The organism is Pedobacter suwonensis (assembly GCF_044762335.1).
Lineage (GTDB): Bacteria > Bacteroidota > Bacteroidia > Sphingobacteriales > Sphingobacteriaceae > Pedobacter.
Map to the genome: position 1 here is coordinate 276908 of NZ_JBIWEB010000004.1, position 57671 is coordinate 334578.

42 protein-coding genes (1 of these 42 cut by a window edge) are annotated in these 57671 nt (G+C 40.5%); 15 read left to right on the top strand and 27 right to left on the bottom strand.

From position 1 onward, the window contains the following. Positions 1-286 precede the first annotated feature (286 nt). The 4 genes from ACIQXP_RS08900 to ACIQXP_RS08915 form a co-directional block, all read right to left on the bottom strand. Complete coding sequence (locus tag ACIQXP_RS08900) at positions 287-763, bottom strand: acyl-CoA thioesterase (protein ID WP_293744195.1); 477 nt, start codon at positions 761-763, stop codon at positions 287-289. A gap of 302 nt (positions 764-1065) precedes the next feature. Next, positions 1066-3210, bottom strand: coding sequence for a glycoside hydrolase family 97 protein (locus ACIQXP_RS08905; protein WP_387505263.1), 2145 nt, complete (start codon positions 3208-3210; stop codon positions 1066-1068). A gap of 143 nt (positions 3211-3353) precedes the next feature. Continuing rightward, on the bottom strand, positions 3354-4604 hold the full coding sequence (locus ACIQXP_RS08910; protein ID WP_145860092.1) for a DUF2130 domain-containing protein: 1251 nt from the start codon (positions 4602-4604) through the stop codon (positions 3354-3356). Positions 4605-4696: 92 nt separating this feature from the next. After that, positions 4697-5077, bottom strand: coding sequence for an OsmC family protein (locus tag ACIQXP_RS08915; RefSeq protein ID WP_387505264.1), 381 nt, complete (start codon positions 5075-5077; stop codon positions 4697-4699). A 445-nt stretch (positions 5078-5522) separates the two neighbouring features. Here ACIQXP_RS08915 and ACIQXP_RS08920 point away from each other — a divergent pair, with 445 nt between their 5' ends. The 9 genes from ACIQXP_RS08920 to ACIQXP_RS08960 all read left to right on the top strand — a co-directional run bounded on the left by ACIQXP_RS08920 (position 5523) and on the right by ACIQXP_RS08960 (position 11506). After that, on the top strand, positions 5523-5888 hold the full coding sequence (locus ACIQXP_RS08920; RefSeq protein ID WP_145860090.1) for a YtxH domain-containing protein: 366 nt from the start codon (positions 5523-5525) through the stop codon (positions 5886-5888). A gap of 476 nt (positions 5889-6364) precedes the next feature. Then, positions 6365-6859 carry a hypothetical protein gene (locus tag ACIQXP_RS08925; protein ID WP_293744192.1) on the top strand — a complete coding sequence of 165 codons (495 nt, stop codon included), beginning with the start codon at positions 6365-6367 and terminating at the stop codon, positions 6857-6859. A gap of 11 nt (positions 6860-6870) precedes the next feature. After that, on the top strand, positions 6871-7536 hold the full coding sequence (locus tag ACIQXP_RS08930; RefSeq protein WP_293744190.1) for a hypothetical protein: 666 nt from the start codon (positions 6871-6873) through the stop codon (positions 7534-7536). Next, positions 7517-8329: a sensor histidine kinase gene (locus ACIQXP_RS08935; protein ID WP_387505265.1), complete on the top strand. Its 813-nt coding sequence runs from the start codon at positions 7517-7519 to the stop codon at positions 8327-8329. The genes ACIQXP_RS08930 and ACIQXP_RS08935 overlap by 20 nt, the downstream gene beginning before the upstream one ends. A 109-nt stretch (positions 8330-8438) precedes the next feature. Beyond that, positions 8439-9092 carry a response regulator transcription factor gene (locus ACIQXP_RS08940; protein WP_293744186.1) on the top strand — a complete coding sequence of 218 codons (654 nt, stop codon included), beginning with the start codon at positions 8439-8441 and terminating at the stop codon, positions 9090-9092. Between the two features lie 268 nt (positions 9093-9360). Beyond that, positions 9361-9666, top strand: a complete 306-nt coding sequence (locus ACIQXP_RS08945; protein ID WP_090984785.1) for a hypothetical protein — start codon at positions 9361-9363, stop codon at positions 9664-9666. A gap of 55 nt (positions 9667-9721) precedes the next feature. Then, positions 9722-10273, top strand: coding sequence for a hypothetical protein (locus ACIQXP_RS08950; RefSeq protein WP_387505266.1), 552 nt, complete (start codon positions 9722-9724; stop codon positions 10271-10273). 7 nt (positions 10274-10280) lie between these two features. Further along, positions 10281-11102, top strand: coding sequence for a hypothetical protein (locus ACIQXP_RS08955; protein ID WP_293744182.1), 822 nt, complete (start codon positions 10281-10283; stop codon positions 11100-11102). Then, entirely contained in the window at positions 11087-11506 is a 420-nt protein-coding gene (locus ACIQXP_RS08960; protein ID WP_387505267.1) for a thiol-disulfide oxidoreductase DCC family protein, read from the top strand. The genes ACIQXP_RS08955 and ACIQXP_RS08960 overlap by 16 nt, the downstream gene beginning before the upstream one ends. 73 nt (positions 11507-11579) lie before the next feature. Here the strand turns inward: ACIQXP_RS08960 and obgE are convergent, their stop codons facing one another. The 4 genes from obgE to treZ form a co-directional block, all read right to left on the bottom strand. Beyond that, the gene (obgE, locus tag ACIQXP_RS08965; RefSeq protein ID WP_387505268.1) at positions 11580-12575 is read right to left on the bottom strand and encodes a GTPase ObgE; all 996 of its coding nucleotides are present in this window, start codon (positions 12573-12575) and stop codon (positions 11580-11582) included. Between the two features lie 187 nt (positions 12576-12762). Continuing rightward, positions 12763-13338: an adenylate kinase gene (locus ACIQXP_RS08970; RefSeq protein WP_090984795.1), complete on the bottom strand. Its 576-nt coding sequence runs from the start codon at positions 13336-13338 to the stop codon at positions 12763-12765. Positions 13339-13731: 393 nt separating this feature from the next. Next, positions 13732-17784, bottom strand: coding sequence for a malto-oligosyltrehalose synthase (gene treY, locus ACIQXP_RS08975; RefSeq protein ID WP_387505269.1), 4053 nt, complete (start codon positions 17782-17784; stop codon positions 13732-13734). Beyond that, entirely contained in the window at positions 17777-19636 is a 1860-nt protein-coding gene (gene treZ / locus ACIQXP_RS08980; RefSeq protein ID WP_387505270.1) for a malto-oligosyltrehalose trehalohydrolase, read from the bottom strand. The genes treY and treZ overlap by 8 nt, the downstream gene beginning before the upstream one ends. 134 nt (positions 19637-19770) lie before the next feature. Between treZ and ACIQXP_RS08985 the strand changes: the two genes are divergently transcribed. Beyond that, on the top strand, positions 19771-20778 hold the full coding sequence (locus ACIQXP_RS08985) for an SDR family oxidoreductase (RefSeq protein WP_293744174.1): 1008 nt from the start codon (positions 19771-19773) through the stop codon (positions 20776-20778). A gap of 490 nt (positions 20779-21268) precedes the next feature. On the opposite strand, the gene ACIQXP_RS08990 is transcribed toward ACIQXP_RS08985, so the two are convergent. The 3 genes from ACIQXP_RS08990 to ACIQXP_RS09000 all read right to left on the bottom strand — a co-directional run bounded on the left by ACIQXP_RS08990 (position 21269) and on the right by ACIQXP_RS09000 (position 24425). After that, entirely contained in the window at positions 21269-21460 is a 192-nt protein-coding gene (locus ACIQXP_RS08990) for a hypothetical protein (protein ID WP_293744172.1), read from the bottom strand. A gap of 201 nt (positions 21461-21661) precedes the next feature. Continuing rightward, positions 21662-23854 (bottom strand): catalase, encoded by a 2193-nt coding sequence (locus tag ACIQXP_RS08995; RefSeq protein WP_387505271.1) that lies wholly within the window; start codon positions 23852-23854, stop codon positions 21662-21664. A 16-nt stretch (positions 23855-23870) separates the two neighbouring features. Continuing rightward, the gene (locus ACIQXP_RS09000) at positions 23871-24425 is read right to left on the bottom strand and encodes a YciE/YciF ferroxidase family protein (RefSeq protein ID WP_293744168.1); all 555 of its coding nucleotides are present in this window, start codon (positions 24423-24425) and stop codon (positions 23871-23873) included. Positions 24426-24847: 422 nt separating this feature from the next. Here ACIQXP_RS09000 and ACIQXP_RS09005 point away from each other — a divergent pair, with 422 nt between their 5' ends. Further along, positions 24848-25405, top strand: a complete 558-nt coding sequence (locus tag ACIQXP_RS09005; RefSeq protein ID WP_293744166.1) for a YciE/YciF ferroxidase family protein — start codon at positions 24848-24850, stop codon at positions 25403-25405. A 274-nt stretch (positions 25406-25679) separates the two neighbouring features. Further along, a complete protein-coding gene (locus ACIQXP_RS09010; protein WP_293744165.1) occupies positions 25680-26153 on the top strand; it encodes an ankyrin repeat domain-containing protein in 474 nt (157 codons plus the stop codon). Here ACIQXP_RS09010 and ACIQXP_RS09015 read toward each other — a convergent pair. The 4 genes from ACIQXP_RS09015 to ACIQXP_RS09030 all read right to left on the bottom strand — a co-directional run bounded on the left by ACIQXP_RS09015 (position 26150) and on the right by ACIQXP_RS09030 (position 32449). Further along, positions 26150-26758 carry a hypothetical protein gene (locus ACIQXP_RS09015; RefSeq protein ID WP_293744163.1) on the bottom strand — a complete coding sequence of 203 codons (609 nt, stop codon included), beginning with the start codon at positions 26756-26758 and terminating at the stop codon, positions 26150-26152. The genes ACIQXP_RS09010 and ACIQXP_RS09015 overlap by 4 nt on opposite strands. 455 nt (positions 26759-27213) lie before the next feature. Continuing rightward, entirely contained in the window at positions 27214-27576 is a 363-nt protein-coding gene (locus ACIQXP_RS09020; protein WP_293744161.1) for a response regulator, read from the bottom strand. Continuing rightward, positions 27569-29122, bottom strand: a complete 1554-nt coding sequence (locus tag ACIQXP_RS09025; RefSeq protein ID WP_293744159.1) for a PAS domain-containing protein — start codon at positions 29120-29122, stop codon at positions 27569-27571. The genes ACIQXP_RS09020 and ACIQXP_RS09025 overlap by 8 nt, the downstream gene beginning before the upstream one ends. Before the next feature lie 399 nt (positions 29123-29521). Then, a complete protein-coding gene (locus ACIQXP_RS09030) occupies positions 29522-32449 on the bottom strand; it encodes an ATP-binding protein (protein WP_293744157.1) in 2928 nt (975 codons plus the stop codon). Positions 32450-32673: 224 nt separating this feature from the next. Between ACIQXP_RS09030 and ACIQXP_RS09035 the strand changes: the two genes are divergently transcribed. The 3 genes from ACIQXP_RS09035 (at position 32674) to ACIQXP_RS09045 (ending at position 37557) form a co-directional block, all read left to right on the top strand. Continuing rightward, positions 32674-33996 carry a paraquat-inducible protein A gene (locus ACIQXP_RS09035; RefSeq protein ID WP_387505272.1) on the top strand — a complete coding sequence of 441 codons (1323 nt, stop codon included), beginning with the start codon at positions 32674-32676 and terminating at the stop codon, positions 33994-33996. Between the two features lie 11 nt (positions 33997-34007). Further along, positions 34008-35357, top strand: a complete 1350-nt coding sequence (locus ACIQXP_RS09040; protein ID WP_387505273.1) for a paraquat-inducible protein A — start codon at positions 34008-34010, stop codon at positions 35355-35357. 157 nt (positions 35358-35514) lie between these two features. Next, a complete protein-coding gene (locus tag ACIQXP_RS09045; protein ID WP_387505274.1) occupies positions 35515-37557 on the top strand; it encodes an ATP-binding protein in 2043 nt (680 codons plus the stop codon). A 133-nt stretch (positions 37558-37690) separates the two neighbouring features. On the opposite strand, the gene ACIQXP_RS09050 is transcribed toward ACIQXP_RS09045, so the two are convergent. The 12 genes from ACIQXP_RS09050 to ACIQXP_RS09105 form a co-directional block, all read right to left on the bottom strand. Then, positions 37691-39469, bottom strand: coding sequence for a glycoside hydrolase family 9 protein (locus tag ACIQXP_RS09050; RefSeq protein WP_293744150.1), 1779 nt, complete (start codon positions 39467-39469; stop codon positions 37691-37693). Continuing rightward, on the bottom strand, positions 39453-39998 hold the full coding sequence (locus ACIQXP_RS09055; protein WP_293744148.1) for a carbohydrate binding domain-containing protein: 546 nt from the start codon (positions 39996-39998) through the stop codon (positions 39453-39455). The genes ACIQXP_RS09050 and ACIQXP_RS09055 overlap by 17 nt, the downstream gene beginning before the upstream one ends. 267 nt (positions 39999-40265) lie before the next feature. Then, positions 40266-41378, bottom strand: coding sequence for an IPT/TIG domain-containing protein (locus tag ACIQXP_RS09060; RefSeq protein ID WP_387505275.1), 1113 nt, complete (start codon positions 41376-41378; stop codon positions 40266-40268). A 6-nt stretch (positions 41379-41384) separates the two neighbouring features. After that, positions 41385-42962: a RagB/SusD family nutrient uptake outer membrane protein gene (locus tag ACIQXP_RS09065; protein ID WP_293744144.1), complete on the bottom strand. Its 1578-nt coding sequence runs from the start codon at positions 42960-42962 to the stop codon at positions 41385-41387. A gap of 22 nt (positions 42963-42984) precedes the next feature. Beyond that, positions 42985-46458 carry a TonB-dependent receptor gene (locus tag ACIQXP_RS09070; RefSeq protein WP_387505276.1) on the bottom strand — a complete coding sequence of 1158 codons (3474 nt, stop codon included), beginning with the start codon at positions 46456-46458 and terminating at the stop codon, positions 42985-42987. 201 nt (positions 46459-46659) lie between these two features. Beyond that, positions 46660-47823, bottom strand: a complete 1164-nt coding sequence (locus tag ACIQXP_RS09075) for a FecR family protein (protein WP_387505277.1) — start codon at positions 47821-47823, stop codon at positions 46660-46662. A 546-nt stretch (positions 47824-48369) separates the two neighbouring features. Beyond that, complete coding sequence (locus ACIQXP_RS09080; RefSeq protein WP_293744139.1) at positions 48370-48954, bottom strand: RNA polymerase sigma-70 factor; 585 nt, start codon at positions 48952-48954, stop codon at positions 48370-48372. 239 nt (positions 48955-49193) lie between these two features. After that, positions 49194-50366: a CehA/McbA family metallohydrolase gene (locus ACIQXP_RS09085; RefSeq protein ID WP_387505278.1), complete on the bottom strand. Its 1173-nt coding sequence runs from the start codon at positions 50364-50366 to the stop codon at positions 49194-49196. A 346-nt stretch (positions 50367-50712) separates the two neighbouring features. Next, positions 50713-52116, bottom strand: coding sequence for an alkaline phosphatase (locus tag ACIQXP_RS09090; RefSeq protein ID WP_387505279.1), 1404 nt, complete (start codon positions 52114-52116; stop codon positions 50713-50715). A gap of 8 nt (positions 52117-52124) precedes the next feature. Then, positions 52125-53189, bottom strand: coding sequence for a phosphatidylinositol-specific phospholipase C1-like protein (locus ACIQXP_RS09095; protein WP_387505280.1), 1065 nt, complete (start codon positions 53187-53189; stop codon positions 52125-52127). A 9-nt stretch (positions 53190-53198) separates the two neighbouring features. Continuing rightward, a complete protein-coding gene (locus ACIQXP_RS09100) occupies positions 53199-54788 on the bottom strand; it encodes a RagB/SusD family nutrient uptake outer membrane protein (RefSeq protein ID WP_387505281.1) in 1590 nt (529 codons plus the stop codon). A gap of 11 nt (positions 54789-54799) precedes the next feature. Next, positions 54800-57671, bottom strand: partial view of a SusC/RagA family TonB-linked outer membrane protein gene (locus tag ACIQXP_RS09105; protein WP_387505282.1) — the 3' portion only. 116 nt of this gene lie beyond the right edge of the window; 2872 of the gene's 2988 nt are visible here — the last part of the coding sequence; the start codon falls outside the window, past its right edge — the gene reads right to left on this strand; the stop codon is at positions 54800-54802.

Consider the following 57671-nt stretch of genomic DNA (forward strand, 5'->3'; position numbering starts at 1 on the left):
GAGGACAATGAGTTTTTCACAGAGGTTCACAGAGAATCAGATGTTGACATGACCGCAAAACTAACTCCGTCTACTCGGTGCCTTTCCTCTGTTTTCTCTGTGGTCAAACCTAAAATAAAAATTCTAAAGGCGCAAAGTTAGTTACCACAGAGGACAATGAGTTTTTCACAGAGGTTCACAGAGAATCAGATTTTGACATGACCGCAAAACTAACTCCGTCTACTCGGTGCCTTTCCTCTGTTTTCTCTGTGGTTAATGATAAACGCCAACCGCTCAACACTCACCCCTACACAATATACGGTTCCATTTCCTTATCAATGCTTTTCCGTAATTCCATTAATTTTAGGGCATAACCATGCATGGCTATTTCTTTTTCGGTTTTAGGTTGAAAAGCCGGGATTGGCTTCGGCTGCCCATTGTCATCTACCGCAACAAAAACAATAATACAGTGTGTATTTTTAACAAAATCTGTTTGCGCTACCGGTTTTGAATAAGCATCAACAGCTATATGCATACTGGTTTTACCCGTATAAATAATGCGTGCTTCCATCTTCACTAAATGACCGATGTGAACAGGATGAAAAAACCGGATTCCACCCACGTAAACTGTTACACAATAGGTTTGGCTCCACTGCAGGGCACAGGCAAAAGCAGCCTGATCAATCCACTTCATCATCATCCCGCCATGCACCTTACCCCCATAGTTAACGTCAGACGGTTCGCTTAAAAATTGAAGTTCAATATGGTTTTTCATTTTAGCCATGATAATGTCCAGTTAATTGCTTGGTTTTAAGGTATAGCTAAGATATTATAAAATAACTATTTTTCTATTGTTTCGTATTCGAATGTTTAGCTGTCAGTTTGTAACAACTGACAGCACTAATATCTAACTACAGATAAAAAGGATCAACACAGATAAGTATTCACATCCGTGTTGATCTGTGTTTATCCGTGGCTAAAAACAGCAATAAAAAAGTCGTAGCGAGGCGCTACGACTAATAAAATAAAGTGTCAGTTGGTAACAACTGACACCACACTATAACTGAAAACGAAAAAATCGGCAGACTACTTTGCAATAATGCTAATTGCATATCCACCACCCGGAGCACAATACTGAGTCAATTTCGTTTTATTGGTAACTTCTATTTTGCGGATGGTATAAGCTTTGGGATTGGTTTCATAATGGGCATCCTTTGCGTCAGCATAAATGGTTGCAGTATATTTTTTACCTGGATCTAAAAAGCTGAAGTCGATTTTTGAAGTGCGGGCTTCCTCATCATTGGTACGCCCCACAAACCAATTATTTTTACCTTTTGCCTTACGTGCAAAAGTAATGTAATCGCCGGGTTCTGCTTCTAACACTCTGGTATCGTCCCAATCTACCGCTACATCTTTAATAAACTGGAAAGCATCCATGTACTTGTTATAAGTTTCTGGTAAATCGGCAGCCATTTGCAGAGGGCTATACATGGTTACATAAAGTGCCAGTTGGCGCGCCAATGTACTGTGTACAAAAGAGGTGTTTGCCGGATTGTATGCACTTACCCTGGTTTCAAAAATACCAGGGGTGTAATCCATCGGACCACCAATTAAACGGGTAAATGGTAAAATGGTGGTATGATCGGCATTATTGCCTCCAAATGCTTCGTATTCGGTTCCTCTTGCCGATTCATTTCCGATTAAATTTGGATAGGTACGTGCCAAACCCGTCGGACGAACTGCCTCATGCGCATTCACCATAATTTTATATTCGGCCGCTTTTTGAATGGCATAGAGGTAATGATTGTTTAACCACTGACCGTAGTGGTGCTCTCCCCTTGGGATGATGTTACCTACATAACCACTTTTAACGGCATCGTAACCATTGGCTTTCATAAATTTATAGGCCGTATCCAGATGACGCTCATAATTACGGACCGACGAAGAAGTTTCATGATGCATAATCATTTTTACACCTTTACTTGCCGCATAACGGTGCAGTTCTTTTACATCAAAATCAGGGTAAGGGGTAACAAAATCAAATACATAGTCTTTTGTTTTACCAAACCAATCTTCCCAACCCTCGTTCCATCCCTCAACTAAAATAGCGTCTAAACCATTTTTAGCAGCAAAATCGATATATTCTTTCACATGCGCAGTGTTTGCGGCATGTTTTCCATTGGGTTTTGTTTTCGAATAATCGGTTACGCCCAATTGCACACTGGTTAAATCGTTATATGCCCAGGTACTTTTCCCGGTAATCATTTCCCACCAAACACCAACGTATTTGATTGGTTTTATCCACGATACATCTTTGAATTTTGTGGGCTCGTTAAGGTTGTAGGTAAGCTTTGATGTTAAGATGTCGCCAGCTTTATCACTAACAATAATGGTACGCCATGGCGATAAACAGGGTGCCTGCATATAACCCTTGTCGCCAACTGCATCTGGTGTTAACCAGGATTCTAAAACCATGTTTTTGTCATCCAGATTTAACGACATTAAAGAATAGTTAACGAGTGCTGCTTCATGTATATTAATGTATAAGCCATCTTTGCTTTTCATCATCAAAGGCGTTTGTAAGCCCGTTGGAGAAAACGTAGTTTGAGAGGCATTTGGTGTTACAGCAGCTTTCATTTTTCCACGAACTTCAGACAAATTTGAAGTTACCGTGCTGTACTCCTGTGTATCATAATCTCCGGGAAGCCAAAAAGCCTTATGATCGCCAGCCAGGGCAAACTGCGTTTTCTCCTCTTTGATTACAAAATAATCGAGGTTTTTCTGTTCTGGGAATTCATATCTAAAACCCAAACCATCATTAAACAAACGAAGGCGGATGATAATGTAACGGTTTGTTTCTTTTTGGGTTAAGGTTACTGCAAGTTCATTGTAGTGATTTACAATTTCTTTTACTTCGCCCCAAACCGGCTTCCAGGTTTCGTTGAATGTGCTGGTCTTGGTATCGGTAATGGAGAAACCGTTCATTAAAGATTTACCCTCTTTGAGTTCCAAACCTAACTTACTCGTTTTAATTACATCTTTTCCTTTGTAGGTTAAGCTATAGGTAGGCACTCCTCCTTCAGTTAACGCAAAACCGGCTACGAGGTTCCCATCAGGCGATTGTAACTTCACTCCGGGAACGTTCCCGAAAGTATTCCCGAAAAATAGCAAAGCGCATATTAAAGTAAGGATTTTAGAGCCGGTAAAAGATTGGTTAGTTTTCTTCTTCATGTTGTCGTTTATTTATTATTATTGTATCACATTAGTAACCGCAGGTTTTGATTGCAGTTTGCAATTTACACCTGCCGAGGAGCAACCTGGTCTATTCAAATAGATCCTGAAATGAAACAAGTTCAGGATGACGATACCACGGATTATTCCAAAAGCAAGGTATCGTCATCATCAGTTAAGCTCAACTGCACACTATCGCTACCTGCAATTCCTTCTATCGAGCCGCGGATATGGGTCGCATTCAGCAATACTTTCTCCAATTGCTTTTCACGTGCTTTCCATAAACGTTCCATCGCATCGCGCTCGCGCTGAATGGATAGTTTCATACTCATAAAACCTTCTCTAATGGCCTTCCATTGTTCCGAAAACTCTGCACCCATTAAATAATCGTATAACATGTGCATTTTTTCACCACGGTTTTCCTGCGATTTTACTGCACCTGCCAAACGCAAAATACCCTCACGCAAGACATAGGCCACGGCATTTACTTCTTCGAAAGAACAGATCCAAACCCCATCACGCTGCCCGAAACAATTCATGCCTTTTGGGTAACACTGACTCACAATTACAGCTACATCAATGCCCATGCTGCGCATGTCTTTTTTTAATTTTTCAATCCAGTCGCCACCGAAATCTTTGGTGCGCTTGCTCTCGTAAATTATTTTGCCGCATTCCTGTCCGAATTGATTACGCACCACCTGTACACAATCTGCACCTCGCACTCCCTTGCCTACTTCTTCAATCAGATCGAAAGGATAATTGGTACGCAGCAGTTCTTCCAAGATCAACTCCTGCACCTCGCCCTGCAATTGCATGCTCCCCTGCTCGGCTTTGCGTTTCATCTCTTCGGCCAACTTTTTCTGATCGTCGAGCTGCTTTTCCAGTTCCTTTAAACGCAGTTGATGTTCGGTATCTTTAATGCTATTTTTTTCTGCCTCCTGTTTACGGATTTGTTCTACCAGCTCATTCCGCTGTTCCTGCATTTTACGTTGAAAAGCAAGTTCCATTTCTTCTTCTTTCACCTTCAGGCTTTCCTCCCGGCGTAAAAAGTCGAGTTCTTTTTCGCGTGCCAGCTTTAGTTTTTCGGCATTCTCTTTCGCATTACCTTCCAGGATCTGCAGTTTGTTTTCAAAATCGGCTGAAATACTTTTACGCAGGTTTTCCTCCAGGTTATCTTTGAGTCTGGTTTTCTCTTCCGCAAGTTTAGCTTCAAAAGCTTTTAACTGCTGCTGTTTTTCTGATTCAAAAACCTGCAGTTTACGCTGATATTCTTCATCTTTCTGTCTGGCATAAGCGGCCGCCTTCTCTCGTAACTCTTTCTTATAATCTTCAGCCATAGCTTCTTCCATCGGAAAAACATGGGCACAATTGGGGCATTTTATTTCAGTCGGCATAAAATTATTTTTAACGCAGCAAATACTGGGGATTACAAAGATAATTAAAGCTTTTTATGATTGCATGAAGGAGTTTTGCACCATCAGTATAACTAAAGTACGCTGGATCTGATTTCATGACCAACAGCCAGCATTTTACTCACCGGACATTTTGATGCAATTTCTTCCAGCCTCAATTTCTGCTCTTCGGTAAGCACACCCGTACAGGTAATTTCTTCCAGGAAGATCGTTTCGCCATTTTCGGTATCTACATTAACTTCCACTTCAATTTTGTCAATTGGCCATTTTTTTCTATCAGCATACATCCTTAAGGTAATGGCTACACAGGAGGCCAAAGAAGCCATTAATAATCCCTTGGGGGCAAAACCTTTGTGGGTACCACCCAATTCTATAGGTTCATCTACGATAATGTCATGCGAACCATTTGTAACCGAACAGGCGTAATGTTCTTTATTTATTGTTGCTTTTACCATTTCAATTCGTTTTAGTATGTCAAATATTGTGCTTTAACTTTAAACATATGTAAAAGTCTGGTATTTTTTTAAAAACAGATACTGCAATTCCTTAAATACTGTAACTCCGGCAATGTTATATTTCACAAATGCTATCCAGAATGTTTGCAAAGTAACTAACAGGTATCTTACATATTATGGAGACAGACGCCTAAAATATGCCTGCGGGGAAATCACTTCAGAAAATTTGAAATGAACTGTAAAAGGCCTATTTTCTTGCTTAAATAGTGATCTCAATGTTTTCTCCAGGTAAGCTTTACATTTGCAATGGCAACAGCTGATCTGAACATCTGCATCGATTCTTTCATCTCATCATAAGTAAAAAAGCTAAGTGGTAACCGCATTCCAAATCAAAAAAACTCAAACATTATAACATGCAAATTGTTCCTTAGAAAAACATTACCTTATGAAATACAGAAAGTTAATCGGAAAATATTTGAAGCACGAATCAGATAACAGTGCAAAAATAGCCCTGGCCTTGGTAGCTGGTTTGGCAGCTGGGGCAGTAATCAGTATTTTATTTGCCCCTGATAGCGGTGCGGGCACCCGGGGGAAAATTGCTGGTGGCGCTAAAAACCTTCGATATGGTTTCCAAGACAAATATAATTTACTAAAAGAGAAAGTTTTTGGCGTAGAAGCTATTGAAGAAGATATTGTGCAGCACGAAGTACCCCATTTTAAGCACACGGTTACTAAAAAACGTAAATCAGATGTGAAAGAGATTCTTGAAAATGCTCATGAAAATGGACAGGTTCAGGAAGGACAGGGTTAGACAAGCAAAACCAGGTTTTTGGCATGGATTAAGTATTACATGCCTAGATTTTTAAAGTTAAAGATTTTGAACTGCTCAAATTGTTGCTTTCATTACTCTGGCGCAGATACATTTTCTGAGCTTAACTTTTGCAATAGCATCAAAGAATTAATATCAGAAATACCAATTTGATAGTCGGGAATATAATAGAGCTAAAATTACTGTTGACTCGTTTGACTTCACCTATATCCGAAATTGACAATTCTAAATCCAATATAATAAAACAGCATCCATTGGTAATATTGCCAATGGATGCTGTTTTTATATTATATATCTTATTATCGCTTCTAACCAAAATTGTTACTCCCTCATAATTATAAAAATCGACACGCAAGCATATCTGATTAACCATACAAAAAAGTATTTTAATTTTACTTACATGCATTTTTTAATATACTAAATTTGTATATATTTATAGCATTAAATCTATAAACGAAATGCTCACAAAAGAAAAACAAACCCAAAAATTTTACTGGTTAAAGTACGAAACTAGCGCTATCCAAACAATGATCCAGCATTCGCCAGGTATTGATCAATTTGTATTCTGTTATCTCTTTCCAGAAACAGATCAGCCGGCTAAGCCGTTAAAGCTTATCGCTTATGGGTATATGGCCTCGAGTAACCAGTACAGCAGTTATTTTGATCACCTTGAAGTTTACAACAATAATGCTTTGAGTTTAAGCGGACCGATTATGATGAGCAATAATATTATATCGCTCACCAATATCCTATCTCTGATCAACACACCGGATGTGAACGGTGATAAGCCAGATTATCTTGTATTTATCCCAAACGTTAACCGTGGAAATGTTTTTTACAGCATTAAGTCCTTTAAACGGGTTGATATAGGAGATGTAGAGCTATTCCGGGAAATCAACGCCAACCCAATTTTTACCAACCCATCACCACCGGCTACTATAAGCGACTTTTAACTTATTATCAGATGCTTAAGTTATTCCAATACATTATAGATTGGTCTGAAGTGTGGGCACTGTTTATCCCTTTATTTATATTATTATATAAAAAACAACCAAGACATCTTAAACTGGTTGTTTTTTATATATGGATGGCATTGGCTATAAATCTTTCGATTGATTTTATCTGGAAATTCAGAAACATTCTACCCGTTGCCTTTAAGTCGAATAATTTTTTGTACAATATACATTCCATCGTTCGCTTTTATCTTTTTAGTGCTTTCTTTATCTGTTTAGATCAGCCTTTTATAGTTGCGCTTAAAAGAGCCATCCCTGTATGTTTTACCTTATTTTTAATCGTTAATTTCATCTTTTTCGAAAACTTTTTTGATTACTGGAAACTGAGCAGCCGTTTACTCTCTACTGAAGCCATTTTACTCTTGTTTTATGTGATCCAATACTATTTATTCGAAATAAAAAAGAATGTTACCATCAAGATTACCAATAGTAGTTTCTGGATCATTACAGGCCTGGGAATCTTTGTTGCACTAAATTTCTTCATTTTTCTCCTGTACAACGAACTCACTATACATTTTCAAAATTTTGCTATTAACCTGTGGAGCCTGCATAACATTTCATACATTATTTTCAATTTGTTTATAGCCAAAGGATTTTATGAATCAGGAAAACAATAAAATCATATTGATGTTAATGGCGGGTATTGCAGCAATGCTGATGTTATTTGTAAGCTTGTTACTTATTTTTATCTTTATGCAGCGCAAAAAGATCCAGTACGGGCTTAATTTACAAGCATTACAAAATGACCAGAAAAATAAGCTGATAGAAGCGGCTGTAAGAAGTGAAGAAATAGAGCGCCACCGCATAGCCGAAGAACTACACGATGAAGTTGGGGCTATCCTCGGATCATCAAGCCTTCATTTTTATGGGATTAATATTAATGATTGTGACGATATTAGCAAGGAAATGTACCATAAAGGTAAAAGTTTGCTGGATGAAGGCATCCATAAAATCAGGAGCATTTCTCACAATCTTCATTCCAGCATTTTGCAAGAACTCGGATTAAAAGAGGCTATTTCTCATTTTTGTGGAAACATCAGCCATAATAATATCATTAAAATCGATTTAAATTTAACCAACAAATATAGTACAAAGGCAAGCCATAAAAATATCAGTATTTACAGAATAATACAAGAATTGGTTCATAACATCATTAAACATGCCAGGGCTAAGCACATCCACATACAGTCATACCATATCGGCAATAACCTGGTATTTCATATATCACACAATGGCGATGGACTTACACATCAACAATATCAGGGATTACGTTTCATTAAAAATGGATTAGGGCTTAAAAATATCCAGAACAGAATAATCCTGCTCAAGGCAGAACTTCAATTTTCACATCATCTTGACGATTATCTGATCGAAATTAAAATACCTGTCGACCAAATAGATCAACCCTGATTAAAATCTGAATTTTAATTAATAATACAAATATGTAGTATTAAAATTCATTAAATGTCTTCATTTTTTATCTAGGATTGTTAATTTTATGTGTAATTTATAAATAGAGATGCTAAAAATCAGAATAGCAATAGCAGATGATTACAGTATTTTTAGAGACGGATTAAAGGTTGGCTTTAACCGCGATAAAAATCTGGAAGTACTATTTGAGGTTTCAGATGGACAGGAACTTATGCAAAAACTCGAGCAATTACAGCCTGATGTGATTGTAATGGATATCAAAATGCCTTTAATAGATGGTATAGAGGCCATGAAATTGATCCGTAAAAAATATGCTAATGATATTAAGATACTGGTTTTAACAATGTATGATGACGTCAAATTCATTATACACCTGATGGAGAACGGCGCCAATGGCTACCTACTGAAAAATGCAGACCCAAAAGAAATACGAAAAGCCATTTATTCAATATATGAAAGTGACTATTATTTTAATGATCTTGTAACGAAGGCACTTCTTAAAAAACTTACTTTTAAAGGTCCGATCAAACCTTCGCTGAACCAGACAATAGCATTCTCTGAACGTGAATTGGATGTATTAAAGATGATCTGCAACGAGAAAACAGCTGCCGAAATCGGTAATGAACTTTTTCTAAGTCCGCGGTCAGTTGAAGGTATTAGAATGCGTATAATCGAGAAAACCGGTGTTCGCAATACCGCAGGCCTGGTGATGTTTGCCATTAAAAATGGTGTAGTAGAATAACTCTTCTCTTTTGTTGTCAGCTCGATTAGCTATGCACTTCGGCTATCCAAATCCGACATAACGCACTGTTTTCAAATACTTTTTCAGAATTTTTGATGTTAAAATTATGCCTTTGACTTTCCAAAACTGCGTATAAATACGTTACTTTTCAAATAGGTATTTTCACACTACTGCGGAAACGTTGGTGTGCCGACATTTATATTGTGCAAACGAAGCTTCAAAACCAAGGCACACTAATCATTATTTATTTACCTCAAAAAGAAACAAAATGGCAAAGTCAAGCTTAACCAAGGCAGAATTAGCAGTTCTAGATGCCTTAATCGCCGACTTGAAAGGCGACAATGAAATTGTTGAATCAAATTCAGCAGCACCACTTTTTATTGCTGCAATTGCACGTACTGCTGTAAAGGCAGTTAAAGTAACTGTGAAAGCTACACCAGTAGTTACACAGGTTGCAGAAGCAATTGGCGCTGCAAGTTCTTTGAACGAAGAAGAAATCAGCAGTCTAGCTAAAGAAGCCGATAACGGTTTATCGTTAGAAAAACTGATCGAACTTCGCAAAAAATTCAATTAACAATTAGGGGAGGGCATGCATACGTGCTCTCCTTTTTTCTAACCTATTTGATGTTATGACACAGAAATTAGACCCTACAGTTATTTACGAAATGACAATAACTGCTTTCCTGGCCTGCTGGTTAATAGCAACCGTATTATGCCAATTCAAGGAAACGAAGATATCCTGGTTCATCAGGTACAAAATAGATCTTTTCAATCTCATCCCATTATGGACATTTTTTGCCCCACACCCGGGCAAGAGAGATTACCACCTCTTATTTAGAGACAAGGTGACAGAAGCTGATTACAGCGAATGGCAGGAATTGGAAATTACCGAAGAACGTACGTTTTGGTCATGGTTGTGGAACCCTGAAAAAAGGGACAAAAAAATCTTATCTGACGTTGTGCAGAGCCTTGTAGCCAGTATCCCTTCCTACCGCGAGCGAACAGGCAACCTTAATTTACTTATGTTTTCTACCCCTTATATCATCGTTTTACATGCGGTTAGTCAATATAAAAAGAAATCGCAAAACTGTTACCGTCAGTTTATGCTGGCCGAGTCATCAGGTTATCAAAAAGAAACGGAACCGGGATTAATTCTATTATCTGTTTTTCACCAAATATAAACTTATCATGATTTTATTTAACGATATATCGCAAACTGTACTCCTCATATTAAGTGTGGGCTTATTGATTTCTACACTCGAGTACCTCAAAAAAGTGCAGATCTTTTCTCCAAACGGACTGCTATCCTGGAATGTAATGCAGTTAAAATGGACCAAACACGATCAAAGATCGTTTTTAAAACCTTTTTTTAAATTGTTTAGTGCATCAGGCCTTACTGTTCTTTTCTCCATCAGGTGCCTACTAATCATTGGATTGTTTTTCTTTCCGCTACAAAGCTCAATCGGTTGGGTATTAATCAGTTTATTGGGTGCAAGTTTATTGATTTCATCGTTAGCCACCTATTATGGTAGCGATGGCTCCGACCAGATGAGCATGCTCATTATTATTACTTTGATCATGTGCAATTTGCCGGTTTTAGCCAGCAGTAAATTAAGAGAAATTGGATTGTGGTTTATTGCCCTACAAGCTTGTCTATCTTACGCGGTGGCTGGTATTGCCAAACTCGTATCTGCTGAGTGGCGCTCGGGAACGGCTATAAAGGATGTTTTCTCTACTAAAACCTATGGCTCAAAAAAAGCGACAGGCTTTCTAAAAAAATATCCCGCAGCAAATCGTTTTTTATGCTGGAACGTAATCATTATGGAAAGCATATTTCCACTCTGTTTATTTTTACCCTGGGAGTTTGCTCTTATATTTCTGATATGGGGATTTATATTTCATTTTTTTACTGCGGTAATTATGGGACTAAATTCATTTTTTTGGGCTTTTATGGCTACCTACCCGGCAATCTATTTTGTTAATCACCAAATATCATGGCATCTTTTTTAAATACGCAGAAAGACATTATCCTTTTTGACGGTGTTTGCAATTTCTGCAACAGTTATATCAATTACACCATCAGGCATGATCGGGTAAACAGGTTCCTTTTCGCTCCATTAGACGGTGAGACTGCATTGAAACTTAGCCAGCAACACCGGGTTAATTTTAACAAATTTGATAGCATTATCGTCATCAGCGGCAACCGGTTTTTTAGCAAATCTGAGGCCGTTTTACACATCTTGAAAAACCTGTGCACCTGGTGGTCGCCAATCATAAATGTGGCTTATCTGGTACCAGGTTGTATACGAAACCAGTTGTATCAAAAATTCGCTCGTAACCGTTATGCTTTATTCGGTCAAGCCGATCATTGTATGATACCTACAGCAGACGTTAGAAGCAAGTTTTTGATTTAATAACTTGTTGCACCCGCAAAGTAAAACATATTGGCTGAAAGCTATTGAATTAGAAAGACAATTTTGATGGTAATCACCCTTCAATTTCTTTCCAAAGCATATCTTTTAACTCTAAAATATTCTTTTCGGCTACTGATGAGATAAATATGGAAGGAATATTAGGCAAATCCTGTTTCATTTCTTCCATCAGCTCTTCGTCAAGCATATCTGATTTGGTAATGGCTAAAACGTGGGGTTTTTGCATTAATTCAGGATTATAGGATTCTAGCTCGCTTTTAAGGATAGCATATTCTTCCTTAATTGAGCGGCTGGTATCAGCCGGAACCATAAATAATAACACCGAATTACGCTCGATATGACGCAAGAAGCGGTAACCCAAACCCTTACCTTTTGATGCACCTTCGATAATACCGGGAATATCGGCCATTACAAAAGATTTCCCACCTCTGTAACTTACTATACCCAGATTAGGTACGATGGTGGTAAAAGGATAGTCGGCAATTTCCGGTTTAGCCGCAGAAACCACAGAAAGTAACGTAGATTTACCTGCATTTGGGAAGCCGACAAGCCCCACATCGGCTAAAACTTTTAACTCTAAAATGTTCCATACCTCCTGGCCCTGCTCGCCCGGTTGCGCAAAGCGAGGTGTTTGCTGAACAGCATTTTTAAAATGTGCATTGCCCAACCCCCCACGGCCGCCAGCTGTTAAAATCCGGGTTTCACCATCTTTGGTAATTTCGAAAAGCACCTCTCCGGTTTCCGCATCTTTGGCAATGGTACCCAGGGGAACCTCTAATATTTCATCCTTACCCTGTTTCCCAGATTTATGTGAACTACCGCCCGCTCCGCCATCTTCAGCGATAATATGTTTGCGATATTTAAGGTGTAATAATGTCCAGATATGGATACTGCCTTTAACGATAATGTGGCCACCGCGACCGCCATCACCACCATCAGGACCACCCATTGACGTTAAAATATCACGATGTAAATGTGCCGAACCTGCACCGCCCTTACCAGAACGGCAACAAATTTTTACATAATCTACGAAATTTGAACCCTGTGACATATTTTATTATTGTAATGTTAACTACGGAAAGTTTATATAACAATTCCACTAAAATTAAAGAGTTATAACGTTTTTAACATTATAACTCTCTGTATGTTTTATGATGATATCAGGTACTAAAATTAATCTTAATACGTTTTATCTGGCACCAATTAACTGGTATTTAATACCTGCTGCTTATGATCAATTAAACTTTATACTGATCAATTACTGCGCAAAGATCTTTATAAATGGTTTCAATTTCACCAATCCCGTTTACTTTATTCAGTTTTCCCTGTGCTTCGTAATAAGGTAATACATGAATGGTTTTATCAAAGTATTCCGAAATCCTTTTTTTCAGTTTTTCTGCATCGTCATCCGGACGGCCGCTAATTTTATGGCGCTCGGCAATACGTTTGGTAAGTTCGTTTTGGTCAACATCTAAAGCAATAACACCGGCAATTTTACTGCCTTTGCGCTCTAAAAATAAATCAAGTTCCTTTGCCTGCGGAACGGTGCGTGGAAATCCATCAAATACAAATCCTTTGGCATCAGGATTTTTATCTACCTCTTCTTCAAGCATGGCAATGGTAATGGCGTCAGGAACCAGTTCCCCGTCAGCCAGCAGTTGACTCACTTTTTTTCCCAGTTCGGTTTCTCCTTTAACATGTGCCCTAAAAAGATCGCCTGTTGAAACGTGTACCAGCTGATATTTTGCAATCAGCTTTTCAGATTGGGTGCCTTTACCCGCCCCTGGAGGGCCAAAGAGAACTAAATTAAGCATTCAGGTTGTTTAGGTTGTCTTCAAAAAATTAAAAAAGCCTTATTCCTACGGCTCGGTTATCAGTAATGTTTAAACCTCTGATTAAGAGGATTAGACATTGCTTACTTTCAAGGCTGCAAATATATAATTATTAATTTAGATGCCATTTAAAATTGATAACATATTTAAAAAACGGCCATTCTAATGACATTTATCTTATTCTAAGAAGAAACTTATGCTATTTTTATATTTAGCAGAATATTCTTCGAACGCTAGATCTCATTATCCAAAGATTTTTTTTAAATTTTCACTAATTTCCTTTCGAAACTTCATATCTGCACCCTTTTTGCACTAATAATACAATACATTATTTTCCTCTTCCGGAAATTAAACTGATATGCATTTTCGAGCTGCCTAACGTCCGTAAAATTCCGTTTCTGCTCTCAACCATTTTATTGTTTCTTCCGTTATAAAATTGTTATCTGCCCTCCATGTCCAGTTTCCTGATGCCTTGCCGGGTATGTTCATCCGCGCCTTTTCATCTAATTGTAAAATATCCTGCATAGGGATGATGGCCATTTTGGCAATTGAAGCATAACATAGCCTGATCAATATGGCATTAACATTATTTTCGTTAACCGCTGTTCCAACATATCTGGATAACCGCTGTTTAAGGTCTGTATCGGTTTCGTTTTTAAACCAGCCCAAAGTGGTATTATTATCATGTGTTCCGGTATAAGCAATGCAATTTACTGAGCCAAACTGATGTGGAATATGTACCGATCCGGCTATATCTTCGCCAAATGCAAATTGCAATACCTTAATTCCAGGCAATTGAAATTGTTTTCTCAAATGTTCCACATCTTCTGAAATTTCACCCAGATCCTCGGCAATAAAAGAAAGTTTACCTAATTTTCTTTCTATTGTTTTAAAAAATGAGACACCAACTCCCGTTTTCCATACACCATCAATGGCGTCTTCACTACCGGCCATAACCTCCCAATAAGTAGAAAAGGCCCTAAAATGATCTAAACGGAGGAGGTTAAACAATTGCTGATTTTTCCTTAACCGGTTTTCCCACCAGGTAAAATCTTCGGCTTTCATCTTTTCCCAATTGTATATAGGCATACCCCAAAGCTGGCCCCTTTCATTAAAATAATCGGGAGGAACACCGGCCACCACAGTCATATTTCCGTTTTTATCCAGCAGGAAATTTTCTCGCTGTGCCCATACTTCAACCGAATCATAATCAAGATAGAATGGAAGATCGCCGATCAGGCTCACACCTTTTGCATTTGCGTATTCCTTTAAACTGTACCACTGGCGATAAAAAATAAACTGCTTCCACTTTATTTCTTCAATTTCGTCCTGATTGCTTTTTTCGAAATCAGCGATGGTTTTTGGATCTTTTAATTTATACTTTTCTGACCAGTTAAACCATTCTTTACCCTTAAAATGTTGCTTTATGCAAGTATAAACAGCGAAATCAACTAACCAGCTTTGTTCGGTTTTGCAAAACAGGTCGAATTCATTTACCAGATCTTCATCCCCTTTATTTTTAAACAGTTGGTAAGCCTTATCCAACACCTGCTGTTTTATTTTTTCAGTTTTTTCAAACTCCACTTGTCCTGTTTCTGGTAATACGTAATCATTCAGGTCATTTTCGCTTAAAAGCGCTTGTTCAACTAAGCTTTCGGGACTGATGAGCATCGTATTTCCTGCCATTGAAGAACTGCTTGAATAGGGAGAATAGCCGGTTTCTTTTTTGGTTGGGTTAAGCGGTAAAACCTGCCAGTAGCGTTGTCGTGATGCTGCAAGAAAATCTACAAACTGATATGCACCTGGGCCTAAATCGCCAATACCAAAACGGGATGGCAAAGCACTGATGTGCATCAGCACTCCTGCAGCACGCTGATTATTTTCAGGAATTAACTTCATCACCGCCAATGGAACCTGGTTAAACAACTGGCTGACCTGAATACCCTGATGTAACGGATCTTTATATTCTTTTTTTCCTGTAAGCAGGTTTTGCCAACCCAATGGTGCGCCGTTTGGCAGCAATACCGCTGTATCTTCCCAGTCAAAACTATCGGCTGCCACATTTTGATCACTACAGCACTTAGCAAAACCTAAAGGAACAACTGTAATTAGCCATTGCGCTTTATATTGTCTGGCAAACGCACAAATATGTTGACTATACTTACCCTGAACTTCCAAAGGGACATAAGCTCCATGTTCAAAAACATCAGCCTCGGCTTTTCTGATCTCCAGCAAAGTTTTGGTTAGCCACATTTTTATCTTTCCTGAAAATCTTTCTTTCAAAAGGTTTTTAAAATTCACAGGATGATCAAACTCTACCAGCACACTGGCCCTTGTTTCATAGTCAACAGGTCTTCTGTTATCAGGGTCTACCAGACTTAGATCCCATAATTCCGTTCCCTGGTAAACATCAGGGATACCCGGGCAGGTAAATTTCAAGGTGAGTTGCGCTAAGCTGTTGACAACTGCAAAATCAGCGATTCGTTTTATAAAATTTCTGATTAAACCATTGCTCTCCTGCGGTTCAGTTAATATCAGCTGCGAAAATTCGGTGAGTTTATCTTCATAATTTTCATCCGGATTTGCCCAGTCTGACCGCTTTTTCGATTCTCTCAGTGCTTTTACAATAAATTCGGCCAAACGGTTTTCGATGTCAGGGTCATCATCTTCATGAAAGGGCAAAACACCAATAATGGTCTGCAGGACTAAATAAATATCATTATCATGTAACTGTTCAAAAGCGGCATGCTCTTTTTTTAAGGCAGCAAAAGTTTTTTTCAGCTGTTGCACCAGCAGGGTCCACTCACCAGGCAGATCGGTAAGCACATTTAATCTCGCCCTTACATCCTCCCCTTTTTTGGTGTCGTGGGTGGAACTTCCATTCATGGCAAAAGGCCACTCCTGCTGTCGTTTATGCATTTCATCATGAAATTCATTCATCGACATTCCAAAAGCATCCGGTGCATCACCCACTTCTGCATGGCCTATAAACCGGTTGTAGGTAAACATGGCGGTGTCTTCCACCCCCTTGGCCATGAGCGGCCCGGTGAACTGCATGCAACGCTGGAAAAAATGACTCAGTTTTTGGTTGTAAGCCGTGTTTTTCTTTCCCGGGATTTCTAAAAATACCTGGTGCAAAAATTCTCCTGCTTTAGCCAGTTTTTTGTGCTCAAGAATGGGTTTAAGCAGGTTTTGAACACAATGTGCTTCAGCCTGTGCCAATGGGAAGCGATAATTATAATACCGGTACACCGGCATAGCAATCAGCATTTCGGCAAGTGCCCTTTTAAGATCGGCTTTCTTAATGGTTGAAAAATCAGCCAGTTCAAGTGCCAGGAAACTTTCAAATAAATTATCCAGTTCGCCTTGCATGTGCTTAAACAAGATATTGCTTTTTTTCTCATAAATCAGCTTAGCGGGATCGAGCTTTTTGCCTGTCACCTCCTGATAAAGCTTATTGAAAGGCTTTTCGGCCGCTTTATAGGTTAAAAGGTTATTTACCGTTGCCAAAAAATCGTAACCAGTTGTCCCCTGCACTTTCCACGTTTGTGGTAACACTTCTCCATGTTCGAGAATTTTCTCTACCACGATGTAGATGTCTTTACCTACCGCCTTCCGGAGCCGCTGAACATATTCTTCCGGATTGTATAGTCCATCAACGTGATCGATCCTCAAGCCCTGAAAAACACCTTTACCTATTAGTTCAAAAATATAACGGTGATAAAGATCGAATGTTTCCTGACGCTGCATATTCAAACAGATCAAGGCATTGACAGTAAAAAACCTGCGATAGTTGATCTTATCATTGGTTTCCTGCCAATTACATAAACGGTAATGCTGGTTTTGAACAATTTGGGTCAATGCTTCAGCATCGTTATTAATTTTCCTGAGGGCTTGCGTTGAAAGCGTTTCTGCAGTTTCGGCATTAACCGGCCAATTGGATTCACCGTAATTCAGGTAGTATTTACCATTAATGCCCATCAACTTTAATTTCTGTGTCGCAATCGCTTCTTCAAGATCTTCACCAAGAAAAGGGACCATCAAACGCCCATCTCCTTTTTGTAAATCAATGTCAAAAAAGCTTGCAAAATCTGAGTCTTTTCCTTTTTGCAACACATCCATTAACCAGGCGTTATCCGGATGGTAAGCCATATGGTTGGGCACAATATCCTGAAGCCAGCTGATGCCGGCGGCCTTTAACTTTTTTGAAATCCTGATCAACTCTGCCTCTGTACCGATCTCGGGATTTATCTTCAGTGGATTCACCACATCATAGCCGTGCGTACTTCCTGGCATAGCCTCAAAAATTGGAGAAGCGTACAAAGTCCCGACCCCTAATGCTGTTAGATAGGGAATAATTTGATCAAGCGATTTGAGGTTAAAGTTTTTATGAAACTGGATCCGATAGGTAGAAGTTGGTTTATGCATCTGCTTTGTAAAGAATAAGAATCGATTCGGGAAATAAATTAAGCTGGCCTTCAGCCATTATAGGGTTTGATTCGGGGTTTGGGCCGTTCCACTGTGTTAACGAAGAATCTAATAACACCGAGGTATGTTGAAATGCGGGGTCAACGGATAAGGCTTGCATCTGTTTGGAAAAATTTAAGCCTACCAAAATTTCTCTGTTAGCTTTCCAGCGCTTTAATAAGAGACAGTTTTTTTCTGGAAAGCTTTCTGTCTGTACATTTTCCCGGTCAAGATTGGCAAGTACAGGATTTTGTTTCCGCAAGGCAATTAAAGTTTGATAATAATGGAGCATGGTCTTGTGTCTTGGTTCTCCTGTTTTCGCCCAATTGAGCTTGGAACGTTCAAAAGTAGCCGCTGCCTGTGGATCGGGTGTTTCACCATAGGTATGGAAATCAGCAAATTCTGCCTTTCTTCCTTTTCTTACCGCTTCAATCAGTTCTATATCGCTATGGCTTACAAAAAACTGGAAAGGATTGGTTTCTGCCCATTCTTCGCCCATAAATATCAATGGTAAAAATGGACTGCAAAAAACTGCTCCTGCCATTACCTTCAACATTTCAAAACTAACCAGGTTGCTGCTTCTCTCGCCCAGCATACGGTTGCCCACCTGATCGTGGTTTTGCGAAAACACAATAAACTTAGCACCATAGGCTTCCTGCAAAGACATTCCAAAATTTCTTTGCCGATGTGGTGAGTACTGGCCGGTATACACATAAGCATCCTTATAGGATTTGGCCAGATCTGATACGCCATTGAAATCAGAATAATAGCCTTCTCTGGCTTGCCCGGTACAAACCCGAAGCGCGTGGTGAAATTCATCCACCCATTGGGCATCCATACCATAACCATATTTGCTTTGAGACCGGATATAGCGTTCGTCATTCAAATCAAGCTCAACAATTAATTGGTAAGGTTTGCCGCTAATTTCAGAAAGTTTATCGGTATGCGCTTTAATTTCTGATAGGATGTGTGCAGGACTAAGATCCTTAATAGCGTGTACGGCATCCAGCCTCAGGGCGTCGATATGAAAATCCCTGAACCACATCAAGGCATTTTCAATAAAAAAACTTCGCACGGCATCACAGCCTGCATCATCAAAATTAATAGCCTTGCCCCATGGCGTATGGTATTTATCAGTAAAATATTCGCCAAAATCGGAAAAATAATTCCCCTCAGGCCCTACATGGTTATAAACGACATCTAAAATAACGGCCAAACCTTTAGCATGGCAGGCATTAACCAGGTGCTGTAACGATGACGGCCCACCATAAGTATTTTGCACGGCAAATGGAAATACGCCATCGTAGCCCCAGTTTCTGTTGCCCGAAAATTGTGCTACCGGCATAATTTCTATGGCGGTAATGCCAAGTTCGGTGAGATAATCAAGTTTGGCTTCGATCGCATCGAAATCTCCTTTTGAGGTAAAGGTACCGGTGTGAAGTTCATAGATTACCAAGTCGTTTAAAGCTACTCCCTTCCAGTCGGCATCCGTCCAGCTAAAAGCATTTACATCAAATGCGGTTGATGGTCCGCCTGGTCCTTCTTCCTGAAATAAAGAGGCCGGGTCTGCGCGTTCAAGGGCCTCTCTACCGGTTAAAGGCGTGATTTTAAAGCGATATTTATCGTGCTTACTAATCTGGTCTGTTTGCAAATACCAATAACCATAGCCTTCATCAAACAGCGATAAAGTTAGTCCGCGCGAATCTGTTAAAATAGAAACCTGTGCTGCCAACGGCGCCCAAAGCCAAATTTCGGCTACCCCGTATTCATTAAAATTTAATCCTATTTTTCTCTTTCGTATATCTATTTCCATTGAAGCACTTTAGCAAAAAACACGCAGAATGACCTAAAAGTTTTGGACATGACGGGCTCGTTTATCAATGTTCAAAAAAACCAAACCTTCTAAAATTTTATCTGGTTATATCTATACCTATTAAAAACATCATTATGGACGGAAAAAAAATTTTAACACGACGTGAGGCGCTCGGAGGCCTAGGCCTCGGCTTGGCCAGCATGGCCATTGCCCCAACACTAACTGCAGCAACAGTAGACCAAACCTATTATTCGCCACTTGCCGCGCTTGAAGATCCTACAACCAAGTATCCGCGACCACCTTTTAACCATCAAAATCAGCCCTGGCCGGCTTTAGCCAGCAAAATGGAGCCGAGGCCAGATCATGGCGAAACCAGTTATAAAGGTTCGGGAAGACTGATGGGTAGAAAAGCACTGATTACCGGTGGCGATTCTGGCATGGGAAGAGCCGCAGCCATTGCCTATGCCAGGGAAGGTGCAGATGTGGCGATCAATTACCTGCCACAAGAGGAGCCTGATGCTAGAGAAGTTATTGAACTGATTAAAAAAGCTGGCCGTAAGGCCGTTGCCATTCCTGGCGACATCAGAGATGAAGCCTTTTGCAAAAAACTGGTCGATACCGCCGTAAGTCAGCTGGGCGGACTTGACATCCTGATTAGTAATGCAGCAAGACAACAAAGCACGCCTTCGCTTGCTGATTTAACCAGTGAGCAGTTTGACTGGACCATAAAAACAAATATATATGCGCCGTTCTGGATTATTAAAGCAGCCTTGCCACATCTAAAACCAGGCTCATCCATTATTGGAACCACTTCTGTACAGGCAACCGATCCATCACCTGATCTTTACGATTATGCACAAACAAAAGCCGCTACCACAAATTTCGTAAAATCCCTTGCCAAACAACTTGGGCCTAAAGGTATCCGGGTAAATGGCGTTGCACCTGGCCCGATATGGACCCCCTTACAAATGGGAGGCGGTTCAACCCCTGAAAAACTTAAAGAATTTGGTAAAGATACTGCGCTGGGCAGGCCCGGCCAACCTGCCGAACTGGCGTCGATTTATGTTCAGCTTGCTGCAAATGATGCCAGTTTTTCTACCGGACAGATATATGGTGCTGCAGGAGGAAATGGACAGCCTTAATGCTAGCTGAAAGATAGTTAAGTATCGTCATTACAAGAAGGCTTTTTCAGCCGACGAAGCAATCTTTCTGGCACAAAACTGCCTACATGAAAGATTGCTTTGTCGTTCCTCCTCGAAATGACGATCACGCTGCTGAATTTTGTCAATGGTAGCATCATGGAGAGATATTTTCGTGTTTAAAAGATTTCTCCGCTACGGTCGAAATGACGGAATTTATTTGGATTCTCCAATTGATCGGTAATAAGATTTATGATTTATCCACTGGTTCCCGTTGCTTACCGGTCTGTTCTGCCAGCATACTATCAGGTGTTATATTTCCCATGGCTACTTCAATTTATTCTTAATCCCAGAAATCACCCTGTCTTTTCCCGTAATCATGGCCTCATAACCAATGCCGCTACTGGCCCCGGTAATCAGGGCGAAATGCCTTGTATTTTCCATAACATATATTTTTCAGGTTCATCGTAAACCACCATTATTTGATGGTTTCTTAGTCGGCATTGCTTTTGCCGGTCTGCTTGTCGGTATCCGAATCAGATTTTGTGGCTTGTTCAGCTGTTTTCTGATTAACGTCGTTATCCTGTTGATCCATATCAGCATCACTTCCCTCTAATTGTGACACTGGGATAACGCCTACTTTCTCCTCGTCCTGTTTATCAGAATCTGTTTTTTTGTTTTCCATAATTTTTAAGATTATTTTAATTGATATTTGCGGACAGGTGAATTCGCCCGATTGGGGAAAAATGATGTTTCGCCAATAGAATGCCTCGTCAGTTGTAAGAACCTTTTAAAACCTTTGGCAGTTTGTTTTATTTTTAAAAAAAACAACCAGGTGAATTCACCTGGTTGAAGTATGTGAAGAATGTTCAATAAACTGGCGCTGCTATGCCGGAATTTTTCGCGCCACTTCCCGATCCCAAAATCTGTGCTGAGCAATCATCTTGATAAACAGTTCGACTGATGAAGAAAGATCGTCTGAAACGATTATGCCCTCACGCAGCACTGTATCCTGCGAGTATTCGTCAGGAAGTTTTTTATAAAAATAGGTAGCCTCCAGCACTTGTATGGCGGTAGCATCGGCAGCTATTGCCTTACAGTGTTTAAAAGCTTCGTTCAGAAAATGTACGGCATTGGCTTCTGCTTCTAATGTTGCAGAACTATTTGTTCCGCCTGGCATATAAACAGCATCATAAAGTACAGAGGCTGCCGTAAGGAAACTCTCATCTACATCAATCTGCTGATCTTCCTGTGAAAGAATGGTACCCAGTTTTGGTGCAATAATGTGCACAACTGCACCTTCGGCAACAAGTGCATCCTTTACTGCACTAAGCGATTTCCCATCTACCCCATCAGCTGCAAGAATGGCGATTTTTCTGGTCGCTATTGAATCTTTAGGCGTGCCAGCCATGCTCAAAGCCTCGGATTTTGCAACTTCACCTTCTTTCTGTTCCGGGGTGTAATCAGCAGGATCGGCATCGGCTGGAATACTACCATTAAGTTCTGCTAAAGGAACGGTTGGAACGTGAAGTCCAAGCGCATAAGCTACAGCTGCCGCCAGGCCTTTATCAACATGGTTCAGCAAACCCAGTATGCGCTCTCTTATGGCCACCGTTTTTACCTTGCCCAGTTCAAAGCTCAATGCATCGATGAGGTGGTTTTTTTCGGCTTCAGACTGACTATTAAGGAATAACCTGGCCTGCGAGAAGTGATCAAAAAAACTCCTGCTTCTTGCGCGTATTTTCTTCGCATCAATTCGTTCATTATAACTTACAAAACCACCCTCGGCTGCTTTAGCCTGTTGTGGATCATTTGCAGCGATCCCATTAGGGCCATAACTGGTTTTGCCACGGTTGATGGTTTGGCGCATATAACCATCGCGCTGGTTATTGTGTACGGGCGCCACCGGCCTGTTAATCGGAATCTCATGAAAATTTGGTCCGCCCAATCTGATCAGCTGCGTATCTGTATATGAAAACAGCCTTCCCTGCAAAAGTGGATCATTGGTAAAATCTATTCCGGGAACAACATGCCCAACATGAAAAGCAACCTGTTCAGTTTCAGCGAAAAAATTATCCGGATTGCGGTTTAAAGTCATTTTTCCAATGCGCTGCACCGGAACCAGCTCTTCGGGGATGAGTTTGGTCGGATCCAATAAATCGAAGCCAAACTTGAATTCATCTTCTTCTGCAACAATCTGAACGCCAAGTTCCCACTCCGGAAAAGCACCGGCTTCTATGGCATCCCAAAGATCCCTTCTATGAAAATCGGGATCTTTTCCGGAAATATTCTGAGCTTCATCCCAGGCAACAGCATGTACGCCTAATAATGGTTTCCAGTGAAATTTCACAAAACTGGACACACCAGCTGCATTAACAAAACGGAAAGTATGTACTCCAAAACCTTCCATCATGCGGTAACTTCTTGGAAGGGCCCTGTCGCTCATCACCCACATAATCATATGGGCAGATTCGGGCATAAAGGAAATAAAATCCCAAAAAGTATCGTGTGCCGATGCAGCCTGAGGCATTTCATTATCTGGCTCCGGCTTTACTGCATGTACCAGATCAGGAAATTTAACTGCATCCTGGATAAAAAATACAGGCATGTTGTTACCTACGAGGTCGAAATTGCCTTCCTGCGTATAAAATTTTACGGCGAAACCACGAACATCGCGCGCCACATCTGTAGATCCTCTTGATCCCGCTACGGTTGAAAAACGGACAAAAACAGGGGTTTCTGCGCCCGGATCGCAAAGAAAAGCTGCCCTGGTGAGGTCAGACATATCTTCGTATACTTTAAATACCCCATGCGCTCCAGATCCCCTGGCATGCACAACACGCTCAGGAATTCGCTCATGGTCGAAATGAGTGATTTTTTCCCTTAGAATAAAATCTTCCAATAAGGTTGCACCCCGATCTCCGGCTTTAAGTGAATTCTGATCATCGTTTATTCTAACACCATGATCGGTTGTCAGTTTTTCACCGGTAGCATCTGCAACAAAGGCCTCCAGTTTTGTGGTTTTATCATTGTCCTGATTAATCGGACCAGTATCTTTAATCGTTGTTTTTTTTGCCATTTTATTTCTCCTTATCTTAAGCCTCGTCGGCTGCCTGGTAATTAATTTGATTTTCAGCTATATCAGATAACTTGGTATCAGCAAGTTTTTCTTCAGCAAGTGTTTGCTCCAGTAAATCTGCCACTTCTGTTAAGCCCAATGTGGTGGCTAATTGGAAAAGCCCGCTGTAAGAAGCAATTTCATAATGTTCTACCTTCTGGCTGGCCAGTATGATACCTACATCACGCGTAGCTGTTCCGGCTTCTGTTTCTTCAATAATGCTTTCACCCTCTTTACCCAATCCTTCCATCGCATCACATTTTTTGGCTATGGGTTTCTCGCCAAGCAGCTCAAATACCTGTTCAAGCCTGGCTACATGTCCTTTAGTTTCGTTAAGATGAGACTCGATTGCGCTTTTTAGCGCTGGTGCTGTTGCACTGGCAATCATTTTAGGCAAATTTTTAACCAAATGATTTTCGGCCCAATAAAGATCACAGATTCCATCTTTAAAGAGTTCTTTTAAGGCCGGAGAAGCCTCTACCGTGCCTTTAGCACTCAGTTTTGGTTTACTGCCGCTGTCTTGTTTTTTCATGGTATGTTTTGTTTAAGGATGTTTCTTTATTAACCATCATGTATTAGAACCCTGTATATCGCTATATAGTTTCGGTAATTTGTCCGCGTTTTAATACGTGTTTTAATAATGGGTTGCTATTCCGTGCAACCTTAATCGACAAACTGCTTTCCAAAGCAATAAAAAGGTTAATCCTAATGGATAGATTTGTCATCCAAAGCCTGTTGAAGGATGGGATAATCTCACAAACTAAGATGCTGAACTTCATTAAAATTTAGTTAGAAGATCAGTTTCCGCTTAAAATTTTCAGGTAACTTGCTTTCTGTCAGAAAGCAATGGTAATAATAGGAGCTAAGCACTAAATAACACGAGCGAGGAAAAAACTTAAAACCATTCATGATTTTACCCTGTTCTAAAATAAAGAATCTACTAAGAAAATTATTATGGCAACGACAAAAACGGCGGCAAAGAAAACCGCAAAGCCTACAGGAAAAACAGGAAAAATTGAGCATTCAGAATTCCACGATTTTTTTGTAGATGAATTAAAAGATATTTATTGGGCTGAAAAACATCTTGTGAAAGCGCTTCCGAAAATGAAGAAAGCAGCCACAAGCCCTGAACTTGCAGCCGCTTTTGAAAAGCATACACAGGAAACGGAGCAACATATCAGCACCCTTGAAGAAGTATTTAGCCTTTTAGGTGAAAAAGCAGCAGCAAAAAAATGTGATGCCATGGCTGGTTTACTGGAAGAAGCTAACGGAATTATTGCTGATACTGATAAAGGTACCATGATCCGTGATGCCGGACTGATCCTTGCAGCCCAAAAAGTTGAGCATTATGAAATTGCAACCTATGGAACATTAAAGGTATTTGCAGAGAATATTGGCCACGATGATGTAGCTCAACTCCTTTCACAAACCCTTGAAAATGAGAAGGCAACAGATGTAGCCCTAACAGAAATAGCGGTTAACGCAGTTAATGCGGAAGCAGTAGCAGAATAAACAATTTAAAAGGCTCTTCGGAGCCTTTTTTGTTATCCTATTTTATTTCCCTGATCGTCACCCTGATCCGATAGCTGCCGGATTGATTTCAGTGTCTTTTTTTTGCAAAAAGATAATTAAGCAGCATTACCTAATGTGCAACTAAAACACTGATTGAAATCATCGTTGAAATTACGACTAAAAAAGAAAGATTATTCCTTGCATTCAGAATGACAAAATGGACACCAGAATAACATAGTGAAAACCTTTTCACTACCACCACAGTTATACTTACATGGAAAATTTAGACCTATTGATAATACCCGCAGCAAGACAGGGCGAAACTGAAGTATTAAATGAGCTGATCAGCAGGGGTGCCGATGTAAATTTCAGGGATGAAAAAGGTTATACCCCACTAATTATTGCCTGTTATAACAACCGTTTAGCATGCGCACAAATACTTTTAGCAGCAGGAGCGGATGTAGACGCAGCAGACTTTGGCGGCAATACAGCCTTAATGGGTGCTTGTTTTAAGGGTTACCTCCCCATTGCAGAACTGCTGATTACCAAAGGGGCAAAATTAGATCTTCAGCATGGAAACGGCGGCACAGCCTTGATGTTCGCTGCAATGTTTGGCAGGAACGACCTGCTGAAACTCTTATTAGACAATGGCGCGGATACTTCAATTACAGATGTACGCGGACAGCGGGCTGCAGAACTCGCAGCCATGCAGGGCAATGAAGAAGGACTTGCCATGTTACAGCATTAAGGCCTGCCATCCAGCAATCCTTTTACCAGCATTTTCCATTGAGGATAGGACAAGCCCAGCTTTGCACTAACGCCAACAATCAGATTTCGTGTCCTATCAATCAAGTTTCCATCATTGACATTTGCCTGCTCATTCCTGCCATGTTCTTCTGCCCGTACCGTAATCCGATCCCTGCGGACAATAAAGGTAGAAGTAGCATGGTCTTTTAAAAAATGAGCAACCTCCTTATCCTGATTTAAAGGCGAAGAACAAGGACGTACACACATGCTGATCATTTCATAATTACCTTCATGCAATCTTTTAATTTCTTCAACCAGCACCCAATCAAAACCATCACCAGATAATGGACCGGGACCGGGGATATCAATTCTGATAAAATCTCCTTTTTGAACTGAACGCATCGCTTCTTTTCCATCCGGCGTAAAAACTTTAAAGTCTGATAGTCCGGAGATTTTACCCCATTCATTCACCGCAAGCAACCGTTTTTCAGCTGCTGCGAAAAATTCCTGAGCCTGAATCAGGTTGCTTAATTTACGTTCTTCAACTGCATCCATCTGGCTCCCAACAAGCTGTTGGGGAACCAAATCGTTCTTCGATTTTTTCATAGTCTTTTTCTTTAAAAACCATGTGTTCCCCTGCTTAGTTTCGTTATTTATCAAACAGAATAAAATGGCCGAAAAAATCCGCCATCAAGTTTAGTAAAATAACATCCTGATCTGCTCCAGGCAGTTAAAACGAAATTCCAAAACCTTAACGGTTGATAACAGGTTCTTAATTTATCAACTGCTTTGAAAATGAAAAATAACGAAACAGAAACAGACATTAGAGATGGAGCCAAGGCCAGTACGTGGAAGGCGACTTAAGGTAAGTTGATATTAACTTTAATCTCCGCTAGATTGAATTAACTTTCAGGTAAAATGGACTTCAGGCTGATCCGATAGCAACCGGATCAGCCTGAAGAATTGGCCTGGTCAATGGAATAGGAAAACATTTTTCATGAATAAATCACCATTATCAGGTAAAACCAAAATAGAAAAGCCTAAATATCTATTAACCTCCTTTAATTAAGCAGGGCGTCAACCGACTCTAAAATGTTGTTCAGATCAAAAGGTTTGGCTATAAATTGATTGGCGCCAGCATCAACAGCTACCTGTTCACCGTCTCTGCTGGCCGAAATTACAATTACTTTCAATTGATTGTTGGCCGAATGCTTTCTTAAATGCTTCAGTACCTCTTGTCCGGAAAGCCTGGGCATCCACAAATCCAGGATCAATAAATCTGGTTGTTCCTGATCAATAGCTGCCTGCACTTTTAAACTGTCATTTACGGAAATCACCGTATGTCCAACCTCATCCAAAATCATTTCCAATACATCAATAATCCCTTCATCATCATCACAGATCATGATTTTCTTTTTATCCATTCGTTTCCTTTCCTGCCTTAGGTAAAGTAAAACTGAATATAGAGCCTTTGCCTATTTCACTTTCTACCCAAAGGGTTCCATTATGTCTTTTAATAATCTGGTCGCAAATATAAAGGCCTATACCCATCCCCGGAAACTTCTTCTGGATTTCTACACCACGGTAAAACCTTTCAAAAACCTTTTTCCTGTCTTCTGCACTCATTCCCAAACCAAAATCCTTAACCGATACCTTTACATAATCGCTTACGTTAGCAATATTGACTTCAATTTTTTCTGAATCCGGTGCATATTTGATGGCATTTGACAAAAGATTACTCACCACCTGAGCAATATGCGACTCATCTGCAAGCACTTTTGCACCAGTTTGGCCATTTAGTATAATCTGATGACCAGGAACTGTTGTACGCATTCCCTCAACAGCTTCGGTAATCATATTATCGAAATCAAACTGCGCCATATGCAATTCCATATTACCACTCTGGATACGTGAAACATCTAACAGTTCGCTAATCAGCGAATTTAGGCGTTCAACATATACCGATACTTTGCCAAAAGTAGATAGAAACTTTTCACTGGCATCTTGAGGCATGGCACGCTCAAGCAGCTGCACATAACCTTTTATTGTGGTAAGTGGTGTACGGAGTTCGTGACTGGCAATAGATAAGAAGTCATCTTTTCTAACTTCTACCTCGCGCCTTTCCGTTATATCTTCAATAGCGAGCAGGATTTGATCTTTAAATTGCCCTTCAAATTCTACACGGTATGCATTCAAAAGCATGAGCTTCTTTCCAATGTGTGGAAAATCGTGCTCCACTTCAAAATCAACAACGGGATTGTTGGTTGGCAGGATTTTAACGAGCAGGTCACGCAACTTAGGGATATCCCACTGGTGGTTACCTAAATCATATAACTGACGGCCGACGGTTTCTTCCTTACTTACCTTAAATGTTCTTAAGAAGTGATTGTTCGCGCTAATCACATTGAAATTAGGATCAAGCACTAAAAGTCCCTCGCGTACCGTTTCTATAATGCTGGCTAAAAAGGCTTCGCTTTCCCTGAGTTCTTTAGTACGTTCCTCAATCCGTTTTTCCATCAATATTTTTTGCTGCCTCAGATCATGCTCCGCATTCTTTCTTGCGGTCACATCATTCTGAACACCTATAAAATGGGTAACCACGCCATCGGCGTTTTTAACTGGGGACATATAAAGTTCGTTCCAGAAGAGATCGCCGTTCTTTCTATAGTTTCTGATTTCTACCCGGCATTCTACCCCTTCTGCAATACACCTGCTTAATATTGACCGTTCTTTCTGGCTTCTATCTTGTGCCTGCAAAAACCGGCAATTATGCCCTATAATCTCCTTCCTGGAATATCCGGTAATTTTTTCAAAAGCTTTATTGCAATAAATGATTGGATTATCTTGCTGGGTATTATCCGTAATAATAATGCCAGAAATAGAGGCATCCAATGCCATAGTCATCAGTTGAAAATTAGATGCACCTGCATTTCCTGAAAGTTCAAATTTTCTATTGTTAGATGTTTCCAATTGATCTGTATAAAATTGTGTGTATCTGACTTGTATTTTGAGAAGTGACTAACCACTTCTAACTTCGTGTTAATTTATAAAATCCATGATATAACCCCTTAATTGATAATTTGTTTTATTTCTTTATAACTAAAATCGGTTACATTGATAAAGCATTGATGCAGGTTGGAAATCATCTATGTGGAAAAAAATAGACCACTATAAATATTACTTCTCAACCCAGGTTAATTTAAAATATTACGCTAAACTAGTCTTTTTTCAAAACAATTAAGAAAAGACCAATGTTATAACCGCACATCTACCTAAAATAAATAACTGTTCAATCAGTTAGTTGATGCGGCTACTGGCAATCCGGTAGTCGCTTTTTTTTTAGCCATGCTGTGTCTGATGCGCTTTGCTTTAATCTGTCAGCGGCAAGGAAAAATAAAAAGTAGAACCTACCATAGGTTCGCTCTCTAACCCTATGGTACCACCATGGCGGTTAACGATTTCTGCACAAAGGTATAAGCCGACACCAAATCCCCTAAATCCCTTATTTGCCGATTCCGTGCGGTAAAACCGCTTAAACACATGTATTTGATCTTCCTTTTTTATCCCAATTCCATAATCTCGTATACCTATTACTGCTTGTTTTTCGTTTTTATTTACAGCAATTTCAATCCTCGGTGCTTCCGGTGCATATTTTACGGCGTTTATCAACAGGTTTGTAATAACCTGGCCAATTTTTTCCCGATCACCTCTTACCTGGAGGTTATCACCACCGGTGAAATGGAGGACATGCGAAGAAGATGTGAATTGTACTTCGGCTGCAATTTCCTTAGCCAGTTCATCAATATCAAATTGTTCCCAATTCAGGTGCAACATCCCTTCATCCAGTTTACTCACGTCGAGGAAATCGTCAACCATCCTCGCCATTCTCGTGATCTGGTAACCTGCCCTTTCTGCTGCATTGGCTATCAAAGGTTCATTAATTGTTGCAGACTTTTTCCCTATGAGCTGAATATAACCAAAGAGTGCGGTTAACGGTGTTTTTAATTCGTGGGAAGCAACGGCCACAAAATCGCGCATACGCCGTTCATTGTAGAGCCTAACCCTGTTTATTTTAATCTGCGCACGTACTTTACTCAGTAACTCCTGTGCAGAAAAAGGCTTAACCAGATAATCATCTGCACCTGCTTCCAACCCATCAATCCTGGCTTCTTCGCCTGCCCTTGCTGAAAGAAAAATAAGTGGAATCCAATGTTTTTCTTCTCTTTCCCTGATTTTTTTAAGCAAAGCTTTTCCATCCATAACAGGCATCATGATGTCACTAAGGATAAGCTCGGGAGTGAAAGTGCTGAGTTTTTGCAGGGCATCTTCACCATTTACTGCTGTGTAAACGTTAAATTCAGGTTCAAGCAAACGTTTCAGATAGGCGCGCATATCGTTATTATCATCAACAATCAGCACCTTGGCTTCGGGCTGATGTATGTGGTCAGCCTGAGTAGGTTTGTTCTCCTTTACTATTTCGCTATACTCTTCACCTAATAAGCCTGAAGCCTCTTGAAGAAAAGATTCTCTCAAACCGATCATCAGCCCCTGAAAACCTTTTTGATGCACTTGTTCTGCAGGCAGATGAGAACTTCCTAAAGGGATACGCAAAGTAAAGGTTGATCCTGTTCCAAAAACACTTTCTACAGCTATATCTCCGCCGTGTAACCCAACAAGCTCACTAACCAATGAAAGTCCGATACCAGTTCCCTCATGGGTTCTGCCGATCGCATTTTCAACCCGATGAAAGCGTTCAAACATATGCGGAAGTTCAGCCTCTGGTATGCCTACCCCGGTATCTGAAACCTTTAAGATCACATGATCACCCTCTTTAATCAATTCGACGGTAATTTTTCCTTCAAGTGTATATTTAAAAGCATTGGAAAGCAAGTTGAGTACAATCTTTTCCCACATCTGGATATCAAGAAAAACTTCAAAAGACTGTAAATCAGCCTCAACAACAAGCTCCATACCTGCTTTTTCAATAATAGACCGGAAACTACTGGCGAGGTCGGTAGTTACCCCTACAATATCAACCGGCTGAAAAGCAGCTTTTACCCTACCGGCTTCCACCCTGCTAAAATCAAGCAGGTTGTTAACCAGTTTGAGCAGGCGCATGGAATTACGGTGCGTAGAAAGTACAATCTCGCCAATTTCAGGATCGGCCATAATGGTTTTGGCCTGGAGATCTTCCAGCTGCCCAAGCATTAACGTAAGAGGGGTACGAAACTCATGACTGACGTTACTAAAAAAAGCTGTTTTCGATCTATCTATTGCAGCCAGCGCTTCAGCCCGTCTCTGTTCCTGCTCGTAGGCATATACGTTAGAAACCGCACTACTAAAAGTATTGGCCAAAAGCGAGTAAAAGCCCATGTATTCTTCATCAATGGCTCTTCTGGCACTCACGCCAGCAACAATGTAACCAAAGGGTTTTTCCTTACCCGAAATAAATACCGGCAAAATTACTGCTGTAGTTGGTGTTTCAGGATAGGGCTGGCAAGTAAAATTACCAAACCTCAAAATCAAATCGTCTAAAACCAAAGGTGCATCAACGGCTCTTGCTAACGGCCAGGCTGGTTTGTTCCCATCAAATAATATTTCAGGAATAGCCAATGCAGGGGCAAGCGCTGTGCCTGCACTATTGATCAAAGTAGCAGATTCCCCATCATCTGCTATACTGTAAAATAAGATAAAAGGCAAATCGGCAACAAAATCAGGATGCTTTTCAACAATCAGGCTGCCTATATCTTCAATGGACTTTGCCCTGGCTAAAACTGATGCCAGATCGCGGAGCACCTGCGTTCTGCGGGCATTGAGCATTTTATCGGTAGTTTCGGTAATGGGGTGAAATATTCCGCCCACTTCACCAGATTCATCCCGTATAGGTGCAAATGAAAAAGTCATGAACGCTTCTTCCAGGTAGCCATACCGAAACAAAAACATTTGCTGATCGGTAATATAAGTACCTTCTCCCTGCTGTCCGCGCGTAAATTTATCGCCAACCACCTCCAGAGCAGATTCCCAGCAAATGCGAAAGTTCATGCCCATTGATTGGGGATGCATGGTTCCACAGATGGGGCGGTAGGCATCGTTATAAATCTGGATCGTTTCTGGTCCCCAGGCAATCAGGATCGGAAAAGTGGAAGAAAGACACAAACTCACAGATGTCCGAAGACTTTGTGGCCAGGTTTCTACAGGACCCAGTGGATTATCAGACCAATCCATTGAGCGGATTAACGCTCCCATTTCTCCACCGCCAGATAAGAACTGTTCGTTGGAGAAGCTATGATTATCCATTATTTTACTTTTTATGGCGATAAAGATAATACAAATAGCATCAACAAAACCTTAATAATCGAATAACTTACTTATGTTACCCTGCAAAACTGAAATACATACAATTAGCCTTTTATCCGATCTCTTTCTGCTGTAAAATAGGTATAAAACATTTTGCAAAAATTGATGTTTATCTGCAAATAGTTCCTTTCGGGGAGATGTAATCACTATTTATAACAAACAGATTGGAAAAAGTAATCAACAAACCTGCATCAGGAAAACTTATTTACCGGATTTTGCTGATCCTTGCACTGGGCATATTGCTTGTTGCGGAAGGCTTTTTTGGTTTGAGGCTCCATGAATTATCGGAAAAACAGGAACAGATTAAACATGATTATTCCAGGGTAAATAACATTACCTATGGCCTGTTCTCTGTGCAACAATGGAAAGATAAGGTAGCAGATATTGTTCACCACCAGGTTTCTGGCCTCAAAATAACCCGCAAACAAAAAAAGGTACTACAGGGCGAAGTTGAACAGGTACTCCTTGCACTTATTGATAAGGCAGAAGCCCTGGTAAACAAACCCAAAAAAACCATTAGCGGGAAGATCCAAAAGTTTGCCATCAAAAATTTTGTTAATTCGGATAGTATCCGCGCAGAAGTGCCAAACTTCGCCAAAAAAATAATTGCTGAAATTGATAATCCTAAAAATAAAAAGCAACTGGGCCGCATGGCCCTGGGCGAGTTTAATGAGATAGCCAAAGAAGAAAGTCAGGATACCGCATTTATTGCCAATAACGCCATAATGAAAAAAATTTACAACCGTTATGGCGTATCTGATAATCAACAGTTAAACCAGAAGCTAACTGGTTCATTAAACAGCATCAGGCAGCAAACCTACTACTACTGTTTTGGGATGTTAGGCTGCGTAATCGTCGTACTGTCATTCTGGTGGCTACTGCGCAAACGTAGGGATTTGCATACCACGCTTTTTATTATGTCGTTACTTTTTGCCTTTATGCTTTTAGCAGTCGGCCTAACCGCCTCTATGATTGAAGTTGATGCCAGAATCAGGTCTTTAGATTTTGTTTTACTGGGAGAACATGTTGTTTTTAATGATCAGGTACTTTTTTTCCAGAGCAAAAGTATAATGGATGTCGTGCGGGTACTCATTAGTCAATCGGCAATAGATTCTGTACTGGTCGGCGTATTGATTCTGGCTTTTAGTATTTTGTTCCCAGTAGTTAAGCTCACGTCAACAGGGATTCACCTGCTGGGCGGAAAAAAGTGGGCGGAAAATGGTATAGTTAAGTATTTTGCTTTTCAATCAGGAAAATGGAGCATGGCCGATGTAATTGTGATCGCTATTTTAATGGCATACATTGGGCTTAACGGATTGCTTGAAAACCAGTTGCGGGCCCTTAATATCAATAATGATTCGCTTACCATCCTCACAACCAACAACACCGCGCTGCAACCTGGTTACATTGTTTTTATTTGTTTTGTACTTTATGGATTGATCCTGTCGACCATCCTTAAATCTATTACCCCGCACGAGGTGCATTAAATCTAAGATGAATGAGCGAATTGCAAAAAGATAATATGAGTACAAATAAGCAGGTTAAGCCAGATCAATCCAGGTCGGCATCTTTTATCCTGATTGCCTCACTTTTGCTGCTGTTAATGGCTGCAGCGCATTGTGGCTACCATTTCCGCGAACTGGCTTATGAGCAAAAACACATTAAGGAAGATTACAGCCTTTCAAACAACATTACTTTCGGCATATTTTCGGTAGACCGCTGGGGAGATAAAATCTCAGCAGTGGTTGATCGGAAGGTAAAGGGCTTTAACCTTACCAAAAGCCAAAAGGTAGATATGCAACAAGAAGTTGAAAAACAGTTACATGGCATGGTAAACAAAGCCGTTGCTGAAGTGACGAGACCGCAGAAAGGACTTGGTGCCAAACTTAAAAAACTGGCGTTTAATACATTTGTAGATGTGAAAGAAATCCATGCATTGGTGCCATCTTTCTCACGTACCATTGTAACCAAAATAACCAGCCCCAGAAGCTTGAAAAAATTAAAATCTGTCGCAACAGGAAAACTCGACGAACTGGAAGCGCAGACTTATGACCGAAGCGATCAAACCATCTCATCCGTAGAGCATAGCATTTTTAAAAAGTATAAAGTAGATAATGCCAGTGCTTTTGACAAAGTTGTAAATGCCAAACTTAGCCACATTAAAGGTTTAAGCTATCAGTATGCAATCGGGATGACTGCCTGTATTGTAATTGCCCTAATGCTTTGGCTTTTATTACGCAAACGGGTGGATAGCGAAGTTACCCTTTTTGTGATATCATTGCTTTTCGCGTTCATTTTACTCGCAGTTGGTGTGTCATCACCCATCATAGAGGTAGATGCCAGAATTAAAACACTTGAGTTTGCTTTGTTAGGAGAAAAACTGGTTTTCAACAACCAGGTACTCTTTTTTCAAAGCCAAAGTATATTGGGTATTATTGGCACCCTGGTAGAACAGCCCAAACCAGATGCGGTACTGGTAGGCGTATTACTGATGCTTTTCGTAGTTATACTGCCCCTGCTACGCCTCATCGCACGTGGATTGCATGTATCATGCAGCAAATTATTAGGCAATTCAAAATTCATCCGTTTTCTGGCATTTGACCTCGGCAAATGGGATATGGCAGATGTGATGGTAGTTGGGATAGCCATGACCTATATTGGTCTTAACGGGATTTTAAAAAGCCAGCTATCCGGGCTCAATATCGACACCGAAGCGCTAAAAGTGGTTACTGAGAATAATTCTGCGCTACAGTTAGGCTTTTTTATATTTGTTGCCTATGTAGCTTATAACATGATTTTATCCGCTATACTGAAACGCATAGATGAACAAAATGGACCTTGTATTTAAATTGAGGGGTATGATTGTGGATTGGCAATAGCGTAAACAAGAATGATGTCCTGCCGCCTGGGTCAAAAATTGCAAGGTCAACAGATCAAGATTTAAAAAATGTTATTATGCTGGTAAATAGCCAAAATGATTACATTTGTATTTAACGGGATATAACATGCTAACCATAACCAATACTTCCAGTTTCATAACCCTGGCGCCAATCCCCATCTTCGTTATTGATCCCGATTCACTGCAACTAGCATATGCAAATGCTCAATTTTTAGCGTTAGTAAATGGAAGTCTGGAAGAAATCCTGAAGATGAGTCTTCATGACATTTTGGACCAAAACCTGCCTCTAAACATTTCTGATTTCTTCTTGCAGTTAAAAAACAACTTTACAATACCCCTACAGATTCCTGACCTGGTAAGTAGCGTATCCCCATTTTCTAGCTATCTTTATTTTGCAAGCAAACTAGAACAGGCTGCAGATCATCAACCAAAAATTGTGGTTTGGCTGATCGCGAAACCAACGCTAGCCACAGAACAGAATCAGCCTGTAAATGACCACGAGCTATCGGCAAACCCGAAAGCTGTAAATGAAATATTGCCTGGTACGAACAAGGGCATTAACCGCCGAAATATAGAATACATGCAAACAACAGGTGAAAGCCTGCAATTGGAAACCGAACATGTGCTTCTTGCGAAGGATGATGTTCAAACAAGTGAAGCGGATGGCGTAACTTCAACGGAAACCTGGACAAAATTGGAAGCAAGCCGCGAATGGTTTAAAAATATGGTTCGTTCCTCTCCTGTTCCGATGTTGATTACCAAAGGAGAAAACATGGTTTTTGACGTAATTAACGGCCCCATGCTCAATCTGATTGGTAAGGACTCATCGGTTTTAGGAAAACCCTGGTTCGAAGCTATCCCCGAATTGGTTGGACAACAGGTAGTAGACGAATTATTTTATGCTTACCGCACGGGGCTCAACCACCATGTGCCCGGTGTTGGCATATCACTGATCAAAAATGGCAAGCCGACGTTAGGCTATTACGACCTGACCTATACACCCTTGAAAGTAAACGGAAAGGTAATCGGGCTGATGCAAACAGCCACGGACATTACTGAGCATGTAATTTCAAAAGAAAAACTTCAAAAGGCCTATGAACAGATCAGATTATCTAAAGAAGCTGCTCAACTGGGCACTTTCGATATGGACATGGCTACGGGCCACATGCAATGGGACGATCGCTGCAGGCTATTATTCGGTATCAGCCATTCGAATGAGGTTGATTTTGAGCGGGATTTTTTACAGAACCTTCATCAAGATGATTTAGAAAGGATTAACGCCGTTTTAGCTTATGTTTTTGATAAACAAGCCAGCAACGGCATTTACGACGTAGAATATCGCACCATTGGATTTGAAGACAAACGCCTGAGGTGGATCAGGGCCAAAGGGCAGGTTTATTTTGATGCCAGCGATAAACCGATGCGATTTATAGGTTCGGTGCTGGATATTACTGAGCAAAAGGAAGATGAACAGCGTAAGAATGACTTTATCGGCATGGCGAGCCACGAGCTCAAAACACCACTCACCTCGATAAATGGCTACCTGCAACTGTTGCAATACCTTTCGCGCCAGCAAACTGAAGACAGAATGCTCGCAACAATTGACAAATCGCTAAACCAGGTGAAGCGGATGACCAGAATGATTGATGGATTTTTAAATGTTTCACGTCTGGAATCAGGAAAAATTGCCATTGATAAACAACAATTTGAAATTACAGATTTATTAAAAGAGGTTTGCGAAGAAACCTTAACACTAACCACGGGTTACGAAGTAAAGCTGCACCTTGCCGATGAAGTAATGGTTTGTGCAGACCGCAATAAATTAAACCAGGTGCTTCAAAACCTGATCGGTAATGCCATTAAATATTCTGATCTGGGTAGTAAGGTTAATATACAATATACCGTTGATCATGATCAAATTATAATAAGTGTTATTGATCAAGGCATCGGCATTAAAGCTGAGCATCAACAAAAACTTTTTGACCGATATTACAGGGTTGAAAATGACAGTACGATCGCCGGCTTTGGGATAGGCTTATACCTGTGCGCAGAAATCGTAACCCGTCATCAGGGAAAAATTTGGGTAGAGAGTGAATTCGGGAAAGGTAGTACTTTTTCTTTCAGTATTCCGCTGAGCAATGCCAGCTAAATAAAACTTCAAATATTACCGCCAACTCAACTTGCTTCATTTTATTTTATGCGATATAGATATCTCGCCGCCTGTACGGGCTGGTCTGTCCGCACAGGCGGGAACTCCGGGCACGGTTTACTTCTATTGATCCTTATTTTTTCCCCTTTTCAATACACTCCATTGCATTTGCTACATATACCAATGGTGCATTCCAGTTGATGGCAATTTCATTACTCGCATAAGAATTGACATCATCGAGGTATGACAATTCTGGTTCGGAATCGTATTTTAATCCATCCTGTTTTTCCCGGTTAGGCCCACCAACCAGTAAGCCCGGAATGGGTTCAGCAATACCATCTGCAAACGACAGGCGATGATGTGGGTGCATAGGTGATTTGTAACCTATACCGGTTACAAAAGAATAGCCGGTTGCATTTTTACCTAAAACGTAATCCAGGTTACTGACCGCAGCATCGAGATAAGCCTCATTTTTGGAAAATAAATAAGCGTTGATGAGTGCTATGCTTTGATTCATTGCTGAAGAATTACTTCCCCATGCGAAATCGTTAAGCGAAGCGCCAATCACCGTATGGTAGACACCTGTTTTGAAGGCATTTAAGTAACGATCAGCAAGTGTCAATATTTTCTTCTTCAAAATGCTGGTTATACTTTTATAACTTTCAGGCAGCTGCCGCTCACATCTAATTAATGTATAATACCCCAATATGCCTACATTGCTCCAACTTGGCAAGCTTACCGGAGCATTCAAACGCGCAAAAAAGGCATTATAATAGGCCTGCTCTCCGGTTGAGGCCAGCAGTTCTGCAGAGGCCCAGATCCATTCATCTTCAAAGTTCGTATCGCCGTAAGCACCTGTGTTTACTTTAAGGTCTGATGTTTTGTTAAGCAGATCTTGATCGTAAACAACGTTAGGGTTATTTAATGCCCAGCGCCAGGCATTTCTGGATGCCAAAAGGCAACTATCTGCCAATCCGGGATATTGCTCAGGAAAAAGTTTAAAAATGCGATAAGCCTGTGCGGCTACTGCGGCTAAGTTTAATGTTGCGGCAGTACCCTTTGCCACCACATAACGTTTTGATAAGGCCTGATCTGGCATCACCATACCGTCGAAATCCAGATTAGTACATTTGTGATAAACCCCGCCATCGCCAGGATCCTGCATCTTCAGCATCCATCGTAAATTGTAAACAGCCTCTGTTAAGACGTCTGGAACTTTGTTTTTGGCATGTGGAATATGCACCTCCTGCCCCCCGAAATATTCAGGAAAATCTTCATAAGCAGAAAGTAAGGTTGAGGTAGAAATACCACTATTTACCACATATTTATTATAATCTCCGGCATCATACCATCCTCCGGAAACATTAATCTTACTATCAACCTTACGATTTTTAGAAGCGGCCGATGGATGAATATAAACTGAAGTATCAGGATGCCCGGCAGCACGATACCATTTACCTGCATAGGTTACGTCCAGCGCAGTTGAAGCACGCTGATAATAGAATGCCTTTAATGCTGCCATCGCTAAATCATGGTTCACATGATCTGTAATTTTAAAAACCGGAGATTCAGGAACGCCATCCACGTGGATGATATAATGGCCTGGTTGATCAAAAGCACTAAAATCGGCTAATTTTGTTTTAATGTTCGAATATTGGGTAGTTTTTAGTTCCGATAATACACCGGTGTACACCACTTTCCGGTCTGGCATGGATAACAACTCAAACTTACTTTCTGAAACGGGATTAAGTATAACCGCACTTTTTTCAAGCTTTGGATAATAACCAGACTGGTTCAGCACAATTTTAGGAGTAGCCACTTGCTGCGCAAAAACTGCAGTTGTAAACAGTAGCAGACCGATTAAAAACAACTTACACATCACACCATTCATCATACTACAAATATTTTTCAAACTCCGATTGTGTAATTGCTTTTAAACTTACTTCATCAACGAACATCGTACCCGTAACATAGCCTAAGGCAAATAACAATTTTATTTTCGTAATGCCTGGTGTAACAATATATGCTTTCTCATATAACTTCCACTCTTCATCTCCGGTAACTGAGGCAATGTTGATCCCCTCTCCTATTTTAGTTCCTTGTTTATCAAGCGTTTCGAAAAGAAATAATGCACCATTCCAGGCATTTTTTCCGGTACTTACACCATCTACTTTAATCTTCGCGCTCATGAGTATATACTGGGTATTTTTAGGCAGCGATACAATCTGGTGCATACCGGTCCATTTAGAAGAATCTGAAGAAAATAAGGCAGCACTCATTTTGCCGGCGCTATACATATAAGGAGTCACTTTTGCCGAATAATCAACCCAGCCATCTAATTCATTTTCAAAACCACCGTTAAGCACCAGATTTTTTTGTGCAGAAACAGTAGAACTGGCTAGTAGCATGATGCCGGCCAACATGTATTGTATTAATTTCATTGATTAATTATTTAAGATTATAAATTTTGGAAGGGTGGAACATATTTACGGTATGGATTTACTTCATAAAATCGTCATTGCGAGAAGGCTTTTTCAGCCGACGAAGCAATCTTTGTGGCAACGGGTACTGGCAAAAAAAGATTGCTTCGTACCTCGCAATGACGATATTCACCAGGTATTATATCTACGTTAAGTCTTTCTGGACTTTGAAAAATTCAGAGCAGCTTATTTATGATACAATCCAATGAAATTAAAATATCCCTTCAATTAGTAAACCCCAATATCATCCAGGTAGATGGTTTCTGGCGCATTGCCGCTCAACTCCTGAAAGCCGATCCAGTTTAAACTGGTAGGTTTGCCCGGTTGGCTGGCGCTTTGGAAACGATCTATCGGAACCACATAGTTTGTCCACTTGCCCGCATGCAGCACCACACTTACATTACGGTTGTCAAAATCACCTAATGCAACTTTTACTACTTTCCCTTCAGTACCTGTTGTACCATAAATAGAAAACTTAACATAGGTTTTATCAGTTAAATCAACAGGTGTGTTACTGCCAACCGCATATCCGGCATAACTTCCTGTATAGGTTAATTTAATAGAATGGTTACCTCTTTTTACCATTTCAGTGCTGTTTACATCTGCATTGGCACCTCCGAAATTGAAGTCGTAGCCCGCTGTGATCTGATCATCATAAAATAAATGAGTAAAGCCAAATGGCAGTAAGATCGGCACCACAACGCCATCGTAAGATACATACGGACCAGTACCTGTACCGCCAGGGGTAGTCACACTTACTGCACCGAGCGCACCTGCTGGAACGGTTACCTTCAATTCCGTGCTCGTTGATGAAACTACCCTGGCATCAGTTGTACCAAACTTAACGCCTGACACCTGATCAAAACGTAAGCCGGTAATGGTAATTACATCGCCAGCATTACCTGCAAACTGACTCAGATCACTAACTACCGGAGCTGGTTGTTTAATACTAAAGTTAAAGGAAGTACTGCCATATGGGTTAGTCAGTGTTAATTTCCCTGTTTGATTGATCCATGTGGCGGTTGCCGGGATCATCACGATAATGCTGTTATCACTGAAAAGGGCCGTATTAAGATAAGCTGATGCTCCATTGAATTCTACTTTATTAGTCGATTTCAGATTTACCCCCTCTATAACATAAGTAACACCAACATCGCCCGAAGTAACTGTTGAATCCAATGGTGTAAGTTGAGTATCGCCCGGCCTAACCAGGGTACGTACGCGGGTAATGCTTGGTGCACCCTGTCCTTCTTTTTCCTTTTTGCAGGAGGTGGCAAAAATCAGCATGCAAAAGATGCCAACAAGATAAAGGGCTATAATATTTTTATGTAACGTTTTCATATAAGCTTATTTAAAATTGTAAGGCACCGGAGCCGATAGTAATTTTGGATTTAGAATGGTTTCTGTTGTAGGATAAGGCAAACGGAAATTGGCATCAGTTGGCGTATACTTTTGCCCCCAGATCACAACAGGTGTGGTATTACTGTAAATTCCCCTTTCCTGATTGGAAATAATGGCTATTGCTTTAGGATGTGAGGTTACATTAAAACCATCTAACCTGCCCAGATCAAACCAGTAATCAGCCTCAAAAACGAATTCCATCCGACGCTCCTGATAAATATCCTGTATAGTGATTGATGTTTTAGGAATGAGTCCAGCCCTTTTTCTGATTTTGTTAAAAGGTACAAGTGCCGCATCGTCAGATGTACGTTCAGCCCCGGCAAGTACTGCCTCTGCCTCAATCAACAATACATCTGCATAACGCATTAAATAAGTATTATTACCTGTAGAAAATGCTGCGCCTTTACCACCATTATCCGCAGGCGTACCCACCACATATTTTTTAATAAATGCCGGCATGCCCTGAGCAACCGCTCCGGCAGGTAAAGTGTAGCCACCTTTGGCCTGGTTAATTTCAGGATAAACATCTCCCTGCACCATCACCGTTGGCTTTCTTCTTAAATCGCCGGGCTCGAAAGCAGTGAGCAAATCGATAGAAGGCGTAACACTTCCGTAACCATCTCCGGTACCCGTAATTTCAGAGTTAAAGGCGAGGAAGGATTGTAGCGCATTACCATGACCATAGGAAGATCCGCCCAACCATTGTATCGCGGCGATACTCTCTTCGTTATTATTATTGGCGGTTTTAAATAAATCAGCATAGGTTTTGCCCGAAATATCTATTCCATACAATTTAAACTCGCCACTATTGATTACCTGCTCTGCTTTTAAACGGGCATTCGGATAGTCGCGCATGTATAAATAAACTTTAGCCAATAATGCAGATGCTGATCCGCTGGATACTTTACCCTGAGAAACAGAACCCGTTCTGATCATTTTATCGCAATTATCTTCCGCATATTTGAGGTCGTTGATCATGAACTTGTATACATCAGTTACCGGATTGGTATTAATCTGGTAATTGTTCACATAATCAAGGCTATTTTCAATAATCGGCACGTTTCCCCATGTTCTTACCAGATAAAAATAAGCCATAGCACGCATAAATCTCGCTTCGCCAATGGCATTATTAACTACAGATGCTGGTACGCTGGCTGGCACTTTTGCTTTCAGATTATTAATCAACGCATTAGATTGGGCTACTACGCTGTATAGCGAATTCCAGGCTGATGCCAACTGTGTATTATCGCCTGTTACCGAAAAATTACCAAAGTTGATCACATCCGGAGAATAGGTGTGTGCATTACCGCTTAGCAATTCTGAAATACACCAGGAAGCTTTGGCATTCCAGTCGAACCATGGCGAGTTGTACAGCGCAATGGTACTGGCCTGTACCTGTTCGGTGTTTTGGTAAAAATTATCAGCACTGAGTGAATCCTGTGGAGGAATATTAAAAAAGTCTTTTTTACAGCCTGCGCTAATAATGGCGATAAAAATAAAGCTATATATTATATATGATTTCATTTTGTTCAATAATTATAGGTCACTAAAATTGTGCATTTATCCCAAAAGTGATGGTCCTGGCAATTGGATATCTCCCAAGGTCTATATTATTTAAAATGGCACTTTGGTTCATCGCCCCGATTTCCGGATCATAACCCTTATATTTTGTAAAGGTGTAAAGGTTTTGTACGCTTGAGTACACTTTTAAATTGGAGAATTTAAATTTCCTGATCCACGCAGCAGGTACCCTGTAACCCAAACTAACATTCTGGATGCGCAAGAAAGATCCACTTTCTACATATCGGTCTGATACAAAAAGATTGGGGTTATCAATACCAATTTTAGGCGCCGGAATATTGGAATCGGGATTTTGTGGTGACCAAAAATTACTATATGCTGCATATTGATTCTGATATACAGCCGCCAGGTTCCCCATGGTGTTGTTTAGCAGGTTCATAATTTTGGAACCGTAAGAACCGTTCAAGAACAAGGTAAAATCAAAAGCTTTATAACTAAAGGTGTTGGTAATGCCATAGGTGAATTTAGGATTTGGATTTCCGATCGCTGTACGGTCTTTTTCGTTGATAACGCCGTCGCCATTTACATCCTCATATTGCACATCGCCCAACCAGGTGCTGTTGCTATTATTGGCAATGCCTCTACCAAACTGAACCGGAGCAGATTGAAGTTGCGCCTGTGTTTTAAATATTCCCTTTACTTTATAGCCATAAAATTCACCTACCGACCGGCCTACCACGGTACGGGTAACCGGCGTTTGCAGGTAAGCATTGGTTACTGTCCCGAAAAGTTCGGTAAGGCCGTTACCAAGCTCTTTAACTTCATTATTATAATGTGATAGCACTACACTGGTATTCCATTTGAAATCGCCCTTTTCAAAATTTCGCGAGTTGATGTTCAAGTCAAAACCTACGTTGTCAATCTTTCCAAGATTTACATACGGAGGATTAATACCGCCCAGATAATCAGGCCCACCCACCAAATATGCCGGAAGCGTGAGCTGGAATAAGAAGTCCTTTGAGGTTTTTTTGTAAACATCTATACTCGTGCTAATCCTACCGTTTAAAAAGCTCATATCAACACCACCGTTGTATTGGATAGAGGTTTGCCATTTTAGTGATTTATTATCGATCCGGCCGGCAAGAAAACCAGTTCCCAAACCTGTTTGTGAAGACCTTAACAACGAGCTGTAAAGATAATTTGGAACATCCTGGTTGCCTACCTCTCCATAACCCAGGCGGAGCTTAAGTCCGTTCACCACCTTATTGATCCCTTTCATGAATGGCTCTTCAGACAATTTCCAGGAAGCCGCAAATGAGGGAAAATAACCTGATTGTGAGCCTTCGGCAAACTTAGAGGTCTTATCTCTCCTGATTGTAGAAGTAAGGCTATATTTGGAATTGTAGGTATAAATGGCACGTGCATAGATTGATTCCTGGCGTTGTGTACCAATATATTCATCATTGGTAGCCGTGATGGCCTGACCCAAATTCAAAGATTGTACATCATTACTATAAAATCCCTGACGTGTACCTTCAATTCCCCTCCAGTTTGACTGCTGAACCTCGTAACCCAAAATGGCACTTAGGTTATGTTTGTCTCCAAAAGTCTGGTTATAGTTAAGATATTCTTTCCAGATCAAAAATGTACTTTGCTGGAATCTCTCCTTTAATGAAGCTGTAGGATTGGTAAAACGGCCCCACGAATAACTCGGTGTAAATACATTATTATCCGAGAAATTAAAATCACCCCCGAGTTCTGATCTCAGCGACAATGATTTGATAAACTTAATTTCGTTATAAATGTTGGTGTTAATGTTGGTCCTGTTCAGCTTATTCTTAATTTGCTGGGCCTGGGCAACGGGGTTTAACGCCGCTGCGGCAGCCAATGGATCAGACACCGGTGGCCCGGTATATGAACCATCAAGGTTTGTTACGGCTAAATCAGGTGCCTGCAATAAGGCATTGTAAATAATCCCGTTATTATCACTGGTAACTACATTTTCTGCAGAGCGGCTTCCGGTTAAGGTAATGCCTAGCTTAAACCATTCTTTCACCTGGGCATCGGCATTTACCCGAAGGCTATAGCGGCGAAAATCGGAACCGATAACCGTACCGTCCTGCCCAAGATATCCGCCAGAAATATAATAGGTTAATCCCTCTTTGCCACCAGATACAGCTACCTGATGACTTTCTTGTGGCGCAGTTCTGAATATTTCCTTTTGCCAGTTGGTGCCCTTTCCCAATACAGAAGGATCTGCAAATTCAACCCTTCTGCCGGTACCATAAATATCACCCAGCGAGTTTTGAAGCACTGCGTATTGGCGAAGATTCATCACATCCATATATTTTGCAACACGCTGGAAACCATAATAACCATCATAATTGATAGCAGAATTACCGCTCCTCCCCCTTTTGGTGGTGATGATAATTACACCGTTTGAAGCACGGTTACCGTAGATTGCAGTTGCAGATGCATCTTTTAGTACATCGATCGACTCAATATCATTTGGATTGATTAACGATAGAGGACTTACTGTAGTTTGCGAATTGGCATTGGAAGATGAAGCCTGTAAAGGAGATCTTCCACTGGTACTCTGGTTGCCTGCATCGCCTGAAATGGGTACACCATCGATTACATATAAAGGCTCGTTGCTACCGCTTAAAGAAGTTACGCCCCTTACACGTACCGATGTATTGCTGCCTGGCGCGCCAGAGTTTTGCGAAATTGTTAATCCGGAAGCCCTGCCCTGCAGCATCTGGTCAATACTGGCCTGGGGAACATTGGCAATATCGGCCGCTTTTACCGACGAGATAGATCCATTAAGATCTGTACGCTTTTGCGTACCGTAACCAATCACCACCACATCAGAAAGTGAGGTGGTCTGTGCCTTCAGTACCACGTTGAGGATGCTCTTATTGCCAGGATTAATTTCCTGAGGCTCCATGCCTACAAAAGTAAATACGAGAGTAGTTGATCCCGCAGGAAGTGAAATCTTAAATTTACCATTAATATCGGTCACGGTTGATTGCTTCGTGCCCTTTACATTAACCACCACCCCGGGGAGTGTTACGCCTTTTTCATCGCTCACCGTACCCGAAATCTCGAGGTCCCGCACCGAAATTGTTGCAAACGGCGAATAGGTATTCTTTTTCAGGATAATGGTCTTCTTAATGATTTTGAAATCGAGATTGGTATTTTTTAAAACTACCCCCATAACCTGCTCAATGGGCATGTTGGTTACATTCAGGTTTACTTTATATTTATCGTCAATGTCGGCCCGTCTGAAAAGTAAATGGTAACCACTTTGTTTTTCTATCTGTTTTAAGATGGAAATGACGTCAGAATTATTCTCTTTAAGCGTTAGATTCTGACTGAAGCTGCTAGCGCTAACCTGCATCAGGGTAAGCGTAAGAAAAAGCACTACGAGTCTCATTTTTAATAAGATTTGGTAAGAATCACGGCGCAATAACAGCCTGATCCTAAAAAATAAATTCATATCTTTATGGAGTTTTGGTTAAATTATAATGTTGTCTAAATCGGGATTGTAAGTAACCTTTACAGTAACCGGATGTGCTGCGAACACGATCCGGTTTTTTTATTAAAAAGCATGGTTACACCTTTACTTATGCAGTGTTGTAGTAGTTTCTCATGTTAAATAATTTATTTGGTTAAAATTTATTTTATTGTTTAATCTTCTTTAATCGATTATAATAAGCTGGTTTCTGTTCAATTCATATTTTAATCCAGTGAATTGAAGCATACCTAACAACTCTGAAAGTTCTACGTCCTTGGATATGGTTCCGGTGTAAGCTATTTTTGAAGGTGTTCCTCTAAATACCACCTGAATATCATACCACCTCGACAACTGCCTGGCAATTTCTTTGATCTCCATATCCTTGAAGATAAAAAGGTCGTTTCTCCATGCCATTATCGCTTCCAGGTCACAATTGTGATTCACCTTTATCCCAGATGGATCTACAAGGGCTTGTTGCCCGGGTTTCAATAACTGATAAAAATTACCGGATGATAAGTGGATGCTTCCTTCAAGCAGTGTGGTTTTCTGCCCGACCTCATCGTCATAAGCCATTACGTCAAAATGGGTTCCCAGTACCTTAATTTCTGTTCCGCCAGATTGTACCTTAAAGGGTTGATTTGGATTTTTGGCCACTTCGAAATATACTTCACCCGTCATCTGTACCACTCGTTCAGCACCTTTAAAAGCCGTTGGAAACCGTAAGCTAGATTTTGCGTTTAACCAGGCTTTAGTTCCATCAGGCAAAACAACACTATATTTTCCACCAACTGGTGTGGCAATTTTATTGTAACTTATATCAGCAGATGCAGATCGGGCATGTATTTTATAGCGGAGTTCGCCTTCAGCTGTTTTTACCACACTCACATTTTGCTGGTCGGCCAATGCCCCTATTTTGGCTTCGGTTAATTCTACCGATGAGCCATCGCCTAAGGTCAAAACCGCCCTATTGCCACCTGGCTTTATATGGACGGACTGATGTAATTTTGCTTGTTGACTTTGCAGGTTTAACTGCGCATTGTATCTCCATATCAGCACCGTCCCCAGGACCAGGATGAGTGATGCCGCCGCCCATAATATGGTGCGTATGGATATCGATTTTTTGGGAATTAATAAGCTCTTTTGCTGTTCTTTGACTCCGATATTGAGCAGAATGCGCTCAAAAATTTTATCTTCCACGAGCTTGCGCTGGTTATCAGAAAGGCCTACGAGCTCTTCAGGTACAGCATCCATACTGTCAAACCATTCGTCTACTTCATTTATCTCAGCAACAGTACAATCACCCGAAAGATATTTTTTAAGCAAGGGAACGGCTATTGATTTGCCCATGTTGGTATGTAGTTATATTTGGTTCGTTAATAGTATAGTCGGGTAACCCGGGCCTTGCCCCCAAAAAAAAATAAAAAAATTATGGCAACAATCGCTAGCTTGAAGATTGCTTCTTTCCTCAACATATTTTACTGGAGCGCAGCGCCTGTGTTACACACAAAGTTTCTTCCCGTTTTTCGCTTATACGCTTCGCTGCCTCGTACCTCGTTGCTGCAGGGTATCGCTGCAACCGGGGCTAAGCAGTCAGTGCATCGTTTCATTTTAAGGGTTGGTATGGCGCACAAACCTTTGTTCCTAAACCCGATAAAGCGGAATAGCCCGGATCCCGACATTCCGTCGGGAGAGGACTATAAGCGATAGCGGGACTACAGCCCGCCATGAACATTAACCGCTCATTTCCTAACCTGAGTTTGATTATTAATATTGTCTTTCAGTAGCTTGTACCAACTTTTTGATTAAGCAGCCGTTACCCTGAACTCGTTTCAGGGTCTTTCATACGGAGAAGATCTCTATCCCGCTGACTATTTTTATTGAACGCTGTTAATTTTACCGCATTAACCAGGCAAAACCAGAAGCAATCAAAATCAGCTTGTAATGTACCCTAAAGTGTTTTAAGGCATTGGTAATATGGTTTTCTACCGTCTTTTCAGAAAGTCCGAGTAATTGAGCAATTTCCTTATTGGATTTATGTTCTTTCCTGCTGAGTTCAAATACCTTTCTACATTTGGCAGGCAACTTCGAAATTACCCCATCAATTCCGTTTTCAAGCTCTTTTATAAATATCGCTTCTTCAGTGGTATTTGTAGCCTCTTCATAACTAAAAGAAAGTAATTCAAGATAATTGTGTCTCGTAGCCTCTTTAGCCAGATAATCAATAATAGAATAACGGATGGCAGAATGGAGATAAGCTTTTAAAGACCCTTTAATATTTATTTTTTGCCGGTTGATCCAGAATGTAGTGAAGAAATTCTGGATGATCTCTTCTGCAGCTTCTTTCGACCTTAGTCTTTTATTGGTCATGAGGTACAAGTCGTACCAGTATTTTGTATAAATTTTCCTGAAAGCAACCACTTCATTCTCCCTCAACATGACGATCAGCTCTTCATCAGTATGATTATGTTGGTTGCGCATAGCCAGTAAAATTATAAAAAAAATTGAATCCAAAACTACGAACATAAAGCCAAACCCGGCGATATATTAAAATGCTGATATTTATGGCATTTTGCTTTGATGATTCTAGAAATCTAATCTATAATTCTGATGCTAAAAAAAATGGAGGCTGTGTTATAAATATAAAATTTCAATCCTGAGAACCATGATTGTCTCAGCTATTCGTGGTGTGAGATGTTTCCATCTAACACTGGCGCTAATTAAAATTCAGGATCAAAATTAAAGTAGATCGGATTGGATAGCGCCACCATTTTTTCGCTTAACCCGGCAGACTTTGGTACTTGAGGATAATCAGTATTTTTGCCTTCTACTGTAACCCGGTAATAAGTACGGCCTTTTAAATCAGGGGTATCGGTAAATTGAATAGCAGGGATTTTACCGCTAACCTTAAAGCTATCCAGCTTTGCTCCATTCTTGATTACGGTAACGGTATACTGCTCATTAGTTAATTTATTGCCCATTAATTGCACCTGGAATTTTACCGGTTTACCGGTTGAAACCGCATGATCACCCACCATCATTTCAAATTTCCCGTTACCATTATAATCCGCATAAAATTCAACTCTTGGCGCAAAAGGATTGGAACTTACTGCAGCTTTTCCATGATCTAAAGCATCTATAATTGCCTTAAGGCTACGTTGTTTTGCAAAAACCCAGGTTGTTGGCGTACCTACATAGTTATATTCGGCCTGATAAGTATGGGCACCGGGTTTTTCAGCTGAGGTAGGTACACCATGGTGCGCATCACTTCCGCCCCTGCCCGTCATCATCCTGCCCGAAGAAAGCATGTCATCCCAAATCATGATGGCATTGGCATTTTTTGACCACATGGCTGAATTCCAAATCTCAATAGACTTCACCAAATCGTAAGAAAAGCCAAAATTATCTTTCCCACTAGGATGATTTGCCGATAAATGAATGCCCAGTGCTTCCTTAACTTTTCCAATATTAATGTCTCGGGCATCCCTGATATCGTATAACTTCTGGTGGTTGTACGGTTTATCCGAAAATACATTTCCATGCCCCCTGGTTGTTGTCCATTCGGCACCATAAAGCAAAAGCAACGAATCTGACTTAAATTCCGGATCGGCCCAGGTATGGTGTGCAACATCGCCGTTAACATGATTATCGTGATCGGTTATGGCCAGATAATCCATACCAACTGACTTTGAAAAATTAATAATTTTCGCAATCGAATTATTGGATGATTCTGTACTGTGCCTTGAGTGCACATGTAATTCACCTTTTAACCAAATTCCATTTTTATTTATGATTGCCGGAGGGTTAGTGGTTTCCTGTGCCAGGAGATCAGTAGCATTTAAAAGTATAATAAGGCTACATAATAATTGAAAAAAAATTAAACGAATTTTCATTGCTTGATTAAAATTTGGGATTAAAATGAGATTGTATCGTAATCAGTGAATCTCTAGAAAATTGTCATGTTTAGTGGATCAAAGCGCAATAACGCAATTAATATGTCTTTCTATAAAGCTACGACAGATTCTAAAGAAAAGTCGTCATCTCAACCGGAGCAACGCGTAGTGGAGAAATCTTCGAACTATGTTAAAAGATCTCTCCGCTGCGGCCGAGATGACAATTCATTCTAAGCCTGTCATCCAACTTCTTTGTTTTTAACTAAAAACTGAACTCTACCATTGACAGACTCTAATAGAAAGCCGTAAATGACGATGACCCGCAACCTTTCAATTTTCTGAATCATCAAGCCTTTATTAAAAATGCTTCAGGCATTTCTGCAGCTTTAAGCATAAAGTTATGCAGTTCGTAATTTTTAACAAAAGGTTTCAGATTTTCTGATCCCGGACCAAACATGGTCAGTTCTACATAATCTCCGGTATGATTCATTCCGGCCCATTGCACATCGGTATATTTACCCAGAATTTTGCCGTACTCGTAAAATGGCAGGTTTGCTTCATTGTAAAGCTGCCCCGGAACAATATCCTTAAAATGAGCCAATAAAGATTTTACATCTTCTGCTTTCATTTCAAAACCCTGGTTTTCTTTGATCAGATCAATTATTTTCTGTTCGCTAAAGGATTGGTTAAGCTGAGCCAAAAGCCAGGTGTTACTGTGTTTGAAGTGTTGAAGGCTATCGAACTTTTTGTTGGCTTCATCAGCATAAAATAAACCAGGGTTTGAATTCCCATGATCTGTGGTGATGATCACCAATGTTTCGCCATCCTTTTCAGCAAATTCTATTACTTTTCCTACAGCTTCATCAAAAGCAAGCTGATCGAAAATTAAACCGCTCAGATCATTCGAATGTGCGGCCCAATCTACTTTACCGGCTTCAACCTGTAATGCAAAACCATCTTTATGGTCTTTCATCAGTTCAATTGCTTTCATGGTCATCTCTGCCAAAGTTGGCGTTGATTCCATAAGCTCCTGGTCATGCACCCGGTCTATCTCGTAAGGCATTCCATCGGCTGCAAACAAGCCTAAAACTGGTTTGGATTTATCCAAAGCTAACATTTCGGTCCTGTTTTCAGCAACTTTGTAGCCCTGGGTTAGATATTTTGGAATCAGGTTTCCACCTGCCCTTTTCTCCCCGAAATATTGATGGCCGCCACCCATCATCACATCGAATTTCAGCCCTAGATACATTTCAGCAATAATATCCTGTCCGCCGCGGTTATCAATATTTACACAAAAACCCGCTGGTGTTGCGTGGGTAATCGGCACAGTGGTTACACAACCCACTTTTTTACCTTTTTCTTTAAACTTTTGAAGGATAGGCTGTGGCTTTTCGCCATTCATACCTACGTTCAGCGAACCGTTTCTAACGCGCATGCCGCTGCCCCAGGATGAACTGGCCGCAGCAGAATCGGTAACCAAAGAACTTGCCGAAGCGGTATCCATTAGTGCCCTTACCGCTTTATTATCCCGGTAAAGCCCCAACCATTTACTGCTTCGGCCAAATATGCGATTGGAATAAATATCGGCCATATTCAGCGTTCCGATACTCATCCCGTCGCTTACCATCATGATGATGTTTTTCGCCTTTTTACGCCCAGCTGCGGGCGAAGCGATAACATCTTTCATACCCACAAAAGGCAAACCTAAACCGGTTAATAAACCTCCTTTTAATAATGATCTTCTGTTCATACCTATTCTTAATTTTTAAATAAAGGGTTGGCTCTAAAGTATTTTCCACCAGCAAAACTGATGGCATAATCTGATTTAAAGTGTGTACTCTTTTTATAATAATCTGTTGTAATAACTTGGGCACCCGAGTTACAGGCGGCTTCGAAATCACTCCAGTCATTGTTTCTGGCCTGCTTCGTATCCGCATCTGCCCTGGTTCTGATGATGTAGCCTTTCTTTACCAATTCAGGAATCTGTTCATCCTTCGGATTATTCCGGATTATTAAAGCGGCCTCAGGCGTTCCTGGTTCTGCATTGGCAAATAGTACACGTCCTTTAAGTGATGGATGCCCCTGAATGTATGTATCGCGTTTTCGGCCTTTGGCATCCAGCACAAAAAGGAATTTACCTTTCGCCTGGCTAAGTTTAGGCCAGTTTTTGGCCAGAACAGCTTCTTCCAAAGTGTTGTATTTACCTCGAACCATATCAGGATTGATAATATGTTCCTTTCCTAAATGTTCAATAATTACCGCGTCCAGCTCATCAAAAGTCTTACCGGTAAAAACTTCAGGCTGTGTAAATCCTTTACGTTTTATCGAATCGTCTTTAACTTCTAATGTGATAAAAACAGGTGTGTGGTCTGGATGAGCATCTGACCATTTCTTTAACTGCTGCAACGCCATTACAAAAGTTAGTGCCGACGACCTGAAATCTAAATCCGGAACATGAAATACCTTAAATCCGGGTTTATTCATTTCACCATCTTTATCGAATTCTGGTTGCCCCTTTACCTGTTCAAAACCTCTGGGATGGGCGTATTTACCACCTTTCCCATCAGCATAAACATCGATTTCGAGATTTCTTAAACCCATATCCAATTGCGCAGGCATAGGAATATGTTCATAATCCAGACTGCTGGCAGCTGCCGAATCCTGTGATTTTATCACATTGAACAACGCCGGGTTAATGGCTTGCTTATAACTGTTATGTGAACCGATTACCTGTATTTGATTGATTGGCAAATCGTCCTTTTTATTAATTAAAGCAATTGCGGTCAATACCAGCAATAAACCAACACAGGTAATCAGTTTCATATTTTTAATTTAGTAGCCCGGGTTCTGTTTTAAATTGCTATTAAGCTTTAGTTCGTTGGCCGGAATCGGATAGATTCTTCTGGTGATATCTTTATTCATTTTTAAGACATCGTTTGGTAAAGGGTATTCTGTTTCGAACTGCCCAAAACGGATCAGGTCGTTTCTTCTCCAGGCCTCCCAACTGAATTCGCGTGCACGCTCATCAAGTAAATCCTGCAAACTTACTGCGCTAGCCGTTTCTGCGCCTGCACGGGCCCTTATTTTATTTAATAACAAAAGTGGTGTCTGTAATTCGCCATTCACCGCAGTGGCTGTTGCCCCTCTTAATATGGCTTCGGCTTTCATTAACATTACATCAGCCAAACGTAACAATGGCATATCATTTCCATTAAGGCGGGTGGCTTGAATGGCGTTTGGATCTGGCCAGTATTTTACTGAGCGCACACCTTTTGCCTGATCGGCAACCGTATTACCTAAATCCATTGGTTTACCTGGTTTTAAAATTAAATCAGGCGTAATTTCGATTTGTGTGGTTGTTCCGGCCACATAAACAGGTTTGGTTAAATCAGGTTTGCGGTTGGCGTCAGGCGCATATTGCTTACCTACCAGCCAGAAAGTGGTGCGGATATCATTATTTAAGTTGAAACGGTTAAAATATTCAGGAGTGGTACTCATCGAAATACTGAAACCTACATTTATACCATAGGCTGGTGCCAGCGCAGGATAAAAGCCAAACCTGGTGATTTGATTGCCTGGAATCTGCTGATCATAAGGAATTGCAAAAATGGTTTCGTTAATCTGCGGACCGTTATTTACATCAAAAATATCGCTATATTTTGCATCCAGGCTATAGTTACTGTTTTTCAAAATATTATCGGCCATGGTAACTGCATCATTATACCTTGCTTTTCCGGTATATACTTCAGCATTTAAATACATTTTTTCCAGTAAGGCATAAACCATTGCCTGTGTTGGTCTTCCATAAACAGCAACACGGTTAGTGTTATCTTTTACCGGTAATTGGGCAACAACCGCTAAAAGTTCTTTTTCTATAAATTCAAATACCTTTTCGCGGGTTTGGTTTCCAGGAGGCGTACTCACCGGAAAAGTATCTATAATAGGTACATTACCATACAAATCCATCATAAAGTAATAGTACAAGGCCCTCATTGCTTTTATTTCAGCTATACTTTTAGCTTTTGAAGCATCAGATGCAACGGATTCGGTAGTAAGATTAATTAGGCGGTTGCAATTGTTAATGCCGCCGAAACCCCATTGCCAGATATCTCTAACATTTGGGTGATCAATAGTCCAGGTATGGTAATGCAACTGGCGGTACTGGCCCCCATCATCAAAATTCCCATCACGTGCAGGCAGGATGGCCGCATCAGTAGAAAGTTCCTGCATTCTCCAATAAGGCACGCCGTATTGTGATGATAAGTTAGAATACATAGTACCAAAAAGTGCCGTGTAATCTGCAGTGGTATAGGGAAAATTTTCCTTAACGTATTGCGATTCTACATCGACATCTAGCTTGCTGCATGATTCGAAAACCATCAAACAGGCAAGAATATTAAACAGGATGATAAACTTTTTCATTTTCTTATTTTTTAGAATGATGCACTTACACCAAAACTATATGTTCTTGTTTTTGGATAATAATTATTGTTGTCTATACCTGGCGTTACACCACCCATATTAATCTCAGGATCAATACCGCTGTAGTTTGTAATCACGAAAAGATTATTCGCAGTTACATATAACCTGATGGCCTTGATAGATGGCGTTTTTGGTCTGATGGTGTAACCTAGCGTTGCATTGTCTAAACGTAGGTAAGAACCATTTTCTATAAAACGATCAGAGATCAGGTATGCATTCGCATCGTTGAAAGATTCGCCTAATGTAAACCTGGGTATATTTTGCAGCTTGGCATCAGCCGGATTGTTTAATGATGCCAATGTTGCATTTAATATTTTATTACCCAATACCCCACGAACAAGGAAATTCAAATCCCAGTTTTTGTAATTGAAACTATTTGCCCAGCCATAAATTAATTTTGGTTGTGCATCGCCTGCAATTTTAGCATCTGTTGTTAAGGGTTGTGTAGCAATGGTTTGTCCGGCGGCATTAACATAGGTACTTACGCCAGACGCATTTTTACCTGCATAATTCCATAAATTGAACGTACCCAGGGCATAACCTGGCTGAATGAGCTGACTGAAATTACCTGACTGGCCTTTACCTCCGAGTTGGGCAGTTTGGATGTATGAAATTTTATAGAAATCATCAGATAAGGTTTCTACAACGTTTTTATTGTGTGCAATGTTTGGAGAAGTTGTCCATTTGAAATTGTCTGTTTTAACTGCAATTGCGTTTAAAGAGAACTCTACACCTGTGTTTTTGATTTTACCAACGTTTGCCGTAATGGTTGGCAGGAAAAACTGCGTGGTTGAAACCTGATAATCTCCATAAATTAAATCAGAAGTTTTCTTCACATAAAAATCAACTGAACCTGTAATTCTGTCTTTAAATAATCCAAAATCTAAACCGATGTTGGTAGTTGCCGTACTTTCCCATTTCAAATCTGGATTAGGATTTCTTACCGGCCCAATGGCATTACTGATATTGCCATTATTTAAGAACTTACTATTCCCGGCTGGTGTACCGTAAATCAGTAGCGCAGAAAAGGCATCAAAACCTAAACTGTTACCTGAAACGCCATAACCTGCACGGAGTTTTAAATCACTCACCACCGGAACAGCTTTCATAAAATCCTCACTAGTAATTTTCCATCCGGCAGATACCGCAGGGAATAAACCCCAACGGTTATTTCTTCCGAAAGCAGATGAACCATCATCTCTTAATGAGGCCTGTAATAAATATTTTTCGTTGTAATTGTATTGAACCCTTCCATAGTATGAAATTAATCTCAAGGTAGATATAGGGGCGTTATTGAACGCAATTTGCGAAAGCAAAGTCGGGTTTGAAAGGAAAAGGTTGTTGTAACTTAAATTATCATTTGAAAAATTCTGTGTGGTAACGCCAAAACCGTCATTGGTTCTGTCTTCCTGCCATGAATAACCTGCAAGTAATTTCAAACTGTGTTTGCCAAAGGTCTTATCGTAGTTAAAGTAACCCTCAAGTACCTGGCTTTTATTTAAAACATCAATTTTTTGGGCTTGTCCGTTAACACCTCTGGCTAATCCCGATTGGCTGTTCAGGTAAGTGCTGTAATTATTCTGATCCCTTTGCGAGGAAACACTGGCAGTAAACCTTAAACCATCAAGAATATTTACCTGCGCCATACCGTTAATCAGGGTTTTGTTGTCTAGGTTACTAATAGCATTATTATCAACAATTGATAAAGGGTTTCTGGTTCCACTTCCGGTACGGTTGTAATTTTCCTTGTAAGTTCCATCTGTATTAAAAGGATTTACTGTTGGCAAATAAAACAACATGTTTGGTAATGCCTGAGATTGATAAATATCTGAGCTTTTTGAATTGCTATTCGTAACGGTTAAACCCAATTTTAACCTGTCGTTAAAAAATTTTTGGTTGATATATGCCCTTACGATAGTCCGTTTTAAAGAACTGTTTTTTAATATTCCTTTGTTATCCAGATAGTTTACGCTTGCTCCGTAATCTGATGCCTGACCAGAACCGCCAAAAGAAACATTATGATTCTGTGAAAAGCCTCTTCTTTCCAACAATGACTGCCAGTTGGTATCAGAACCATCATCGTCAATAGGGTTTAACGTTTGCTTATTATCTGCAAGATATTGTCTCAGCTCAGGTGCGGAAAGCATATCATATTTTTTCGATACCTTTTCAACTGCAGCATAACCATTATAGGATAAACGGGCCTGCCCGCTTTTAGAATGCTTTGTAGTAACCATAATTACACCATTTGACGCCCTTGAACCATAAATTGCTGTTGACGATGCATCCTTTAAGATATCTATACTTTCAATATCGGCAGGTGCAAGTAAATCAATTGATGCACCGGGAACCCCATCAATAACATAAAAGGGTTCTTGTGCTGCCCCCTCTCTAAATGAAGAAGGCCCACGAAGCGTTATTGATGGTTTAGCATTAGGGTCGCCACTTTTCGTTACGTTTAAACCAGCAACCTTACCTTGTAAAAGTTGTGCCGGGTTAACCATAACACCCTGGTTAAATTCTTCCGATTTTATCGAAGTCACCGCACCAGTTACATCTTTTTTATTCGCGGTACCATAACCGATTACCACAACATCTTTCAAATTTTGATTATCTGGCATAAGCGTTACGTTAATCCGCGTTTGACTGCCAACAGCTACTTCTTTTGATATACTGCCCAGCATGGAAAAAACTAAAACGTTTGATGATTTTGCCGAAATGTTATAGTTTCCATCAGAATTGGTAGAAGTTCCGCCGGTAGAACCTTTTATTCTTACGGTTACACCAGGAATCGGCTGGTTGGTTTCGTCAACAACCCTACCG

Bases quoted from the DNA above. Each gene is read 5' to 3' on its own strand.
- ACIQXP_RS08930 (WP_293744190.1), top strand. From the start codon at position 6,871: ATGCTTAAGTTATTCCAATACATTATAGATTGGTCTGAAGTGTGGGCA.
- ACIQXP_RS08905 (WP_387505263.1), bottom strand. From the start codon at position 3,210: ATGAAGAAGAAAACTAACCAATCTTTTACCGGCTCTAAAATCCTTACT.
- ACIQXP_RS09030 (WP_293744157.1), bottom strand. From the start codon at position 32,449: ATGGATAATCATAGCTTCTCCAACGAACAGTTCTTATCTGGCGGTGGA.
- ACIQXP_RS09085 (WP_387505278.1), bottom strand. From the start codon at position 50,366: ATGAAAATTCGTTTAATTTTTTTTCAATTATTATGTAGCCTTATTATA.
- ACIQXP_RS08950 (WP_387505266.1), top strand. From the start codon at position 9,722: ATGACACAGAAATTAGACCCTACAGTTATTTACGAAATGACAATAACT.
- obgE (WP_387505268.1), bottom strand. From the start codon at position 12,575: ATGTCACAGGGTTCAAATTTCGTAGATTATGTAAAAATTTGTTGCCGT.
- ACIQXP_RS09045 (WP_387505274.1), top strand. From the start codon at position 35,515: ATGCTAACCATAACCAATACTTCCAGTTTCATAACCCTGGCGCCAATC.
- ACIQXP_RS09040 (WP_387505273.1), top strand. From the start codon at position 34,008: ATGAGCGAATTGCAAAAAGATAATATGAGTACAAATAAGCAGGTTAAG.
- ACIQXP_RS08935 (WP_387505265.1), top strand. From the start codon at position 7,517: ATGAATCAGGAAAACAATAAAATCATATTGATGTTAATGGCGGGTATT.
- ACIQXP_RS08925 (WP_293744192.1), top strand. From the start codon at position 6,365: ATGCTCACAAAAGAAAAACAAACCCAAAAATTTTACTGGTTAAAGTAC.
- ACIQXP_RS08910 (WP_145860092.1), bottom strand. From the start codon at position 4,604: ATGCCGACTGAAATAAAATGCCCCAATTGTGCCCATGTTTTTCCGATG.
- ACIQXP_RS09000 (WP_293744168.1), bottom strand. From the start codon at position 24,425: ATGAAAAAACAAGACAGCGGCAGTAAACCAAAACTGAGTGCTAAAGGC.
- ACIQXP_RS08920 (WP_145860090.1), top strand. From the start codon at position 5,523: ATGAAATACAGAAAGTTAATCGGAAAATATTTGAAGCACGAATCAGAT.
- ACIQXP_RS08945 (WP_090984785.1), top strand. From the start codon at position 9,361: ATGGCAAAGTCAAGCTTAACCAAGGCAGAATTAGCAGTTCTAGATGCC.
- treZ (WP_387505270.1), bottom strand. From the start codon at position 19,636: ATGGAAATAGATATACGAAAGAGAAAAATAGGATTAAATTTTAATGAA.
- ACIQXP_RS08955 (WP_293744182.1), top strand. From the start codon at position 10,281: ATGATTTTATTTAACGATATATCGCAAACTGTACTCCTCATATTAAGT.
- ACIQXP_RS08960 (WP_387505267.1), top strand. From the start codon at position 11,087: ATGGCATCTTTTTTAAATACGCAGAAAGACATTATCCTTTTTGACGGT.
- ACIQXP_RS09015 (WP_293744163.1), bottom strand. From the start codon at position 26,758: ATGAAAAAATCGAAGAACGATTTGGTTCCCCAACAGCTTGTTGGGAGC.
- ACIQXP_RS08990 (WP_293744172.1), bottom strand. From the start codon at position 21,460: ATGGAAAACAAAAAAACAGATTCTGATAAACAGGACGAGGAGAAAGTA.
- treY (WP_387505269.1), bottom strand. From the start codon at position 17,784: ATGCATAAACCAACTTCTACCTATCGGATCCAGTTTCATAAAAACTTT.
- ACIQXP_RS09080 (WP_293744139.1), bottom strand. From the start codon at position 48,954: ATGCGCAACCAACATAATCATACTGATGAAGAGCTGATCGTCATGTTG.
- ACIQXP_RS09060 (WP_387505275.1), bottom strand. From the start codon at position 41,378: ATGAAAACGTTACATAAAAATATTATAGCCCTTTATCTTGTTGGCATC.
- ACIQXP_RS08915 (WP_387505264.1), bottom strand. From the start codon at position 5,077: ATGGTAAAAGCAACAATAAATAAAGAACATTACGCCTGTTCGGTTACA.
- ACIQXP_RS09010 (WP_293744165.1), top strand. From the start codon at position 25,680: ATGGAAAATTTAGACCTATTGATAATACCCGCAGCAAGACAGGGCGAA.
- ACIQXP_RS08970 (WP_090984795.1), bottom strand. From the start codon at position 13,338: ATGCTTAATTTAGTTCTCTTTGGCCCTCCAGGGGCGGGTAAAGGCACC.
- ACIQXP_RS09055 (WP_293744148.1), bottom strand. From the start codon at position 39,998: ATGAAATTAATACAATACATGTTGGCCGGCATCATGCTACTAGCCAGT.
- ACIQXP_RS08985 (WP_293744174.1), top strand. From the start codon at position 19,771: ATGGACGGAAAAAAAATTTTAACACGACGTGAGGCGCTCGGAGGCCTA.
- ACIQXP_RS09090 (WP_387505279.1), bottom strand. From the start codon at position 52,116: ATGAACAGAAGATCATTATTAAAAGGAGGTTTATTAACCGGTTTAGGT.
- ACIQXP_RS09070 (WP_387505276.1), bottom strand. From the start codon at position 46,458: ATGAATTTATTTTTTAGGATCAGGCTGTTATTGCGCCGTGATTCTTAC.
- ACIQXP_RS09005 (WP_293744166.1), top strand. From the start codon at position 24,848: ATGGCAACGACAAAAACGGCGGCAAAGAAAACCGCAAAGCCTACAGGA.
- ACIQXP_RS08900 (WP_293744195.1), bottom strand. From the start codon at position 763: ATGGCTAAAATGAAAAACCATATTGAACTTCAATTTTTAAGCGAACCG.
- ACIQXP_RS08940 (WP_293744186.1), top strand. From the start codon at position 8,439: ATGCTAAAAATCAGAATAGCAATAGCAGATGATTACAGTATTTTTAGA.
- ACIQXP_RS09095 (WP_387505280.1), bottom strand. From the start codon at position 53,189: ATGAAACTGATTACCTGTGTTGGTTTATTGCTGGTATTGACCGCAATT.
- ACIQXP_RS09100 (WP_387505281.1), bottom strand. From the start codon at position 54,788: ATGAAAAAGTTTATCATCCTGTTTAATATTCTTGCCTGTTTGATGGTT.
- ACIQXP_RS09020 (WP_293744161.1), bottom strand. From the start codon at position 27,576: ATGGATAAAAAGAAAATCATGATCTGTGATGATGATGAAGGGATTATT.
- ACIQXP_RS08995 (WP_387505271.1), bottom strand. From the start codon at position 23,854: ATGGCAAAAAAAACAACGATTAAAGATACTGGTCCGATTAATCAGGAC.
- ACIQXP_RS09075 (WP_387505277.1), bottom strand. From the start codon at position 47,823: ATGGGCAAATCAATAGCCGTTCCCTTGCTTAAAAAATATCTTTCGGGT.
- ACIQXP_RS09065 (WP_293744144.1), bottom strand. From the start codon at position 42,962: ATGAAATCATATATAATATATAGCTTTATTTTTATCGCCATTATTAGC.